Annotated in this window: 58 protein-coding genes and 1 tRNA gene (2 of these 59 cut by a window edge); 44 read left to right on the top strand and 15 right to left on the bottom strand. The window is 35.3% G+C overall.

Annotated elements, in window-relative coordinates; translation table 11 throughout:
• On the bottom strand, positions 1–534 hold the 5' portion of the coding sequence (locus AC3HD6_RS19125) for a heme-binding domain-containing protein (RefSeq protein ID WP_488897785.1). It extends 444 nt beyond the left edge of the window; the window shows 534 of its 978 coding nt (coding positions 1–534); its start codon is at positions 532–534; its stop codon lies beyond the left edge, outside the window.
• Positions 535–701: 167 nt separating this feature from the next.
• Positions 702–1,448: an SDR family oxidoreductase gene (locus AC3HD6_RS19120; RefSeq protein ID WP_488897784.1), complete on the bottom strand. Its 747-nt coding sequence runs from the start codon at positions 1,446–1,448 to the stop codon at positions 702–704.
• A 102-nt stretch (positions 1,449–1,550) separates the two neighbouring features.
• Here AC3HD6_RS19120 and AC3HD6_RS19115 point away from each other — a divergent pair, with 102 nt between their 5' ends.
• Positions 1,551–1,886 (top strand): winged helix-turn-helix transcriptional regulator, encoded by a 336-nt coding sequence (locus AC3HD6_RS19115; RefSeq protein WP_488897783.1) that lies wholly within the window; start codon positions 1,551–1,553, stop codon positions 1,884–1,886.
• A gap of 266 nt (positions 1,887–2,152) precedes the next feature.
• Here the strand turns inward: AC3HD6_RS19115 and AC3HD6_RS19110 are convergent, their stop codons facing one another.
• Positions 2,153–4,321, bottom strand: a complete 2,169-nt coding sequence (locus AC3HD6_RS19110) for a TonB-dependent receptor (protein ID WP_488897782.1) — start codon at positions 4,319–4,321, stop codon at positions 2,153–2,155.
• Between the two features lie 192 nt (positions 4,322–4,513).
• On the bottom strand, positions 4,514–6,730 hold the full coding sequence (locus AC3HD6_RS19105; protein WP_488897781.1) for an NADP-dependent isocitrate dehydrogenase: 2,217 nt from the start codon (positions 6,728–6,730) through the stop codon (positions 4,514–4,516).
• Between the two features lie 325 nt (positions 6,731–7,055).
• Here AC3HD6_RS19105 and tpx point away from each other — a divergent pair, with 325 nt between their 5' ends.
• From tpx to gcvP, 26 genes are all read left to right on the top strand, one after another.
• Positions 7,056–7,559: a thiol peroxidase gene (tpx, locus tag AC3HD6_RS19100; protein WP_488897780.1), complete on the top strand. Its 504-nt coding sequence runs from the start codon at positions 7,056–7,058 to the stop codon at positions 7,557–7,559.
• Between the two features lie 75 nt (positions 7,560–7,634).
• Positions 7,635–8,210, top strand: coding sequence for a Crp/Fnr family transcriptional regulator (locus tag AC3HD6_RS19095; protein WP_488897779.1), 576 nt, complete (start codon positions 7,635–7,637; stop codon positions 8,208–8,210).
• Between the two features lie 67 nt (positions 8,211–8,277).
• Positions 8,278–8,967: an alpha/beta hydrolase gene (locus tag AC3HD6_RS19090; RefSeq protein ID WP_488897778.1), complete on the top strand. Its 690-nt coding sequence runs from the start codon at positions 8,278–8,280 to the stop codon at positions 8,965–8,967.
• Positions 8,968–9,050: 83 nt separating this feature from the next.
• Complete coding sequence (locus AC3HD6_RS19085) at positions 9,051–9,398, top strand: VOC family protein (RefSeq protein WP_488897777.1); 348 nt, start codon at positions 9,051–9,053, stop codon at positions 9,396–9,398.
• 130 nt (positions 9,399–9,528) lie between these two features.
• Entirely contained in the window at positions 9,529–9,933 is a 405-nt protein-coding gene (locus tag AC3HD6_RS19080) for a glyoxalase superfamily protein (protein WP_488897776.1), read from the top strand.
• A gap of 132 nt (positions 9,934–10,065) precedes the next feature.
• A complete protein-coding gene (locus AC3HD6_RS19075) occupies positions 10,066–11,277 on the top strand; it encodes a DUF763 domain-containing protein (RefSeq protein ID WP_488897775.1) in 1,212 nt (403 codons plus the stop codon).
• A gap of 295 nt (positions 11,278–11,572) precedes the next feature.
• Entirely contained in the window at positions 11,573–12,163 is a 591-nt protein-coding gene (locus AC3HD6_RS19070; RefSeq protein WP_068943737.1) for a Crp/Fnr family transcriptional regulator, read from the top strand.
• A gap of 77 nt (positions 12,164–12,240) precedes the next feature.
• Positions 12,241–12,651: a VOC family protein gene (locus tag AC3HD6_RS19065; protein ID WP_488897774.1), complete on the top strand. Its 411-nt coding sequence runs from the start codon at positions 12,241–12,243 to the stop codon at positions 12,649–12,651.
• 27 nt (positions 12,652–12,678) lie between these two features.
• Positions 12,679–13,140 carry a hypothetical protein gene (locus AC3HD6_RS19060; protein ID WP_488897773.1) on the top strand — a complete coding sequence of 154 codons (462 nt, stop codon included), beginning with the start codon at positions 12,679–12,681 and terminating at the stop codon, positions 13,138–13,140.
• A 261-nt stretch (positions 13,141–13,401) separates the two neighbouring features.
• Positions 13,402–13,926 (top strand): DinB family protein, encoded by a 525-nt coding sequence (locus AC3HD6_RS19055; RefSeq protein WP_488897772.1) that lies wholly within the window; start codon positions 13,402–13,404, stop codon positions 13,924–13,926.
• Positions 13,926–14,705: an alpha/beta fold hydrolase gene (locus tag AC3HD6_RS19050; RefSeq protein WP_488897771.1), complete on the top strand. Its 780-nt coding sequence runs from the start codon at positions 13,926–13,928 to the stop codon at positions 14,703–14,705. The genes AC3HD6_RS19055 and AC3HD6_RS19050 overlap by 1 nt, the downstream gene beginning before the upstream one ends.
• A gap of 113 nt (positions 14,706–14,818) precedes the next feature.
• Positions 14,819–15,250: a VOC family protein gene (locus tag AC3HD6_RS19045; RefSeq protein WP_488897770.1), complete on the top strand. Its 432-nt coding sequence runs from the start codon at positions 14,819–14,821 to the stop codon at positions 15,248–15,250.
• Positions 15,251–15,328: 78 nt separating this feature from the next.
• A complete protein-coding gene (locus tag AC3HD6_RS19040) occupies positions 15,329–15,742 on the top strand; it encodes an SRPBCC family protein (protein WP_488897769.1) in 414 nt (137 codons plus the stop codon).
• A gap of 35 nt (positions 15,743–15,777) precedes the next feature.
• Positions 15,778–16,017, top strand: a complete 240-nt coding sequence (locus tag AC3HD6_RS19035) for a helix-hairpin-helix domain-containing protein (RefSeq protein WP_488897768.1) — start codon at positions 15,778–15,780, stop codon at positions 16,015–16,017.
• Positions 16,018–16,338: 321 nt separating this feature from the next.
• Positions 16,339–17,205 (top strand): VOC family protein, encoded by an 867-nt coding sequence (locus tag AC3HD6_RS19030; protein WP_488897767.1) that lies wholly within the window; start codon positions 16,339–16,341, stop codon positions 17,203–17,205.
• Between the two features lie 49 nt (positions 17,206–17,254).
• Positions 17,255–18,088 carry an SDR family oxidoreductase gene (locus tag AC3HD6_RS19025; RefSeq protein ID WP_488897766.1) on the top strand — a complete coding sequence of 278 codons (834 nt, stop codon included), beginning with the start codon at positions 17,255–17,257 and terminating at the stop codon, positions 18,086–18,088.
• An 80-nt stretch (positions 18,089–18,168) separates the two neighbouring features.
• On the top strand, positions 18,169–18,597 hold the full coding sequence (locus tag AC3HD6_RS19020) for an SRPBCC family protein (RefSeq protein ID WP_488897765.1): 429 nt from the start codon (positions 18,169–18,171) through the stop codon (positions 18,595–18,597).
• A 44-nt stretch (positions 18,598–18,641) separates the two neighbouring features.
• A complete protein-coding gene (locus AC3HD6_RS19015) occupies positions 18,642–19,100 on the top strand; it encodes an SRPBCC family protein (RefSeq protein WP_488897764.1) in 459 nt (152 codons plus the stop codon).
• A gap of 109 nt (positions 19,101–19,209) precedes the next feature.
• A complete protein-coding gene (locus tag AC3HD6_RS19010) occupies positions 19,210–19,668 on the top strand; it encodes a DoxX family protein (RefSeq protein ID WP_488897763.1) in 459 nt (152 codons plus the stop codon).
• 163 nt (positions 19,669–19,831) lie between these two features.
• Positions 19,832–21,838 (top strand): S9 family peptidase, encoded by a 2,007-nt coding sequence (locus AC3HD6_RS19005; RefSeq protein ID WP_488897762.1) that lies wholly within the window; start codon positions 19,832–19,834, stop codon positions 21,836–21,838.
• A 664-nt stretch (positions 21,839–22,502) separates the two neighbouring features.
• Positions 22,503–23,057: an RNA polymerase sigma factor gene (locus tag AC3HD6_RS19000; protein WP_488897761.1), complete on the top strand. Its 555-nt coding sequence runs from the start codon at positions 22,503–22,505 to the stop codon at positions 23,055–23,057.
• A gap of 11 nt (positions 23,058–23,068) precedes the next feature.
• Positions 23,069–23,401, top strand: coding sequence for a hypothetical protein (locus AC3HD6_RS18995; RefSeq protein ID WP_068943722.1), 333 nt, complete (start codon positions 23,069–23,071; stop codon positions 23,399–23,401).
• Positions 23,402–23,492: 91 nt separating this feature from the next.
• Positions 23,493–23,750: a hypothetical protein gene (locus AC3HD6_RS18990; protein WP_068943721.1), complete on the top strand. Its 258-nt coding sequence runs from the start codon at positions 23,493–23,495 to the stop codon at positions 23,748–23,750.
• Positions 23,751–23,928: 178 nt separating this feature from the next.
• A complete protein-coding gene (locus AC3HD6_RS18985; RefSeq protein ID WP_488897760.1) occupies positions 23,929–24,576 on the top strand; it encodes an alpha/beta hydrolase in 648 nt (215 codons plus the stop codon).
• Between the two features lie 381 nt (positions 24,577–24,957).
• Entirely contained in the window at positions 24,958–25,605 is a 648-nt protein-coding gene (locus AC3HD6_RS18980; RefSeq protein WP_488897759.1) for a J domain-containing protein, read from the top strand.
• 625 nt (positions 25,606–26,230) lie between these two features.
• Positions 26,231–29,089, top strand: coding sequence for an aminomethyl-transferring glycine dehydrogenase (gcvP, locus tag AC3HD6_RS18975; RefSeq protein ID WP_488897758.1), 2,859 nt, complete (start codon positions 26,231–26,233; stop codon positions 29,087–29,089).
• A 153-nt stretch (positions 29,090–29,242) separates the two neighbouring features.
• Here the strand turns inward: gcvP and AC3HD6_RS18970 are convergent, their stop codons facing one another.
• The 3 genes from AC3HD6_RS18970 to AC3HD6_RS18960 form a co-directional block, all read right to left on the bottom strand.
• Positions 29,243–29,416 carry a hypothetical protein gene (locus AC3HD6_RS18970; RefSeq protein WP_488897757.1) on the bottom strand — a complete coding sequence of 58 codons (174 nt, stop codon included), beginning with the start codon at positions 29,414–29,416 and terminating at the stop codon, positions 29,243–29,245.
• A 95-nt stretch (positions 29,417–29,511) separates the two neighbouring features.
• Positions 29,512–30,258, bottom strand: a complete 747-nt coding sequence (locus AC3HD6_RS18965) for a YggS family pyridoxal phosphate-dependent enzyme (protein WP_488897756.1) — start codon at positions 30,256–30,258, stop codon at positions 29,512–29,514.
• Positions 30,255–30,974, bottom strand: coding sequence for an AAA family ATPase (locus AC3HD6_RS18960; protein WP_488897755.1), 720 nt, complete (start codon positions 30,972–30,974; stop codon positions 30,255–30,257). Before AC3HD6_RS18960 ends, AC3HD6_RS18965 begins: the two co-directional genes overlap by 4 nt.
• Positions 30,975–31,966: 992 nt before the next feature.
• Between AC3HD6_RS18960 and AC3HD6_RS18955 the strand changes: the two genes are divergently transcribed.
• Positions 31,967–32,302: a DMT family transporter gene (locus AC3HD6_RS18955; RefSeq protein WP_488897754.1), complete on the top strand. Its 336-nt coding sequence runs from the start codon at positions 31,967–31,969 to the stop codon at positions 32,300–32,302.
• 94 nt (positions 32,303–32,396) lie between these two features.
• Here AC3HD6_RS18955 and AC3HD6_RS18950 read toward each other — a convergent pair whose 3' ends face one another.
• On the bottom strand, positions 32,397–32,825 hold the full coding sequence (locus AC3HD6_RS18950) for a hypothetical protein (protein ID WP_488897753.1): 429 nt from the start codon (positions 32,823–32,825) through the stop codon (positions 32,397–32,399).
• A 199-nt stretch (positions 32,826–33,024) separates the two neighbouring features.
• On the opposite strand from AC3HD6_RS18950, the gene AC3HD6_RS18945 reads away from it, so the two are divergent.
• Both AC3HD6_RS18945 and AC3HD6_RS18940 read left to right on the top strand, forming a co-directional pair.
• A complete protein-coding gene (locus AC3HD6_RS18945) occupies positions 33,025–34,101 on the top strand; it encodes a sensor histidine kinase (RefSeq protein WP_488897752.1) in 1,077 nt (358 codons plus the stop codon).
• Entirely contained in the window at positions 34,101–34,823 is a 723-nt protein-coding gene (locus tag AC3HD6_RS18940; protein WP_488897751.1) for a LytR/AlgR family response regulator transcription factor, read from the top strand. The genes AC3HD6_RS18945 and AC3HD6_RS18940 overlap by 1 nt, the downstream gene beginning before the upstream one ends.
• 59 nt (positions 34,824–34,882) lie before the next feature.
• Here the strand turns inward: AC3HD6_RS18940 and AC3HD6_RS18935 are convergent, their stop codons facing one another.
• Both AC3HD6_RS18935 and AC3HD6_RS18930 read right to left on the bottom strand, forming a co-directional pair.
• On the bottom strand, positions 34,883–35,632 hold the full coding sequence (locus AC3HD6_RS18935) for a DNA-formamidopyrimidine glycosylase family protein (protein WP_488897750.1): 750 nt from the start codon (positions 35,630–35,632) through the stop codon (positions 34,883–34,885).
• Between the two features lie 183 nt (positions 35,633–35,815).
• Positions 35,816–36,442, bottom strand: a complete 627-nt coding sequence (locus AC3HD6_RS18930) for a class I SAM-dependent methyltransferase (protein WP_488897749.1) — start codon at positions 36,440–36,442, stop codon at positions 35,816–35,818.
• A 160-nt stretch (positions 36,443–36,602) separates the two neighbouring features.
• Here AC3HD6_RS18930 and AC3HD6_RS18925 point away from each other — a divergent pair, with 160 nt between their 5' ends.
• Both AC3HD6_RS18925 and AC3HD6_RS18920 read left to right on the top strand, forming a co-directional pair.
• Positions 36,603–37,958 (top strand): deoxyguanosinetriphosphate triphosphohydrolase, encoded by a 1,356-nt coding sequence (locus AC3HD6_RS18925; protein WP_488897837.1) that lies wholly within the window; start codon positions 36,603–36,605, stop codon positions 37,956–37,958.
• A 116-nt stretch (positions 37,959–38,074) separates the two neighbouring features.
• Positions 38,075–39,013, top strand: coding sequence for an SPFH domain-containing protein (locus AC3HD6_RS18920; RefSeq protein WP_068943708.1), 939 nt, complete (start codon positions 38,075–38,077; stop codon positions 39,011–39,013).
• A gap of 204 nt (positions 39,014–39,217) precedes the next feature.
• On the opposite strand, the gene AC3HD6_RS18915 is transcribed toward AC3HD6_RS18920, so the two are convergent.
• Positions 39,218–39,832, bottom strand: a complete 615-nt coding sequence (locus AC3HD6_RS18915) for a DUF4377 domain-containing protein (protein WP_488897748.1) — start codon at positions 39,830–39,832, stop codon at positions 39,218–39,220.
• 288 nt (positions 39,833–40,120) lie between these two features.
• Here AC3HD6_RS18915 and AC3HD6_RS18910 point away from each other — a divergent pair, with 288 nt between their 5' ends.
• From AC3HD6_RS18910 to AC3HD6_RS18900, 3 genes are read left to right on the top strand one after another with little or no spacing between them, the layout of a single operon-like run.
• Entirely contained in the window at positions 40,121–40,927 is an 807-nt protein-coding gene (locus AC3HD6_RS18910) for a hypothetical protein (protein WP_488897747.1), read from the top strand.
• On the top strand, positions 40,927–41,382 hold the full coding sequence (locus AC3HD6_RS18905) for a lipocalin-like domain-containing protein (protein WP_488897746.1): 456 nt from the start codon (positions 40,927–40,929) through the stop codon (positions 41,380–41,382). Before AC3HD6_RS18910 ends, AC3HD6_RS18905 begins: the two co-directional genes overlap by 1 nt.
• An 11-nt stretch (positions 41,383–41,393) precedes the next feature.
• Positions 41,394–41,855 carry a hypothetical protein gene (locus AC3HD6_RS18900; RefSeq protein ID WP_488897745.1) on the top strand — a complete coding sequence of 154 codons (462 nt, stop codon included), beginning with the start codon at positions 41,394–41,396 and terminating at the stop codon, positions 41,853–41,855.
• Between the two features lie 221 nt (positions 41,856–42,076).
• On the opposite strand, the gene AC3HD6_RS18895 is transcribed toward AC3HD6_RS18900, so the two are convergent.
• The 3 genes from AC3HD6_RS18895 to AC3HD6_RS18885 form a co-directional block, all read right to left on the bottom strand.
• On the bottom strand, positions 42,077–42,412 hold the full coding sequence (locus AC3HD6_RS18895) for an Mpo1-like protein (RefSeq protein WP_488897744.1): 336 nt from the start codon (positions 42,410–42,412) through the stop codon (positions 42,077–42,079).
• Positions 42,413–42,529: 117 nt separating this feature from the next.
• Entirely contained in the window at positions 42,530–44,212 is a 1,683-nt protein-coding gene (locus AC3HD6_RS18890) for an APC family permease (RefSeq protein ID WP_488897743.1), read from the bottom strand.
• A 109-nt stretch (positions 44,213–44,321) separates the two neighbouring features.
• Positions 44,322–46,550, bottom strand: coding sequence for a CocE/NonD family hydrolase (locus AC3HD6_RS18885; protein ID WP_488897742.1), 2,229 nt, complete (start codon positions 46,548–46,550; stop codon positions 44,322–44,324).
• Between the two features lie 256 nt (positions 46,551–46,806).
• Between AC3HD6_RS18885 and AC3HD6_RS18880 the strand changes: the two genes are divergently transcribed.
• From AC3HD6_RS18880 to AC3HD6_RS18870, 3 genes are all read left to right on the top strand, one after another.
• Positions 46,807–49,770, top strand: coding sequence for a tetratricopeptide repeat protein (locus AC3HD6_RS18880; protein WP_488897741.1), 2,964 nt, complete (start codon positions 46,807–46,809; stop codon positions 49,768–49,770).
• Positions 49,771–49,842: 72 nt separating this feature from the next.
• Positions 49,843–51,621, top strand: coding sequence for a TonB-dependent receptor (locus AC3HD6_RS18875; RefSeq protein WP_488897740.1), 1,779 nt, complete (start codon positions 49,843–49,845; stop codon positions 51,619–51,621).
• A gap of 74 nt (positions 51,622–51,695) precedes the next feature.
• A tRNA-Arg gene (locus tag AC3HD6_RS18870) sits at positions 51,696–51,767 on the top strand.
• Positions 51,768–51,840: 73 nt separating this feature from the next.
• On the opposite strand, the gene AC3HD6_RS18865 is transcribed toward AC3HD6_RS18870, so the two are convergent.
• On the bottom strand, positions 51,841–52,827 hold the full coding sequence (locus AC3HD6_RS18865) for a terpene synthase family protein (protein ID WP_488897739.1): 987 nt from the start codon (positions 52,825–52,827) through the stop codon (positions 51,841–51,843).
• Between the two features lie 657 nt (positions 52,828–53,484).
• Between AC3HD6_RS18865 and AC3HD6_RS18860 the strand changes: the two genes are divergently transcribed.
• The 6 genes in view from AC3HD6_RS18860 to AC3HD6_RS18835 are tightly spaced (at most 58 nt apart) and all read left to right on the top strand, a layout consistent with a single transcriptional unit that may run on beyond the window.
• Positions 53,485–54,138: a MarR family winged helix-turn-helix transcriptional regulator gene (locus tag AC3HD6_RS18860; protein ID WP_488897738.1), complete on the top strand. Its 654-nt coding sequence runs from the start codon at positions 53,485–53,487 to the stop codon at positions 54,136–54,138.
• Between the two features lie 43 nt (positions 54,139–54,181).
• Positions 54,182–55,672 carry a phytoene desaturase family protein gene (locus AC3HD6_RS18855; RefSeq protein WP_488897737.1) on the top strand — a complete coding sequence of 497 codons (1,491 nt, stop codon included), beginning with the start codon at positions 54,182–54,184 and terminating at the stop codon, positions 55,670–55,672.
• A gap of 1 nt (position 55,673) precedes the next feature.
• Positions 55,674–56,510 carry a phytoene/squalene synthase family protein gene (locus AC3HD6_RS18850; protein WP_488897736.1) on the top strand — a complete coding sequence of 279 codons (837 nt, stop codon included), beginning with the start codon at positions 55,674–55,676 and terminating at the stop codon, positions 56,508–56,510.
• Positions 56,511–56,568: 58 nt separating this feature from the next.
• Positions 56,569–57,036, top strand: coding sequence for an SRPBCC family protein (locus AC3HD6_RS18845; protein ID WP_488897735.1), 468 nt, complete (start codon positions 56,569–56,571; stop codon positions 57,034–57,036).
• A gap of 1 nt (position 57,037) precedes the next feature.
• A complete protein-coding gene (locus AC3HD6_RS18840) occupies positions 57,038–57,490 on the top strand; it encodes a sterol desaturase family protein (protein WP_488897734.1) in 453 nt (150 codons plus the stop codon).
• Positions 57,487–57,671 carry the 5' end (the start) of a lycopene cyclase domain-containing protein gene (locus AC3HD6_RS18835; RefSeq protein ID WP_488897733.1) on the top strand. 505 nt of this gene lie beyond the right edge of the window, so the window shows 185 of its 690 coding nt (coding positions 1–185); the start codon lies at positions 57,487–57,489; its stop codon lies off the right edge, out of view. The genes AC3HD6_RS18840 and AC3HD6_RS18835 overlap by 4 nt, the downstream gene beginning before the upstream one ends.

Below are 57,671 nucleotides of genomic sequence, written 5' to 3'. Positions count from 1 at the left end.
GTTAGGTGAGACAGGAGCTTTATCAACAGAAGTGATGGTTTTCTGAGGGTTATGGTTGGTGTCTTTGCTATTTGTAGGAATAGTAGCACCGGATAATGAAAGCATATATTTCTTTATTGTTTCAATATCCTTTTCGGTAATCTTAGCAGAAGGGTGTAGGAGCGTATATTCACGGAGAGGCATTTTTCCGCTTTGCATCATATTCAGAATAGCATACATTTTTCCTTTGTGCTCGGCTGGAGAAAGTTTCTCCCATTCCGAAAAATTAAGGACTTCTCTTGCTCTTTTCACATCTTTATTGACAGCCCATGAAATAGGAGCTATTTTATCATACCAATTAAGGTCCTGTTGGTTAGAATGGCAGCTAAAGCACGAGTTTTCAAGAATGGAAATGACTTCTTTGGGAGCTTCAATTTTTCCTGTAACCGGTTTCCCTTCGAGAGGCTGGCTGAATAGCTGTAATCCTCCGAATATTCCTAAAATCACAAGAAATGCAATCGCAATAGGATTTCTTTTTTTCTTTACGGTATTCATAATGAGTATTATTTTCTGTTTTATAGTCCAAAAGTAAGTGAGCAGAAGCAGCTCTGAAATGAGAAAAAGGCTGAACCGGACAAAAGGCTGGGTAAATAATGAATTTTACGACTTGAAAGTTTAAAAAAATCCCGGAAATTATCTTTCCGGGATGTATTAGGTAACGTTTATAAAGTAATGCCGCCGTCTACAATGATTTCAGTGCCTGTAATAAATCCAGAAGCATTACTGTCAGCCAAGTAGGTTACCAATTGTGCTACCTCTTCAGCGGTACCCATTTTCTTCAGTGGAATCTGATTGATAAGATGGTCGTTAAGCCCTTTTAAAGTTTCTTCATCTAATCCTGCTTTAGTCATGATTTCTGTTTTGATAGGGCCGGGACTTATCATATTCACCCTGATTTTTCTTGGAGCTAATTCGGCGGCGGCCGTTTTTGATATTGAATTCAAAGCTGCTTTACTGGCCTGGTATACGGAACTGTTGGGTTTGTAGGTAGAAGCAACAATAGAAGAAAGCATTATCACAGAAGCACCATCATTCAAAAGAGGAATGAATTTGCTTAAAGTAAAATAAGCTCCTCTGAAGTTGATGTTCATGACCTGGTCAAAGTTTTCAGGATCCATATTTTCTATCAGAGTGAGGCCTCCTGTAATCCCAGCATTAATGAATAGAATATCTATTTTTCCAAACTGTTTTTCCACCTCAGCTTTCAAGAGGTCAATATCACCAAGGTTAGCCTGATCTGCAATGAATGGAATTGCTCCCAATTCCTGAGCTGCTTTTTCAACAGCTTCTTTTCTTCTTCCTGTAATGATTACGGTAGCCCCTTCTTTGATAAGTTCTTTGGCGGCAGCATACCCGATTCCGCTGTTTCCACCCGTTATGATGGCTAATTGGTTACTGAATTTTTTCATTTCTTTTAAATTTTTGACAAAGTTATTTCAAATTGATATACTTTTGTAACCAGTATCACAGAGTATATCAGTATCATCAGTGATATCACTTAACTTTGCCATATGGAAAGAGATCAGACAGAAGAACTAAGAGCCTTACAGGATACCCTTTATTTTATAGGCGGGAAGTGGCGGATTCCGGTTATCAATTCTATTTGTAACGGAAACAGACGCTTTCGAGAAATTGAAAGAAGTATTCCCGGAATTACCACAAGAATGCTTTCAAAGGAACTGAAGGACATGGAACTGAATAAACTCGTAAAAAGAAATGTTTATCCGGAAACCCCTGTGTTGATAGAATATGTGCCCACCGAGTATTGCCGGACCTTTGGCAGTATCATTCAGGAAATGATCAATTGGGGGCGGGAACACAGGAGAGTGATTGTGGAAGATAGATAATGACTGCCAAGATTTTGATGGAAGATATTGAGTTCAGGGAAAATACTGTTGAAAGAAAGAATAAAGCGAGGGCTAAATTAGTAAAGATGCACTGATATTCCCTCCTCGAGAGGGGTGTCAGATCTAAGATCTGACGGGTGGTTATTCAATAGGAGCGGGCTTTAGCCCGCCCTCACTATAAATCAATATTCATCTGGCTTTAGCCAAAAACTAAAGATAAACTGCCAAAATGTTCAAAATATCATTCTTAGTTTGTTGAAGAGCTTCTAGAAATTATATTTCAAATTAAACCCTGTAAAGAAATATGCATTACTCGATCCTGGATTCACATCCGTATAAATGGCTGCATTATTATACTGGTTATCCTTATCAGTATCATTAATACTGTTTCCATAAAAAAGGAAGGTATAATTGATCTGGCTGGTAAGATTATTTCCGGCTACAAACACATCCAGATCCCAGTGATTAAAACTGTGTTTATAACCGATCTTGGAGTTTAGAAGACCAAAACTTTTCACCTTATTGCTATTGGTAAAATCGGTGTAAACAGTGCCCATATAATTATAGGTATTTTGCCAGTATAATCCGATTTGAGTATCAAAATCCAATCCTACAGATATTTTAGTTGTAGGTACACCTACCACATTGGCTTTGTCTCCATTTTCTTTAAAATAAGTAGAATATTTAAAATCATTGTACGTGTAAGTTACGAATGGTTGTATTCTTGAAATAAATAAATTTTTAGGTTGGTAAGAGTAACCTACACTCATTTCTAGCCCTTTATTTTTCTGCTCTCCTGTGTTTGCCCAATAGGTGTAAGGTGTTTGTTCCGGATTAGACATCCTTCCGCCTAACTGAGTGAGCTTATCTTTAATATTGATGCTGAATAATGAAAACTGATAATCTACAGAAGTATCATCTATTAATCCCTGGATACTGAAATCCCACATTTTTGCTCTTTCTGCAACAAGATTATCATTGGTTACATTTAACCCGGTAATAAAGGCTGTTACAGAAGTAGGAGCATTGTATCCTTCACTGTAGCTAAGGTTGAAAATCTGATTATTCCAGGTTTTTTGTAAAGCAAAATGAGGACTGGCTACCGCTTTGAATTTCTTATCAAATGACAAATCTTTATTGTAAAGATCCTTACCATTCACTACAAACAATCCCGGAAGTGCTAAGAGATCTTTTCTTTTATAACTAAGCTGGTTAATACTCACTCCCGCAAGAAACATTAAGTCCCAAGGTTTATAAGTGATTTTTTCAACCGCAAAATAATTAGATTGTTTGTTGGTATTATTGAAGTAGGAACCATCATATAAGGGTCTCAGGACAGGTTCTTCTGTAATTTTTACACTTTTATAACGATAATTGGTAATGGTAGATTGAGATTGTTGAATTTCAACTCCAAATTCCGTTTGGCTTCTGAAATGTTCCCACTCCTTATTGAATTCAAATACAGACCTAAGCCCATAATTAGAAAAAGATGAGGTTTCATTAGCTCCTGCCGCAATTCTTTCACCAGTAGTGCCAGTATAGAAAACGGTGGTATTATTCTTGAAATTAGGGGTAATTTTCCATATGTGGCCAATTCCAACCCTTGAAGTCACAAATTTTGTTTTTGCTCCGCGTCTGATGTAGGCAAAATTACCATTATCAATCCCATTATAATAGTCGTCATAGGAAATCTGGCCGGAAACCTGTTCAAGTGAATTGGCATGAGAGGCGAGTAGGGTTATTTTCTGATTAGGATTAAGCTTAAACTCCCCATTGATATTATAAAAGTTTTTAATACTCTTACCATGAGGGCGGTATCCGTCACTTCCAATATGTCCATAGTTAGCCGTAAGGGAATGGTTATCTCCCACACTTGTTGCAGAAGTAGAACTTTGAAATAATCCGAAAGATCCGGTCATAAACTGTTCCGAAACAGAATTACCTTTTTTGCTCTCAGGCTGCATATAGAGCCTTACTGCTCCTCCCGAACCGCCACCGTATAACGTTGCGGCGGGTCCTTTGATAACTTCTATACGGTTGACCAACCCAAAATTGACATCATCCAGGACAGTAACACCATCAGCTCCGGTAAGTGGGATATTGTTGAGGTACATTTTAATCCCCCAATTGTTGAATTTCTGATCATTTCCATAGCCTCGTATGATAATTCTCTGACCTCCCAGCTGGGTTCTTTTTTCTACCTGAACCCCGGCCATGGTATTAAGGCTTTGTTCTATAAAGGCCGGATTATTTCGATTGATTTCGTACTCGGAGATGATCTCAGTGGATTGTGCGTGTTTTTTAAATTCTTCTCGTTCTTTAATAACTTTTGATCTGGCATGGATGTTCACTTCATCAATACGATTTTCATTTTCCTGAGCATTAGCAAAAGCCATTGTTGATAACGAAAGAGCAAGGGTATAAATTTTTTTCATTAAGACAGTCTGTTTTTTACAAACATATTGAAAAAATGGCACAATTGAATTGAATCCTCTTTTATTTTTAATAATTACTTAAGCTATTGTCAACGTTGTTTGTATATTAATATTTACAACCATTTTCGACAAGATTTATTCAACAAAAAAGCCCCTTAAAAAGGAGCTTTTATGTATATAAGATGCGGAAAATTAGATTCCGTCAATAATTTCATTTAAAACAGTGCTTGGTCTCATTGCAGCATACGTTTTATACGTATCTGTTTTGTAATACCCTTCAATATTTTGAGGTTTACCTTGAGCACCGATCAATTCAGCGTTGATTACTTCTTCGTTTTCCTTCATAGCAGCAGCAACCGGAGCGAACTGAGCAGCTAATTCAGCATCAGCAGTTTGGTTAGCTAAAGCTTCAGCCCAATACATTGCTAAATAAAAATGAGAACCTCTGTTATCAATCTGACCTACTTTTCTTGCAGGAGATTTATCAGTAGCTAAGAATTTAGCGTTAGCTTCATCCAATGCGTCTGCTAAAACCTGAGATTTTGTATTCCCTTGAGTTTGTGCTAAATGCTCTAAAGAAGCTTGTAATGCTAAGAATTCACCTAGAGAATCCCATCTTAAATATCCTTCTACTAAGAATTGCTCAACGTGTTTTGGCGCAGAACCTCCAGCTCCTGTTTCAAATAAACCTCCACCATTCATTAATGGAACAATAGAAAGCATTTTTGCAGAAGTACCAAGCTCAAGAATTGGGAAAAGGTCAGTTAAGTAATCTCTCAATACGTTTCCTGAAACAGAAATAGTATCTTTTCCTTCTCTTGCTCTTCTTAAAGTTTCAGTCATTGCATCTTTTACATCAAGAATTCTGATGTCAAGACCCGTAGTATCGTGATCAGCAAGATATTTTTCTACTTTTTTGATGATTTCTCTGTCGTGCGCTCTTCCTTTGTCTAACCAGAAAATAGCAGGAGTATCAGATAATCTTGATCTGTTTACCGCTAATTTTACCCAGTCCTGGATTGGAGCATCTTTAGTCTGGCACATTCTGAAGATATCACCAGCTTCAACTTTCTGAGAAAGAAGAACGTTTCCAGCTTCATCCTGAACTTCTACGGTTCCGTCAGCAGATAATTGGAAAGTTTTATCGTGAGAACCATATTCCTCAGCTTTTTGAGCCATTAGACCAACGTTTGGAACAGATCCCATAGTAGTTGGGTCTAGTTTTCCGTGCGCTTTCATATCATCAATTACAGACTGATAGAAACCTGCATAAGAACGGTCCGGGATGATACAAACTGTATCCTCTTCGTTTCCGTCTTTGTTCCACATTTTACCACCTCCTCTTACAAGAGCAGCCATAGATGCGTCTACAATAATGTCAGAAGGAACGTGGAAGTTAGTAATTCCTTTATCAGAATTTACCATGGCCACTCTTGGCCCTTCAGCTAAAGCTTTTTCAATATCAGCTTTAATGTCAGCTTCCTGAGCATTTCCTTTGATTTTTTCGAAAAGATCAGCAAGACCGTTATTTGGATTAATATCTAAAGATTTGAAAGTCTCAGCATATTTAGTGAATACCTCTTTGAAGAAAGTTTCTACGATAGCCCCGAAAATAATTGGGTCAGAAATTTTCATCATCGTAGCCTTAAGGTGGGCAGAAAGAAGTACATTTCTTTTCTTAGCCTCCTCAATCGCCTCCTGAACGAATGCTTTCAAAGCGTTAAGGTTCATCACAGAAGAATCAATTACTTCACCAGCCTGAAGACCTGCGAAGTCTTTCAATACTGTTTCTCCTTCATTTCCTTTGAATACGATTCTGTATTTTGTAGCGTTTTCTAATGTTGTAGAATTTTCTGTCCCGTAGAAATCACCATTGTTCATGTGAGCTACATCAGTTTTGCTGTCAGATGCCCAATCACCCATTCTGTGAGGATTAGCTTTTGCATAGTTTTTAACAGCTTTTGGAGCACGTCTGTCAGAGTTTCCTTCTCTTAATACTGGGTTTACAGCACTTCCTAAAACCTTTGCATATTTGGCTTTAATTGCTTTTTCCTCATCATTTTTAGGTTCTGCAGGATAATTTGGTACTGCGAAACCTTTTCCTTGTAATTCAGCAATAGCTGCATCCAACTGAGGAACAGAAGCAGAAATATTTGGTAATTTGATAATGTTAGCATCTGGTTGAGTAGCCAATTCTCCTAATTCTGCCAAAGCATCACCAATTTTTTGGTCATCCTTTAAAAACTCAGGGAAGTTAGCTAAGATTCTGCCTGCCAGGGAAATATCCGGAACAGCGATCTCGATATCTGCTGATTTAGTGAAAGCTTTTACAATCGGTAAAAACGAGTGGGTAGCCAGCATTGGTGCTTCATCCGTTAATGTGTAGTAAATTTTTGATTTTTCTGACATTATACTGTTATTTATTATTTGAAATTAAAGTCCCACAAATTTACTAAATATGATTGTTTTTTTAGGGAATTTTTAAATAAAAAAGAAGCAAAAAGTTCTTTTGATTTTTTATATCTGAACATTTGTGTATTCTCCGGTTCTGGTAAAACTGATATTAAATTCAACTTTAGTGTTTTTAAGATCTGAAGTAATGTTGGAAATCACTTAAAAAACTGATGGCCAGCTTACAGTATTTTTATTTTCACTTTAAGATTAATTTAACCTTAGATTACACAAAGAAAAATTCTTTTTTGATTAAATTTGAAAAACTAAAAAAATAAATATTATGTCAACGACAATCACTTTGAAAGGAAACGAAGTACACACAATAGGAGCATTACCAGCTGTAGGAACTACTGTTAAAGATTTTGCATTGGTTGATTCAGGATTAAATGTGAAGACCCTTGAAACTTTTGAAGGAAAAAAGAAAGTTTTTAACATTTTCCCAAGTATTGATACACCTACTTGTGCCGCTTCCAGTAGAAAATTTAATGAAGAAGCTTCAAAACTTGATAATACAGTTGTTATCAATGTTTCTAAAGATCTTCCGTTTGCATTAGGAAGATTCTGCGCAGCAGAAGGATTAGATAAAGTGGAGACCCTTTCAGATTTCAGAAGCAGCTTTGGTGATGATTATGAAGTAACCATTACAGATTCCCCATTAAAAGGCCTTCTAAGCCGTGCGGTAATTGTTACAGACGAGAACAATAAAGTGATTTATACGGAGCAGGTTTCAGAAATTGCTGACGAACCTAATTACGATGCAGCGCTTGCAGCATTAAACAATTAGTAAAAATAATCTTTGTAGAAAGCCTTGTGAAATCATTTTGCAAGGCTTTTTTTAAATCCAGAATACACAAAATATATGATGTCAGAACATTACGAGAAATATGGAGAACTTTTTCAGGTAGATCAAGAGCATTTTGATGAATTTTATGCCCTTCTTAAAGATACTCAGCTTTTAAAATCAGCTTTCTTTCGGAAGCAGGGTGACAAATGTAAATATTTAGGGTTTATCAAAAAAGGAACAATCAGATGTTTTTATATTAATGATCAGGGCAGAGAAATCAACTTCGGATTCTATTTTGAAAATGAATTTTTTACCGATTATGAAAGCATCCTTTGTGATACCGTATCCAATATGAATATTCAGGCGTTGGAAAATTGTGAGATCTTATTGTTAAGTAAAGAGCATTTGCAGGCATTATATCAGAAAGAAGCCTATTGGCAGAAATTTGGACGCGTAATGAGTGAGAAAATCTACCTGGATGCTAAAAAAAGAATTGATGATTTGATATGCCTTTCTCCGGAAAACAGGTATCTGAACCTTTTAAAAAAACAACCTCTTCTTTTTCAGAAAATAGCACAGAAACATATTGCCAGTTATCTAGGCATTACAGAACAATCATTAAGCAGAATCCGAAGTAGGATCGTAAATTAACTAAAGTTAACGTCCAAAGGTGTTTTAGGTTGTAGCTTTACCATATTAAAATTTAATTCTTAACATCATGGAACAAAAAGATTTAACCATTATTTTGGTACACGGAGCCTGGGGAGATGGTTCTCACTGGCAATACATTATTCCTTCTTTGGTAAAAGCAGGATATAAAGTAAGAAGCGTTCAGAACCCTCTTACTTCACTGCAAAACGATATTGATAAAACAAAAGATCTTATTGATGCCCAAGAAGGGAAAGTTCTTTTAGTAGGACATTCTTATGGTGGCGCTGTAATTTCAGGAGCCGGACACCATGATAAAGTAGCTGGATTAGTTTATATTGCTGCTTTTGCTCCTGATGCCGGCGATAGCTTAGGTTCTCTGCTAGGAAGAAGAGAATCTCCAGGTGGGGCTAGTATTTATCCTGATAATAAAGGCTTTTTATGGATTAAATATGATGAGTTTCAATCCGCCTTCTGTCAGGATCTGGATGATGAAAAAGCGCTAGTAATGGCATTGTCTCAAAAGCCTATCCATGGACAGTGTTTTGGAGATGTTGCAGGAGAACCGGCATGGAAAACAAAGCCAAGCTGGTACCAGATTTCATCTAACGACCGCATGATTCCGGCAGAAACGGAAAAAGAGATGGCAGAGCGTATGCAGCCTAAAAAAATAATTACATTAGATGCAGGACATGCTTCATTAGCTTCACATCCTGAAGAAGTTACGCAGCTTATTTTAGAGGCGGCATCTTCTCTTTAAAATATAAATTAATCATAAAGATTCACAAGGCTCTGGAAAATTTTAAGTATTTTCACAGGGCTTTTTTATGAATAAAAATTAAAATGGTAAAAAGAATTGTAGCCAATATAAAAACCAATAACCTTACTAAAGGAAACCTCTTTTATCAGGATATTTTAGAACTTGATATTCTGATGGATCATGGCTGGATCAAAACGCTTGGAACTGATGAAGAAGCAAAGGTTCAGATCAGTTTTGCAAAACAGGGAGGTAATGAGACTGAAGTTCCGGATTTGTCTATAGAAGTGGATAATGTAGATGAAGTTTATCATAAAATGAAGACAGCAGGTTTTAAGATTGTTTATGATATTACGAATGAAGATTGGGGTGTCAGAAGATTCTTTGTAAAAGATCCGTTTGGAAAAGTAATTAATATTTTATCCCATCAATAAGAATGTCGTTTAATTCAATAGGATCGGACTTTAGTCTGCTTTCATAAAAATAGAAATTATCATCTGGCTTTAGCCAAAACTTAAAAATTAACCGTTTCGATTTCAGAAATCTATACATCCCTGATTTATTATGAAAGCAGACCAAATTATCCCTGTACTCAGAATCTTTGATTACCAGAAAGCTCTTGAATTTTATGTTGACTGGCTAGGCTTTGAAATTGCCTGGGAACACCGTTTTGAAGAAAATATGCCTGCTTATATAGAAGTGAAAAAAGAAAATATTATTCTTCATCTGACAGAACATCATGGAGATGCAAGTCCTGGAAGCAGTGTTTTTATTTGGGGTGAAGGCGTTGCAGAATACCATAAAGAACTCATTGATAAAAACTACAAATACAACCGCCCCGGACTTGAAAAGACATTCTATGATGCTGTTTCTTTTACAGTACACGATCCTTTTGGGAATAAAATTATTTTCAATGAAAAGTTTGATGAAACAAAACATGGGGCTTTAAAGTTTGATGTAATTGAATAATCTTGTTCGATTAATATAATGTATTCATTTACAAAATTCATCCAATAATGGATCGTGTTAACAATCTCATTAATGAGTCAAATCATTAAAATGTAAGATTAATAATACTACCTTTACATTTTCAAAATAGAAATGAAACGTTCAGGAACAGCAGATTTACCCCTTCACTATGGCAAAGTACCGCCATGGCTGTATGAACGTATGTCTATTCTGGGCCTGTCTATTGTTGAAGCAATCCTGACAGATTATGGTAAAGATGAAGTACTTCGCAGATTAGCAGACCCGTTTTGGTTTCAAAGTTTTGGAGCCGTGATGGGGATGGATTGGCATTCTTCGGGAATAACCACTTCAGTAATGGGCGCTTTGAAGCGTTCTATTAACCCTAATTCCCAATCGCTGGGGCTTTATATCTGTGGGGGAAAAGGAAAGTTTTCCCGAGAAACTCCTTCAGAACTCATTCAAATTGCTGAAAAAACAGGATTAAACGGAACAGAACTGGTAAGAGCCAGTAAACTTTCTGCTAAGGTTGATAATACAGCCATTCAGGATGGTTACCAGCTTTACTTGCATAATTTTATCCTGTCAGACAATGGAAATTGGAGTGTCATTCAGCAGGGAATGCATGATTCTGATGGAACAGCAAGACGTTATCATTGGCATTCCGGCAATATAACCTCTTTTGTAGAAGAGCCTCATACGGGAATCAATGGGATCTCAAGAGGACGTATTCTCAACCTTACCGATTCTGAAGCCGCTGATAATAGAAAAGGTATTCTGGATATCTCGCATACGGATTCTATAGACGTCATGAAAGATTTTTCAAGGCTCATTCTCCCGGCTCATCATGATGTACAGGCTTCAGATGTGGATCTTAAGCGTCTGGGTGCCCTTTTGTATGTAACCCGTGAACAGCAGCCACAGAATTTTGAAGACTTATTGATGTTGGAAGGAGTTGGGCCTAGAACTATGCAGTCTCTAGCTCTGGTAAGTGAAGTAATACATGGAGCTCCATCAAGATTTAGTGATCCTGCAAGGTTTTCTTTTGCTCATGGAGGAAAAGACGGACATCCTTTTCCGGTTCCAATCAATGTCTATGATGAAAGTATCACGATCCTGAGAAAAGGAATTGAAAAATCAAAATTGGGAAATTCAGATAAATTAAATACCTTAAATAGACTTCATCAGATAGTGGCTACTGCTGAAAAAGATTTTACCCCGGATTTTGATATTCAGGAAGTCATTGAAGAAGAACGCCAGAACTCATGGCGCTTTGGTGGAAAAACAGTGATGGGTGATGCCCAGAAACCTACACCTCCTAAACCTATTCAGCTCTCTTTATTTTAAAGAAAAGTACAAGCCCAATTACTGAGAAATTCCATTTCAAATCTTAACTTTCCCTATAACAACGATCAATATGGGTATAACCATTCCTTTCCGCTTGAAGGGTGTCAAATCGAAGATTTGACGGGTGGTTTTTTCTGGTATTTAAACTCTTGTTTAATTATTTGATATTGCTAATTTATCTTAAATTCAGTGAAATATGAGGTGTTAAATCGTAATTAACTCATTTTGTTTAATAATAATTACCTTTAATCCAATTAAAAATTTTATTTTTAAAGTCTTAAAAAAATTGACCCAAATGACTCACAAATCTCTTGAAATATGCTATGATTTTCCGTTTTTTTTCCGGGAAGAACTTGACGAAATATTTCAGGCTCATGAAAAAACATCCTTTCAGAAGGGAGACTTTATTCTTGAGGAAGGAAAAATGGCCAATGAGTATTACATTTTGGATAGTGGATTGGCCCGCTCATTTGTCAATGATTTTAATGGAAATGAAGTAACTACTCATTTTTTTGTAGAGAATGAGGTGATTATTGAGGTTTTATCCATGTTTCAAAGAATTCCAACGCAGGAAAATATTATTTGTATCACAGACTGTGAATGCTGGAAACTAGATTATGATACCTTTCAGGAGTTATTCCACAAAATTCCAAACCTCAGAGAATGGGGAAGAGCCTGGATGTCTAAAGAGCTTTTCGATTATAAACAGCGTTCTGTAGAAATGTTTACTCTTTCAGCAACAAGAAGATATCTGAATTTGCTGGAACAGAAGCCTAAGGTCGTACAGTTTGCTCCTTTGAAGCAGATCGCATCTTATCTAGGTGTAACAGATACTTCCTTGAGCAGAATTCGTAAAGAATTGGTTTCGCATCCCAAGAAAATTTAAATCTTGCCTTATGACAAGTAGATTTTCATTACACCTTGGTAATTTTGGTTTAAAGTTTAACACCAAATTTATACAAAATGAAAATCAATCAGATCTATGTCAATTTACCTGTAAAAGACGTACAGAAAACCAGAGCATTCTGGACAACGCTAGGTTTTTCCATTAACGAGCAGTTTTCAGATGATAAAGCAGTGTGTGTAGTGATGAAAGAAGATCATATTTACACGATGTTTCTGAAAGAAGAATTTTTCCAAACCTTTACCAACAGACCTTTTGCCAAAGGAGATACCACCCAGGTGCTTCTGGCTATTGGAGTAGAAAGTAGAATGGAAGTAGATCAAATGGTAAAAACAGCCATTGAAAATGGAGGTTCCAAATACAGCGAGCCTATGGACCATGGTTGGATGTATCAAAGTGCCTTTGCGGATTTAAATGGGCATCAGTGGGAGGTAATGTATGCAGATGCCTCTCAGATCCCTTCTGAGTAATTTATTAATCCAAAATTCATATAAGGTATGGAAACAAAATCAAACGAGATAGAATTGGTGAAGCATCAGGTAGGAGTAACTTATAAAGTGATTCTTATTAATATTGAAGGAATTAACCATGAGGAATCAATGATCTTTCCTGACGGAGAAGCTAATTGTATGAATTGGGTCTTAGGACATCTGATCTATGTAAGAAACGGTTTGCTTAATATTCTGGGCGAAGAACCTATCTGGGATGGAGAAATATTTTCCGCATATAACAGGGGAGCTATTGCTTTAGAAAGGAAAGATGAGTTTGTCAATTTTGAAGAATTGAAGTCTTACCTGAAACAATCTCAGGAAAGACTGGATGAAAAGTTAGTACATCTTGAGCACTTCCGTTCAGAGCAGATTAATGATATCGCAACTCTTTGTTTCCACGAAAATTATCATAGCGGACAGCTTGGGTATATTCGTAGACTATTAGGGAAATCCGGAGGAATAAAATAAGAAAAGAACCGGATTAGCCTTAAAAATCTGCGTAATCTGTAAGATCTGCGAGAGATAATAGATTCCACCGTGCACTTCTGAACTTTGTTCGCAGACCTTCAATCTGTCCTATGAATGACAAAATCGCTTGATATTTTCAATTAATATATACAGAATACAATTTTATCGATGATAAAATCCTTACGCCTTACAACATAAGTGCTGTCAATAATTTTGCGACTTTGCGTTTTTCCAACTTTTTAATATCAAAAAAATAAAATAATGAACACACCAAAATCAAAAAAAATGGAGCTCATTATTCCGGCTTATAGAATGCATACCCAAAGCTTTGTGAATGTTTTGGATGGTATTTCGGAAGAAGATGCGCTCAAAAGAATTGAAAACAAAACCAATCATATTGTTTGGATGGCAGGAAACTTTGTGAATATGCGCTATGGTTTGGGAATGGTATTAGGTCTTCAGGATCAGGACCCTAATAATGACCTGTTCTTTCAGGGAAAAACATTGGATGAAAGTTATGCCTATCCCACATTAGCCAATTTGAAGAAAAACTTCCATGATATTTCTCCAAAGGTATATCAGAAGTTGTTTGAAGTAACAGACGAAGAATTGGATGAGATCTTCGAAATAGGGATGAATATTTCTTTCATTAAAGAAACTAAACTCAATTTTGCAGGAATGTGCATTGGCCGTGAAGACTATCTCAGTGGGCAAATTGGTTTGATGCGAAGAATTTTAGACTATCCGGGAATGAAGTATGATGTAGATGAAAACCTTACTTATTAATGATGAGCCCTGTAGAAAAAGGATATAAGCGAGTTAACGGAATTCAGTTGTATTATGAGATCTACGGTTCCGGAAATCCTCTGGTTTTGATTCATGGAGGCGGATCCTCTATGTTATATGACTTCAAAGAGGTCATTGCAAGGCTGGAAAACAAGTTTCAACTTATTGGAATAGATCTTCAGAATCATGGGAGAAGTGAACATCGTGATATTCCTGAAACATTTGAGCAGGATGCTGATGATGTAGCTGCACTTTTAGCAGAACTGAACATTCATCAAGCTTCATTTTTTGGCTTCAGCAATGGGGGGAATACCGTAATGCAGATTGGATATCGTCATCCCAAAATTGTAGAAAAGCTGATCGTTGCTTCAGCATTTTATAAAAGAAACGGAATGATGGATGGTTTTTTTGAAATGATGGAAGATGCTACCTTTGATTCGATGCCGGAACCTTTTAAAATCAATTTTTTGAATCTCAATCCGGATTTTTCCAAGCTGGAAAACCTATTTGAAAAGGATAGTAAAAGAATGCAGGCTTTTATTGACTGGGATGATGAGGTGTTGAGGTCTATCCAATCACCTACTTTGTTTATTAGTGGAGACCAAGATGTGATGAAGCCTGAGCATACCGTAGCGATGTGGCGGCTGGTAGAACATTCACAGCTGATGATCCTTCCTGTAGGACATGGAACTTATATGATGGCTGACTTTGATGGCAGCTTCAATGAAAATCTAGTCAACTTTACAATTAAAGAAGTAGAAAATTTTTTAAACAAATAAAGTCACAGATTACATTCAAATTTTTTCACATCAGGATGTGATGTCATTTGTGAAATTATGAGTGTCATTTGTGCTTAAATAAAATAATACATAATATTTTAAAATTAGAAATCATGGCAAAATTAAATCCGTACTTAAATTTCGATGGAAAAGCTGAAGAAGCTTTCAATTTTTACAAATCAGTTTTTGGAGGTGAATTTGTAGGAGAAGTTCACAAAATGGGAAATGCTCCAGGTACTGAAAACCTTTCAGAAGAAGAAAAAAACAGAGTGATGCATATTGCATTACCAATCGGAGGTGATCTTTTAATGGCATCTGATATTGTTCCGAGCTTTGGACAGAAATTAAATGTAGGGAATAATAATTACGTTTCTATTTTCCCAGAGTCAAGAGAAGAAGCAGACAGACTTTTCAAAGGTCTTTCTGAAGGCGGAAACGTAGAAATGCCTATTGAAGACCAGTTTTGGGGCGACTATTTTGGAAGTTTTCAGGATAAATATGGTGTTCACTGGATGGTAAATTATAATGAAGAATACGGGAAATAATCTTATATTTAACTAATTATAAAAAGAGGTGCCCGTCTTCGGGCAGCTCTTTTGTGTAAACATCAAAAAAATAGAACTATGGATCCAATTAAAATAGACATTACCATTTTAGCCCCAGTAGAAAAAGTTTGGAATTACTTCAATGAACCTAAACATATTACCAAATGGAATTTTGCCCATGAAAGCTGGCATTGTCCAAGTTCTGAAAATGACCTGAAAGTAGGAGGCAGATTTAAAAACAAAATGGAAGCAAAAGATAAAAGCTTTGCATTCGATTTTGAAGGGGTATACGATGAAGTTACTCCCCATGAACTTATAAAATACCACATGGAAGATGGACGTAAGGTAGAGGTTATTTTTGATAAGATCGATGAGAATACCACAAAGGTCATTGAGATTTTTGATCCTGAGAAACAAAATTCTGTGGAAATGCAGCGAGATGGCTGGTATGCTATTCTCAATAATTTCCATAAGTATGTTGAGAATCATTAAAAATATTTTTTGTAGCCATGATCAATTTAGTTATCATGTCAAAGAGTTTGAATTCCATTTATGCGGTGAGCTATGATCCGGAAGATGATTTTCTTCTGGGAGTCATTGCTGTACCCGCAAGAAGAGCCTTGAAAAAGGAAAAAATAGATTCTTTGGAAAAGCTGTCAGATTATTCTGAAAAAGAAATTCTACAGCTGCATGGTTTCGGAAAAAATACGATGATGAAGCTGAAAGATCATATGAAGGAGCATCAAATGTGTTTTAAAGAAACATAAAAGTAAAAAGACTTGATTTTATCGTGTCGTTGCAATTAGATGAAAGTAATTTTCTTTGAATGTAGGGACATTATATCTCTTTTGCTTTATGTTTGTCTTTAGCACATTTTAATTTGTTAACTTTTAACTAATGATCTGTCTCGTTTGCTCAATCCGGAGATAAAAAACAAACAACTTATTTGTCATTCTGAATGAAGCAGCGTGTAATGAAGAATCTCAACACAAAAAATATTTCAGAATCTACTATGAATAAATTGTCTGTAGAACCAATTCAATCACCAAGAAAAGTCAATACAAACTCAACCTTAAAAATTTAAACTTATGAATAACGATATTTTCCCATGTCTCTGGTATGACGGAGACGCTAAACAATCTGCCGAATTTTACTGTAAAGTTTTTGGGGGTGAGATAACTGCAGATACCCCGGTTGTCATGAATATTGATCTCTTTGGTCAAAGGATAATGTTGCTTAACGGCGGACCACAATTTAAAAAGAATCCTTCCATTTCTTTTACTGTACTTTGTGAAACAGAAGATGAAGTTCAGAAATACTGGGACCAGTTGGTAGATGGCGGGATAGCTTTAATGGAGCTTAATTCCTATTCTTGGAGTACAAAATACGGATGGGTACAAGATAAATATGGGGTAACCTGGCAGTTGTTTTTTGGAGAAAAAGCAGGTAGTCAAAAGATCGTTCCTACTTTGATGTTCATTCATGAAAATAATGGTAAAGCTAAAGAAGCTATGGAATTGTATACCAAAACCTTCCCTGATTCAAAGATGGGTGATATTCTAACCTACGGACAAGGAGGAGAAGGGCATAGTATACAGGAGCCGGCTGAAAATGTGCAGCATGCGCAAATGACCATTGGAAATTATACTTTATACTGCATGGATAATTCTTATGATCATCAGTTTGATTTCAATGAAGGAATTTCAATGGTAATCATGACGGATGACCAACAGCAAACCGACACGTACTGGAACGCACTTACTTTAAATGGTGGCAGAGAAAGTATGTGTGGCTGGCTAAAGGATAAATATGGTTTGAGCTGGCAAATTGTTCCTAAAAGATTGATACAGCTAATGAATGATCCTAATCAGGAAAAAGCTTATAAAGTGGTACAAGCTATGATGAAAATGCAGAAAATTATTATACAGGATTTGGAAGACGCTTATAATTCATAAATATATTTCGGCTTGCTGTTTGATGTTATTTAGATAAAAAGGTTTGCTTATGAAAACACAGAACAAATCACAATCTAAATCAAAAGTCCCTAAAGAAGGGCTGTTTCCGGAAATTATCCGGAATGATTATCAGGGAAGCCGGAAGTTATGGAACAAGAAAGCTGTTATTTCCGGAGGAGACAGTGGAATAGGGCAGGCAGTAGCCGTTCATTTTGCCAGGGAAGGTGCAGATGTTGCTATTATTTATAAGGAAAGTGACAATGATGCTAAAGAAACCAAACGATTGGTAGTAAAAGAAGGCCGCAAATGCCTTTTGATTAAAGGTGATCTTACCCGGAAAATATTTAGAGATAAATGTACAGATAAGATTAGAGAAGCTTGGAAGAGTATTGATATTCTGGTAAATAATGCAGGAATCCATACTTCTAAAAATAGTCTGGAAAAAATTTCAGATGAGCAGATTAAAGAAACCTTTGATACCAATATCATTTCTATGATTTCTTTTACCCGAAATTTTCTTCCGCTGATGAAAAAAGGAGGCCGCATTATTTGTACAACTTCGGTTACGGCGTATCGGGGAAGCGATCATTTAATTGATTATGCAGCTACTAAAGGAGCCATCTTATCCTTTATCCGTTCATTGGCAGATAATCTTGCTAAAAAAGAAATTTTGGTCAATGGAGTAGCGCCTGGACCTATATGGACTCCACTTGTAAAAGAAGCATTTGATGATCTTTCAACCTTTGGAAAGGATACTCCGTTAAAACGTGCAGGGCAGCCATCAGAAGTAGCTCCCGCTTATGTTTTTCTTGCCTCTAAAGATGCCAGTTATATCACAGGAGAAGTAATTCATATCAATGGTGGAGATTTTGTCGGAGGCTAAAAATGATCACATAGCCCCTCCTTTTATATTTTGAAGTTCTCTAAAAAAACTCAAACATACCACTTAATAAATAAAAAAATATGGAACAATTATCATATGAAATAGAAATCAATGCAGAACCTGAAAAAGTATGGAGCGTCCTTTGGAGTGAAATTACTTACAGACAATGGACTACTGCTTTTACAGAAGGCTCTTTTTATGAAGGTGTATTAGAAGAAAATAACATTGTTAAATTCCTGGACCCCAAAAACAATGGAATGTACAGCAGGGTTATGAAAGTGATTCCCAATGAGGAAATAACATTCTTACATTTAGGAGAAATTTATGAAGGAATTGAAGTAGCCCAGGAATGGGGTGATGCAACAGAAGCCTACTTCCTTGAAGAAAATGATGAAGGGACTTTATTGAGAACAGTAATTAATACTCCAGCTGAGTTTAAATCTTTTTTTGAAGAAAAATTTCCAAAAGCAATGAATATTGTTAAACACCTTTCGGAAAATCAGCTGTAAAAAATACCCATTTAAAAAGATAACCAATCACAAAAATATAAAATATGGAAACCTTATCGTATGAAACAATAATAGAAGCTCCCTTACAAAAAGTATGGGATATTCTCTGGGGACCTGAAACTTACGGTCAATGGACACAATACTTTGGGGCCGGATCTTCTGTCATGAAATCTGATTGGCAGGTTGGCGGAAAAACCTATTTTCTTAATGAAAAAGGAGATGGAATGGTTTCTACCATAGACAGCCTGGATGAGCCTCATCAAATCGTTTTTAAACACTTGGGAATGACTGAAAATGGAGTAGAAGATACACAAAGCAAAGAAGTAATGGAATGGAGCGGCTGTTTTGAAAAATACTTCCTGACTGATTTTGATGGAAAAACCAAGCTTCATACCGAAGTTCAGGTAGACAGTGAATGGCGGGATCATATGGATACCGGATTTACGAAAGGTCTGATGGTTGTAAAAAGTTTGGCAGAGGGAGTTAACCGGAGTGAAGTGTAGAAAGGAAGAATGATTCGAAATTTGGAGGTTTAAATAAAATCTTGTAAAGTTTTTAGCACCCCATTGCGTATTTCTTCTTATTGTTTATTTTCTAACTATTCAACAAACTATGAAGTTATTAGTTATTCTATTCGGTACATTTATATTGGCTTTATTGGGAACTATGCTATTTCAGGGAAAGCCGGATCTTTTATTTTCTGGAAATCTTGGAATGGCGGTCTTTATTATATTTACAGGATTCTCCCATTTTAAATTTCAAAAAGGAATGGCCATGATGATTCCTGATTTTATCCCTGCTAAAATGTTTTGGGTATATGGCACAGGCTTTCTGGAAATTGCTGCCGGAATAGGGCTGATGATTCCTGCCATCCGTGAAATGACTGCCATTTTACTGATTGTTTTTTATATATTGGTTTTTGTAGCCAATGTTCATTCATCTCAAAAGAAGATTAATATTTTTAAAGCAGATTATACCGGCCCGGGAATGCAATACCTTTATACCCAAAGAATTCCCATGCAGATTATTTTAATAGTATGGACCTGGTATTTCGGAATCTATTTACATTAATAAAGATAAGCAGCCTTTCGGGGCTGTTTTTTTATTTAAAACGATCAAAATAAATGTTAAATATTGTAACGTTTTGAGTTTTGAGTTGTCTTATTAATAAAGAATCTGATTTTTTATTGATTAAAATATTGAGGACTCTGTTTTTAATTTTAAAACGTAAGTTATGAATCTAAATTCCAAAATTTTCGGTACAGCTTATATCGTACTTTCTGCTATTATGATCAATGCTCAAAATACAGCAAATAAACTTCCGGGAGATCCCACCCTTCCATCTACCAAAGCCAATCTTGAAAAACTGGTGTCCTACGACAAAGGAAATTTCACATACAAAGTGGAAGATTATTTTGCAAGGCCAAAAGCTTCTGTATTTAAAATTTCTCCTGACGGGAAATACCTTTCTTATAAAGAAAAAGATAAGGACCGTAAAAATCATGTATATGTTAAAGAACTGAATACAGGGAAAATTACCAAAGCCATTGTTGAAAAGGATGATCTGATAAAAGCATATGGCTGGCTAAATAAGAGCCGTTTATTCTATACTCAGGATAAGGGAGGAAATGAGAATATCCACTTGTATGCTGCGAATGTAGACGGAACTAATCTTAAAGATTTAACCCCATTTGACGGAATTACTTTAGGTGAGATTATTCCCATAAAAGATACTGATTTTGTTGTGGTGACAATGAATAAAAACAATAAGCAGATCTTTGAACCTTATAAAATCAATTTTGTAACAGGAGAAATGACCCAACTTTATGAAAATAAAGATGTTAATAGTCCTATCGACGGTTATCTTTTTGATAAAGAAGGTAATTTAAGAGGCTATAATGTTCTTGAAAACGGATTGACCACTAAAACTTATTACAAAGATTTGCAGACAGGAAAATTCAACCTGTTGAAATCTGCGGACTGGTCGGATACTTTTAGTATTATTGAGTTTAACGATAATTCTAAGAATAAAGATGAGGCTTATGTAGTGACCAATCTGGATAGCGATAAGACAAGAATTGTTTTATATGATCTGAAAAAAAATGTAGTCATTAAAGAAGTATATGCTAATCCCATATTTGATGTAAGTTCGATAAGCCTGGCTGGTAAGAACAGAAACTACGAACTGGATTACATCAGCTATGAAGGTTTGAAAGGAGAAACAGTCCCGGTAAGTAAATTTTATAAAGAAGTTGATGAGAAATTAAAAGCACAGTTTGGAGATAAAGAATTTAGTGTTGTTTCCTCTGATGATAATGATGATAAGCTCTTGGTTGTAGTAGGAAGTGACAAATTATACGGAACTTACTACGAGTATGATACCAAAACCAAACAGACAAAACTTCTTTACAATCTTATGCCACAGCTGAAAGAGGAAGATATGGCTGAAATGAAGCCTATTGAATTCAAAAGCAGGGATGGATTAACCATTCGTGGATATATTACATTACCTAAAGCAGCTTTGGAAGGTAAAAAGGTTCCTTTGATTGTAAATCCTCATGGTGGTCCTCAGGGAGTGAGAGATCATTGGGGATTCAATCCGGAAGCTCAATTGTTTGCGAGCAGAGGGTATGCAACTCTTCAAGTGAATTTCAGAATTTCAGGAGGATATGGAAAAGAATTCCAGAAAGCAGGATATAAGCAGATCGGAAGAAAAGCCATGGATGATGTGGAAGATGGAGTGAAATATGCGATCAGCCAAGGTTGGATAGACAAAGATAAAATTGCAATTTATGGAGGAAGTCATGGAGGATATGCTACTTTAATGGGATTAATAAAAACACCAGATCTATATGCATGTGGAGTAGATTACGTAGGTGTATCTAACATTTTTACCTTCTTTGCTTCTTTCCCGGAATACTGGAAGCCTTATAAAGAAATGGTAAAACAGATCTGGTATGACCTGGATAATCCGGAAGAAGCTAAAATCGCCAAAGAAGTATCACCTGTATTTCAGATTGATAAAATCAAGAAACCTTTATTTGTAGTACAGGGAGCCAATGATCCTAGAGTAAACATTAATGAGTCTGATCAGATTGTAAAAGCAATGCGTGCTAAAGGTTTTGAAGTACCTTATATGGTAAAATATGATGAAGGACACGGATTCGGAAAAGAACCTAATAGAATTGAACTGTATAAAGCGATGCTGGGATTCTTTGCTGAGAATTTCAATAAAAAATAAACCGGCAATTTTTATAATTTTGGAAACGGAGGATGTAAGGTCTTCCGTTTCTTTTTGTTATTACGAACGAATTATTCTCTATGAAATTTAAATGTAGAGGTTGGAAATCACAAAGACGCAAGATTATTGATAGACTTTGTGTTTTATAGCGCAAGGATTTTATCTGCGATAAAATTGAATGATGCATATATTTGTCTCGCAGATCTCACAGATTTCGCAGATTTTTAATTCATAGTTTTTTCCTAAAGAGTTTGTATTATAGTAAAAGCTATTGTTCCATAGATTAATTAATAAGATAACCATTTTTGTCATTCAGCGCAAAGAGTGAAGTTCTGCGAACAAAGTTCAGAAGAGTAGTGTAGAATTTAATTTTTTCCTTCATATTTCATTGTTAGCCTCAATCATCTGCCTGATCTGCTCAATCAGCGAGATAAATAAAAAACCAACAGCTTCTTTGCTTCTTTGTCATTCTGAATGAAGCGAAGCAGAATGAAGAACTTCAATAATAACTTCTCGCAGATTTCTAGATGATACAAAAAAAGATGAAATGAAAATCCGATGAATACAGGAAAAGTTGAATTGTAAGAAAAATATTTTAAATTTATTAAAGTAAAACCAAAAGGATAGCCGTCATAGCAATATGGAGGTTGTCGAAAAAATAACAATGCCACAGAAGGATAAAGAAAGTATCATCTCACAGACCGTTTCGAGCTACGGAGGGAAGCTGATGTCTTATATTCGTCCCAAAGTGAAAAATACGGAGGATGCGGAAGATATTCTGCAGGAAGTGTGGTATCAGTTCAGCAGCATTACCAATCTTTCCGAAATTGTGAATATTGGAGGTTGGCTGTACAGAGTAACGGCGAATAAAATTACAGACCGTTATCGTAAAAAGAAAACAGAAAATCTGGAAGATTTCGTCTATGAAGATGAAGACGGAAGCTTTTCCATCAAGGATATTTTATTGATGGACGAAAGTGCCGGGCCTGAAGTAAAGATGTTTCAGGATGAGATCTGGAAAAAACTATTTGAAGCGCTTGATGAACTTCCCGAAAAGCAAAGGATGGTCTACGTAGAAAATGAACTCAACGACAAAACCCTCCAGGAGATCGCCGATGAACAAGGGGAAAACATCAAAACCATCATCAGTAGAAAAAACTATGCTGTAAAGCATCTGAGAAACAGATTGAGAAGATTATACGAAGATTTAAAAAGTTAGAAAAAGAAATTATGAATCATAAACACAAAAAGGGCTGGATTTTTTTATTGCTATGTCCACCATTAATTCTCCTAGCCGTTACCTGGATCGTAATGTCGCTGTGGAATTGTCTTCTTCCCGAAATTTTAGGGGTAAAATCCATTACATTCTGGCAGGCGATGGGGATACTGATCTTAAGTAAAATTCTTTTCGGAGGTTTCCATTTTGGTAAAGGAATGAGAGATTTCAAGGAGCGAAAAATGAGAGAAAAAATGGAAGGTTTATCGCCCGAAGAAAAAGAAAAATTTAAAGAAGCCTGGAGAAACAGATGCTCTGGAGGATTCTTTAACAGAAATAACGAATAATTTGAAAATTTTAAAGAAGTAGTAAAGTAAAATTAAAATTCATTCGTCTCTATAAAAAACAAGAAGTAGTAAAATTTAAAATTTTGAAAAAATGAAAAATTCAGCATTAAAAGGAGCTCTTGGAGCCCTAGCCGTTGTGGGGGTTGCCCTAATTGCTAAAAAAGCAGCACAAAGAAAAAGATTTATCAGAGGTATTTTTGATGAGTATGGAATCAAAGAAAAATCTCCTTTCGGATTAGCCGATAAGATCAGAGAAATGAATGATGAAGACTATCAGGAACTGAAAGGAAAATTCAAAAAAGAATTCAGCTCAAGATGCTGTAAAAAGGATAATACCTGCGAAGCATAAAAAGTAAATAACTAAATTGAAATTGTTTAATTCGGGCTCGGGGAAGCAAAGCTTCCCGAGCCCGAATTTTTTTATTTTAAAACCAATCAAACCATTAAACAGAATTTAAGAATGTTTTGGCAGTGAATGTATTGATTAAAGACTAAATTTGTTTTCTTTTTATTAATATTATACTATAATGACACTGAAGAATATTTTCATTACTATCCTCACTCTTTTTTCTATGACAGCTTATGGGCAGAAATCTGAATTGAAGCAGAAGCAATATATTTTCTTCCTGCACAACAAATTTCTGGAGGACCATTCAGCAGATGAAGCACATCCTAAATATGGTATTGTAGAATATGAAAAAGTCCTACACCAGTTGAAAGACAGTAGTAATGTTATTCTTTTTGAGAAAAGAAAACCTAATACTGATCCCGCAGGATATGCTCTAAAAATAAAGAAACAGATTGATCGTCTGATTAAAAAGGGAGTTAGAGCTGAAAATATTACAGTGGTAGGAACATCTCAAGGCGGTTATATTGCGCAATATATTTCCTGGTATGAAAAAAATCCGGAATTGAAATTTGTTTTTATTGGTGCTAGTTTTAAAGATGATTCTTTAGAAAAAGACCCGAATTTCAAATTGTATGGAAGAATACTTTCCATTACAGAAAAGTCAGATGATGGCCACGTTCCTCTATCGCAGGAGCAGCGATTTATCAGATCAAATATTAAAGATTTTAAAGAGATTGAACTTAATACAGGATTGAATCACGGTTTTTTATTTAAAGCCCTTGATGAATGGATTATCCCAACAAAAGGCTGGATTTATGGTAAGTAATTTATATTTAAGATATGAAAAAGGCATCACATATTCTTAAAGCATAAGTAAACCCAATCAATTTCAGAAATGCATATTCATTTTTTTCGCCACGAATGCACGGGTAAAATTCTATATTATGGCATTTTTTTTAAAACGACATAGAAGCATAGATTAAACATCAATAAAATTACTCTTACATTAATGGCGATTTAAATATATATAACAGTGTCCAATTTTATCGCAGATAAAATTTTTGCGCCTTAAAACATACAGCTTCTGAAAAATCTTGCGTCCTTGCGTTTTTTTTTCCAACAATTAGATTATGCTTTAAAGTTGACGCTACTTTGACCCTAAACACAAAGCAAAAAGAAAAATAAATCCTTATTTTTGTATTGCTCAATGAAAGATTACTACTATTTTCTCGGTATATCCCAGGATGCTTCAGAAGAAGACATCAAAAAAGCGTATCGCAAGCTCTCTCTGAAATACCATCCCGATAAAAATGATAATGATGATTTTTTTGCAGACCGCTTTCGTGAAATTCAGGAAGCTTATGAAACATTGAGTGAGCCTTCAAGGAGGAAAGCTTATGACCAGAACTTAGAAAGTCATCAGCGAAGTTTCAGATATAATATTCCGCCTGTTATTAAAACTTTTACTGCCAATAAAATTCATGCGAAAAAAGGAGAAGAGATTATTATCAGCTGGCAGACCAGTAATGCTGACGTTGTAAAGGTTTTGCCTTTCGGACTTGAAAAACCTTATGGAGAAAGGATCTTTAAGATCACAGAATTTAAAGACGGAAAATTCCAGCTATTGCTTCATGCAACCAATTCATTATTACATAAAACCGTAGTGCAGGGAATTACGATTACTGAGGTTTTTGAGAATGATACAGATCAATTCAAAAATACAGTGGATGAAATGTTTAAGCCACAGCCCAGAACGGTGATAAATAAATCAGGTCAGCCTAAAATTGTAATGCTGTTTTGGGGTGTTATTATACTTGCAGTTGCTTTATATTTTCTGATAAAGGAATTCTTTTAAGCCATTTTCTTCCTTCCAGGACACTTTTTACATCTTTTTCCTTTCTTGAATTTTTTGCAGCAAGATTTCTTTTCACAAAACATCTCTTCGTTGTTGAATGAGTACACAGGTGCCAAAGGCGGAACTTTAAATGGGACAATCATATTCATGCTGCAAATATATTAATTTAGAATAAATATAATTAATAAAATTTCATAAAATTCTTAAAACCTGATGAATAGCAGTTTGAGCGTTTTTTTGCAAAGTGGAATGTTTTGAAATGGTACTATATTAAAGTGGGATATTTTTATATTTTTTCATACTTATATATTTACCTTTTACCTGTTATAAATAAAAAGAGATTTAGGTTATTTTGAGTCCTTACTTACAATTTTCATCTGTTTTTTTAATGAATATTTCATTGTTTTATTGATAATGAATTATTGATATTATTAAATACTATTTGTAAAACGGAGATAATGTTTGTTTAAAATAGGTTAAACCTTATTGGGCAGTTATCAAAAGCTAATAGGTTTGGGATAATTGAACTATTTAGTGAATTATCATTGGTGATAAGCTGTTGTACAATCGTGTAAAAAATTGTAATTTTACCCATCTTTTTACAAACAAAATCTAATAAATAAAAATGAATACAGAACAGTTTGTGAGCCGTCACATTTCCCTAAATGAAGCCGATAAACAGGCGATGTTGGAAAAACTTGGCGTTTCTAGTATTGAAGAGTTAATTTCTCAGACCATTCCTTCTTCTATCCGTTTAGAAAAAGATCTTGAGATCTCAGATGCACTTTCGGAATACGAAATGCTAAACCACTCTAAAGAGTTGGCATCAAAAAATACTGATTATACAAGTTATATCGGTTTCGGATACCACAATACCCTTTTACCATCAGCTATTCAGAGAAATATCTTCGAAAACCCTAGCTGGTATACTGCATATACTCCGTATCAGGCTGAGATTGCACAGGGAAGACTGGAAGCTCTTCTTAATTTCCAGACTGTAGTGTGTGACCTTACAGGTTTTGGTCTTGCGAATGCTTCTTTGCTGGATGAATCTACTGCTGCTGCTGAAGCAATGCACATGTTCTTCAACAACAGAACTAAAGACCAGAAGAAAGGAGAAGCTAATAAATTCTTTATTTCTGACCTTGTATTGCCTCAAACAATCTCTGTATTGAAAACCAAGGCTGAAGGATTAGGAATTGAAGTGGTTGTAGGCGACCACAAGACACATACATTTGATACTTCTTATTACGGTGTTTTATTACAGTATCCTGGTAAAAACGGAATTGTTCTGGATTATACAGAAAACATTGTAGAATATAAAAAATTAGACCTTCAGGTAGCGGTTGCTTGTGATCCAATGGCATTGGTGAAATTAAAGTCACCGGCTGTAATGGGGGCTGACTGTGCAGTAGGTACTTCTCAGAGATTCGGTATTCCATTAGGATACGGAGGGCCTCACGCAGCATTTTTTGCTTGTAGAGAAGAATATAAAAGAGATATTCCTGGAAGAATCATTGGAGTTTCCCAGGATATGTACGGAAAACGTGCATTAAGAATGGCGCTACAGACAAGAGAACAGCACATTAAGAGAGAGAAGGCAACTTCTAACATCTGTACTGCTCAGGTTCTTTTAGCGGTAATGGCTGGTATGTATGCGGTTTATCACGGTCCAAAAGGATTAAACTATATCGCTGACCAAATCCATTTTAAAGCCAATGCTTTGAAAGGAGGACTTGCTGCATTAGGATATCAGGTTGTAGAAGAGCCAATCTTTGATACGGTGAAAATCACGATGCCTGAAGAAGAGAAAGGAAGATTAATGAGAATGATGCAGGATCACAGACTTAACCTTAACTACTTCACAGAAGGCGTGGTTAGCGTTGCGATCAACGAAAGTACTACATTAGAGAAATTAAATTATCTGATGGCTTCTTTCGCGCAGTTCAAAGACAAGCAGACTTTCAAATTAGAAATTAAAGAAGGATACAGTATTCCTGAAGAAAACCTTAGAAAGGATCAGATTCTTACAGAAGAAGTATTCAACAGATATCATACGGAAACAGAATTGATGCGTTACATCAAGCGTCTTGAGAGAAAAGATTTATCGTTGACACACTCAATGATTTCTTTAGGATCTTGTACAATGAAACTGAACGCTGCTACTGAAATGTTACCGCTTTCATGGGCTGATTGGGGAAGTGTACACCCATTTGTACCAGTAGATCAGGCTGGAGGATACCAACAGATGATTGCAGAGCTTGAAAAAGATCTGGCAACAATCACTGGTTTTGCAGGAACTTCATTACAGCCAAACTCTGGAGCTCAAGGAGAGTATGCAGGATTAATGGTGATCAGAGAATACCACATCTCAAGAGGAGACCACCACAGAAATGTAGTATTGATTCCTCAGTCTGCACACGGAACAAACCCGGCTTCTGCTGCAATGGCAGGAATGAAAATCGTAGTCGTGAAAAACCTTGAAAATGGGGAAATCGACTTCGAAGATCTTAAAGCTAAAACAGAATTACATTCAGCGAATTTATCAGCTGTGATGATTACATATCCGTCTACTTACGGATTCTTTGATGCTAACATCAAAGAAATTACTAACCTGATCCACGAACACGGAGGACAGGTATATATGGACGGTGCTAACATGAATGCTCAGGTAGGATTTACAAGTCCAGGAAACATTGGAGCAGACGTTTGCCACTTGAACCTTCACAAGACTTTTGCAATTCCTCACGGAGGTGGAGGCCCTGGAGTAGGTCCAATTTGTGTAGCGAAGCACTTAGTACCATTCCTTCCTTCTAATGCAAACATCAAAATCGGAACTAAAGAAGCTATCGATGGTATTTCTGCAGCACCATACGGATCAGGATTAATCCTAAACATTTCTTATGCTTATATTAAAATGCTAGGAACAGACGGATTGAAAAAAGCTACTGGTCATGCGATCATGAATGCTAACTACCTGAAAGAAATCTTAGCTGAGCATTTCCCAATCTTATATTCAAACGAAAATGGAAGAGTGGCTCACGAATGTATCGTAGATTTCCGTCAGTTCAAGTCTTTAGGAATTGAAGTAGCTGATGTAGCGAAGAGATTAATGGATTATGGTTTCCATGCTCCTACAGTTTCTTTCCCTGTGGCAGGAACATTAATGATTGAGCCTACAGAATCTGAAAGCAAGGCTGAAATCGATCGTTTTGCAGAAGCTTTAATCTCTATCAAACAAGAAATTGATGAGATTGCTAACGGACAGGCTGATCCGGCCAACAACGTATTGAAAAACGCTCCTCACACAGAACAATTGGTGATCTCTGATTCTTGGGATAAACCATACAGCAGAGAAAAGGCAGCTTATCCGCTAGAGTGGGTAAGAGACCATAAATTCTTCGCTTCTGTATCAAGAGTAGATGAAGCTTACGGAGATAGAAACTTAGTATGTACTTGTGAGCCAATTGAAGCTTATATGTAATTAGAATTTTTTCTAGATATAACAAATCCCTTTCAGTAATGAGAGGGATTTTTGTTTTTATGATTCTGCAAAGTAGGGAGATTTTGTGGAACAGTGGCGCTATAAAAAAGCCTTTCAAAATTTTGAAAGGCTCAATCTGTTATATTTATTTCATTATCTTCTCTTATAGCTGTAAGCCACCGAAATGGCTACTCCCATAGTAAGAACGGTGATCATTGAAATGGTTTCAATGGAAATTCCACTTTTCATCTGTGTGTTTTCTTTTTCACAAGAATAAAAGAATAATACTGCCAACAATAGACAGCTCGATAGTAATTTTTTGATCATAATTGCATTTATTTGGTTATTAATGTTTTATCATCAAAAAGTATACCGATTTTGTAGACTATGTGTAAAGTGGTTTTGAGTACCTGTTTAAATGATTATTTCTTTTTATTGCTGTTTCCTTCATCCCAGTAATAACTGTCCGGATAAATTCTTGCTCCAAATACAGCGGTTCCAACACGTACAATGGTGGCACCTTCTTCTATGGCTGTTTCGAGATCTCCGCTCATGCCCATGGAAAGTTCATTCATTTCAACGTTAGGAATATTTTTACGGATGATTTCCTGTTGTAGGTTTTTAAGGATTTTAAAGCATGCTCTTACTTTTTCTGTCTCTGCACTGAACAAACCAATGGTCATTAACCCTTTTACTTTTAATGTAGAAAATTCAGAAACTTTTCTGGTTAATTCAATGGCTTTACTGGGATCAACTCCGAATTTACTTTCTTCATTTGAGGTATTGACCTGAATGAAAACTTCAATCGTTCTATTTTCCGTTAAAAGTCTTTGATGCAATTTTTCCGCCAGTTCTAACCGATCCATTGACTGTACACAGGTGACATCATATTTCACGATATCTTTGATTTTATTGGTCTGAAGATGTCCGATGAAATGATTGATGTGTGGCGTTTTCCTGAGCTCATCGTATTTTTCCTTCAGCTCCTGAACCTTATTTTCAGCGATTAAGGTCTGTCCGTTTTCCAGTGCAATTTTAATACGTTCAGCAGAAACGGTTTTAGTAGCCAGTAAAAGTTGAACTTGATTAGGACTTCTACCTGCTTTTTCACAGGCATTTTTAATCCGGGTATTGATGATATTCAGGTTATGAAGGATGTCTTTTTTCATGATGGGATGATTTCTTTAGCCTCCAGTTTTTGAATTAAAGCCGTTTTTACAGCTGTTAATGCGTGGTCTTTAGCTTCAGCAAAAGAAACGGAATACTTTCTTTCAATAGTCCTCATATCCTCTGGAAAACGGCTGAGCAGTGTGTCATAGAAGGTATCCAGAAACTCTACAGAAGGCATTTCGTAATTGATCCTAAGCTGAAAACGTCTCAGTAGTGCTGTGTCGATAATTTCAGGGTGATTGGTGGCGCATAATAAAAGTGCATTCTCAGGATAATAATCAATAAGCTGAAGTAAAGTGTTCACTAATCTTCTCATTTCACCAACATCTTTATCATCACTGCCTCTTGCTTTTCCGATCTGATCCAGTTCATCGAGAAACAGAACAGATCTTTCTCTGGCTGCTTTATCAAAAATCATTTTAATATTCTGAGAAGTCTCACCAATCCTGGAGGAAACAATATTACTTAAGTTTAAAATGATTATATTTTTTCCAAGGGCATTGGCAATCGCTTTTGCAGTCATAGTTTTTCCGCATCCTGAGCTTCCCTGAAGAAGGATCTTGTGATTTACAGGAAGTCCATATTCCTGAAGTTCTTTGCTGTACGTATGTTCCTTAATCAGTTGTATAAGCTGATCTCTGTTGCTTTTATTGAGAAATACATCGTTAAGGCTTACCGTTTCTTTATCTTGAATAATGAGATTGTACAGATTCATGATGATAATTAATAAATTCTTGAATCTAACAAAGATAAGGCTTTATGAAATGGTGAGAAGCATCCTGATTGAGAATAAACAGCTAGGCCAGGAGAGAGAAGGGTAATTAATAATAAATAATGAGGAGGATTTAATAACTAATCTCTTTTCATTAACATAACTGGAAAAAATAAATCCGGACTAATGCCCGGACTTATCATTTGGATATTAAAATTTGTTATGAAACTAAGATTTTTCTGCTTATGTTTTTGGGCCCTTTTACCTCATTGGTAAAAGAGCGATCTGATTTCTCAGAGTAAAAACATAAAACAATATAATTAGTATAGTTTTGCTATAGGCTTTTTGATTTTAATGATTAGTTTCTTTCTCTTTTTACCGTCATGAAATATGATGAGAATACTACTAAACATGTTGCGATACCGATATAAGTTACCATTTTGTATTATTTTTAATTATTTGACTTTTTTTTATTAATCTTTCAATTGCAATATTACAGCTTTCAAATCACGTGCCAAAGCAAAACACTATGATGTATATCAGTGTGTTATGAGTGTTTTATTTAATTTTTAAGAGATTTTTTGTTTACATTTTGTTAATGTGTTATTGTGAATTTATTAATATATTTATTGTTCTGTCTTTATAAATATGTGAAAACGTTAACCGTTTCCAGACTTCTATATTGGACTTGATAAAACAAACAATAAATAATGCGGTGCATAGTATTGGTGTCTATGGATATTTTGAGATGTAAAATTTCAGTGAGAAAGAGATTTCTATGTTAAGAAAATTTATTTTTATCGCTGATTTTTGTGGCGATTTTTTGTCAGCTGTCCGGTTTCATGACATTATTTTTATGACACAACTGGAAAAATCTTTTGTTTTTAAGCTTGCTGGAGTTTAAAAGCAGATGAAGAACACAAGAATATAGAAGTTGCTGCCTTCTTTTTGGGAATAGGAGAGAGGTTTTACTATTTTTGTATAAATAATATTTTATGGGACGCAGTTATCTTTTTTTGGCTTTAGCTATTGTATTTGAGATCATAGCAACTACCTTTTTGAAAAAATCAGAAGAGTTTTCTAAACTATGGCCATCTGTTGTTACCATATTAGGGTATGCCTGTGCTTTTTATTTTTTAAGTCTGAGCCTTCGCCAGATTCCTGTTGGGATTACGTATGCAATATGGTCCGGAGTAGGTATTGTTTTCATCACAATAATTGGAGTTGTTGCATTTAAGCAGGTTCCGGATCTGCCTGCCATTATCGGAATAGGGTTGATTATTTTGGGCGTAATCGTAATCAATGTGTTTTCAAAAATGGGAACTCATTAATTTTTCATTACATCACTTTCTATCAACCAACATCCATCCAGTATGAATCGTTAATCATCATTTCTGGTATTACTCATAGCTTATTATTGATTACTCATTTCAACATCTGTATATTAGATTGAAAGAACTGAAATAAAAAAATCCTCTCATAGAAAATTTCCAGACTATTTTCAATAATGAAATCGGTGTGGCGGGCCGTATGGGTTACGGTTTCTTCCTCTACAAATACAAACCATAGCTCAGAAAGCGAATGTCTTCTTTTGAATTCTTCACACGTATTGCAGTCTGGAAAAGCTGAATGTCTCATGCTATAAAAAAGAATTCCTTTTTTTATTCCGTTTTGTTCTATAATATTAATAGGATGCTGAATATAGTTAAGGATGTTGATCTCCGGATCAAAACATTCTACAAAATGATGAAGATCAATAAGCTGTATTACCTTTTCTTCCTGTTGTGATTCTGTCATAAAAAAACATTCTGCCGTGATTTCCTCCGTTAATTCCTGAAAAACTGCTAATTCCATATACATTGATTAAACATGGCAAAGAAAGATAGAATATAGGTTCTTCAATTTGTTTTTATACAAAACTGCCATTATTTTATACGAAATCCGATCCTGAATAGAAGCTATAATTGGTATAATAAAATATAGGTTTCGTATAATATTATAAAGAGAAACTGATGGATTATCTATTTTTGTATTTATATATTAACCTCAGAATATGAAGTACAGACTATGGCATTTTAAAGAAACACTTGCAATGGACTTTCTGGTGGAAAACCGTTATCAATATGCCAGGCACCTGCTGTTTCTGATTTCCTTTTTCCTTTGGTTGTATAGTGCCAGATTCTGGCAGTCATTTTCTGGAATACATCAGCTGTATGTGCTGCTTTTTGTGTATTCTATACTTATTACGATGATATATATTAATATTTATGTCCTTGTTCCTAAGCTCTTTTTTAAAACAAGATATATTGCATATCTGTCACTTCTCATCATTATGGGAGTGATAGGAATTAATATTATAGGATTTGGCTTCAGATCGGTATTCGCTGATTTCAGGGCTGGAGATATCCCCAGACAGACTGAAAAAGGAAGTGTTTATGAAGGAGTGTTGATGTGTATTCCTATCATTTTTACAACCACTACGGTCAAGCTGCTGCAAAAATGGATTAAAGATAATCAACGAATCAATGAGCTAAGTAATCTCACCATGCAGATGGAACTCAATGAATTAAGAAATCAGATCAATCCTCACTTTCTGTTTAATATGCTGAATAATGTAAAAGCTCTTATCAGAACAGATCCTGGAAAAGCTTCAGTGGTGATTGTTAAGCTTTCGGAATTTCTCAGATATCAGCTTTATGAAAACAGTGCAGAAAAAACACTTCTAACCTCAGAAATTGATTTTCTATCTAATTTTTTAAACCTTGAAAAAATAAGGCGTGAAAATTTTATCTTTGATATTCAGACAAAAGCTGAGAATAGAACAATTAATACAACCTTTATTCCTCCGAACCTTTTTACGACTTTTGTAGAAAATGCAGTAAAACATAGTGTGAGTATCAGTGGCAAAGAATCCTTTGTAAAAATAAATATCAGTATTGAAGGACAAAATCTCTATTTTAAATGCGTGAACTCCAGAGATCCTGATTATTTTATTTCAGATAAAAAGAACAGCGGCCTTGGTCTTGCCAATATTACCAGAAGATTAGAACTTCTTTATAATGATACTTTTGAACTGAAAATAGAATCAGAATTCAAAGAATATACTATCCATTTAAAAATTCCTGTATGATGAATTGTATTATAGTTGATGATGAACCCTTAGCAAGAGCAGAAATGCGTTCGCTCATTAATGAGACGTCAAAGATTGATATTCTGGGGGAATTTTCCAATGCTCCCTCGGCCCTGGATTTCCTTAAAGATAATGATGTAGATATTATTTTTCTTGACATTGAAATGCCAATGGTCACTGGATTGGAATTTGCAGAAATGCTTCCCAAAAGATCACTGATCATCTTTACGACAGCTTATTCCCAATATGCTTTGAAAAGTTATGAACTGGAAGCCGTAGATTATCTTTTAAAACCCATTGATCCGCAAAGGCTTGAAAAGGCAATCGATAAAGCTGTATTGTATACCAAACTTCTTTCTAATGATACCATAAAAAATACGGTAGAGTCCAACACTGCTGATTTTTTATTCATTAAAGCAGACCGCAGGTTTTACAAGATCAGTTTTGCAGATATTAAATTTATAGAAGGGCTTAAGGATTATGTGGTCATCCATACCAGACAGCAAAAACTTATTACAGCGATGAACCTTAAAACAATTCATCAGAAAGTTTCTGGTGAGAATTTTATCCGGGTCAGTAAGTCATATGTGGTGAATGCAGATTATATTGATTCATTTGATAATCATAATATATACATTGAAGAAGCTGAAATTCCTATTGGAGAAGTGTATAAAGCCGATTTTTTCACAAAATATGCTGGCGGGCTTTTAGGGGCAGATTGATAATTCATAAGCTATAGTGGAAACTTACTGCCTATAAAATCTATCAAAAAAGATTCTACTTAATAAAGCTTTTGGTCATTTTCGCAATAAAAGCTCCTTCTTTTTCCAATTCCTGTTTTTTTCTTAATCAGTTTTTGTCCGCAGATCGGGCAGATGGATTTTGTGTGTACCAGCCAATGTTTTTTAAGAGTAAATTCTCTTTTCCACTCCAGAAATTCAAAACTGTAATTTCTTGCTTCTGCAATAAGTTCCTTACGCTTTTTAGCCGGAAGATTTCCTATTATGCTTTCCGGTTGTACACCAATTCTGAACAAAACTTCATTCTTAATAATATTTCCGACTCCAGAAAAAATATTCTGATCCATTAATGCATCACATACCATCATTTTCGGATTGGATTTCAGTTTCTTTTCTGCTTTTTCAGAACTCCAGAGACTGCTCATCACATCTGCTTCCCAATCGATAGCAGAAAGGGATTCTAATTCAACAAATTTTACAGAACAGGTATAAAAGTACATACTTCCGCCTGAGAAAAATAAAGCTAACCTTAAGCTTTTGTCAGGCTTTGTCTGTTCATTAATATCATAAGAGCCGAACATCAGTAAATGAATACGGATAGCTGCTTTCTCGAAGACCAGATAAGTTTGCTTACCAAAGGTGCGGATCTCACGAAGCATCTGACCGATAAATACTTCCTTATCAAATTTTGCATTACCTGATATTTCTGTTACTTTATGGCCAACAAACTGCTGCAGGTTTTCTTTCATTAAAATAATAGATGGACCTTCAGGCATAATGTTATTTTTCAATAAAAAGTTCAAATACTATTCCGAAAAATTTAAAATATATAACAGCGATTGATCCATTGAGCTATACCTGGAATGTAAAATAATGATTTCATCTGTTCATTTGTCATTCCACAGGAATCTCAGTAAAGTACTTCCAAAATTCAAAACCAGATTCCTGCAGAATAGGAAATAGTGCCGTTATTTTTATAGCTTCTGGCCCACAAAACGGATAACAGAACCTGTTCCGTTGTGAAATAAACCTTCCTGAAGCTCAATTTCAGTTTCCTGAAGTTCTAGGATAGAATAGTTAGGGAAATCTGCTTTAATCTCTTCTATAGAAAATAAAGATTCAATATCTCTTGGTCCACCTACCTTTTCATTTTTGGTGACATAATCAAGATGTTTTTTACTGAAAGCTTCAAAAATAATAATACCGCCTTTACGCAAATATTGATCCAGCATTTGATGAACAGATGATTTAATATCTCCAGGGAAATGAGCATAGATAAGAGCGATTGCATCAAATTGCTGTTCATGATAATCTAATGTTTGAAGCTCACCCACCTGATAATCTATAGTTACCTCATTCTGCTCTGCAAGTTGTAAAGCTTTGGATCTGCCTTGCTCACTGATATCAAAAGAAGAAGCTTTCCAGCCCTGTAATGCTGCATACACAGAATTCCTGCCTTCACCATCTGCGGGAAACAAAATGGTGCCGGGATCTAATTTTTTAAGCTGTTCTTCCAAATAATTATTAGGAGCTGTTCCATATACAAACTCCTCGTGGGTATATCTTTCATTCCATTTATCAAGCCATGTACTGTCTTTCATTTTTAATAGTTTAAGTTTTATCAAATGTAGGATGTTTTCAGCGGTATTACCCAACGGAAAAGACTCTGACAGCAATAGATTTTTTGAATGATCATATCTGTTTAAGAAATATCTGAATACTATTCCATAAAACTAAAATTTGGAGTAATTTTGAAAAATGATGAATTTAAACCAGATTTTCACCAATCAACGTACAGGAAACAACCCAAATACTAAGGCTTCAAGAACTGATTTTCAAAGGGATTTCGACAGAATTATTTTCTCTTCTGCATTCAGGAGACTGCAAAATAAGACCCAGGTTTTTCCTCTTCCCGGAAGTGTTTTTGTACACAACAGGCTGACACATTCCCTGGAAGTGTCATCTGTAGGAAGAAGTTTAGGAAGTATTATTGGTGAATTCATTGCTGAGGATTATAAAAGCGAACTGACCGAAGATTCAAAAAGTTTTTATCTATATAATTTAGGAAATGTAATTGCGGCGGCATGTCTTTGTCATGATGTTGGAAATCCTGCCTTCGGACATTCAGGAGAAGATGCTATAGCAAGCTATTTTGAAAGAAATGAAAAAGACCTGAAGTCTAAATTCAATGAAAAAGAATGGGCAGATCTGGTTAATTTTGAAGGAAATGCCAACGCCATCAGAGTATTGGCTCAGCAGCAGCAGGGAAAAGATGCTGGTGGAATCCAGCTTACATTTTCTACATTGGCCAGTATCGCAAAATACCCGTGTGAAGCAGTAGCCAAGAAAAAAGGAATTATTCACCGTAAGAAATTTGGATTTTTCCAGAATGAAAAAGATATTTTCCTTGAAATAGCAAAAGGAACTCAACTCATCTCCGAATGTGAAGAACCGCATATTTTCAAAAGACACCCTTTTGTCTGGCTGGTAGAAGCTGCTGATGATATCTGCTACAACATTATCGATATGGAAGATGCCCACAGATTGGGGATTGTATCTACCTCGGATTGTGAAAATCTTTTCTTTGAACTGGTAAAATCAGAAAGTAACGATATTGATAAGGTTAAAAATAAATTGATTTCCATTTCTAATGAAAACGAAAAGATCTCATATTTAAGAGCAAAAGCGATCAATGCCTTAATTAATAAGTCACTTGAAATTTATAAACAAAATTTTGAAACCATTCTGGAAGGAAATCTGGACAAAGGACTTTTGGATGTTTACAAATCTGAAAACACTGCTTTGCAGGATATAGAATCATTCTCTATCGAAAAAATTTACAACCATAAAGCGGTTGTAGAGATTGAGAATGCCGGATACAACGTAATGTATGAATTGCTGGATCATTTTATTCCTTCTATTCTGAAACCAGAGGATGAGAGAAAATCTTATGATAAGAAAGCCCTGAAATTGCTTCCAAGACAATTTGTCTATGAAAACGGAACCGATTATCAGAAAGTATTGGGAATCATAGATTTTGTTTCCGGAATGACAGATAATTACGCAACTGACCTTTATAGAAAAATTAAAGGAATCGATATCGGAATGACGGTATAAACTTATTGATTTATGGCTTGAAGCGGGAAGAAAGGAAGCTGGAAGTTATTATCCTATAAATCTCCACGGTTTAAATATTATTTCTATCTTTATAAGAATCAATATAAAACTACACTATGGGTATCTTTCTGGCGCCTGTTATTATTTTCGGGCTTATTATTTTATTTGCATCGTTTTTTGTGGTTAAGCAGGAGACAGCAGCAATCATCGAACGTTTTGGAAAATTCCAGGGAGTAAAGCATTCAGGACTTCATCTTAAGCTTCCCATCATAGATCAGATCGCGAAAAGATTAAATCTCAGAATCCAGCAGCTGGATGTAATGATTGATACTAAGACACTGGATAATGTATTCATCAAGATGAAAATTTCTGTTCAGTATCAGGTGATCAGAAATCAGGTTGGAGATGCTTATTACCGTTTAGAAAATCCGGAAAATCAAATCACCTCTTTTGTATTTGACGTAGTACGGGCGGAAGTTCCTAAGCTGAAACTTGACGATGTTTTTGTAAGAAAAGACGATATTGCAGTAGCGGTAAAAAGTGAATTGCAGGAAGCAATGAACAGCTACGGATATGATATTATCAAGGCATTGGTAACGGATATTGATCCGGATGAGCAGGTGAAACATGCTATGAACCGTATCAATGCAGCTGAAAGAGAAAAAACAGCCGCAGAATATGAATCAGAAGCTCAGAGAATCAGAATCGTGGCTGTGGCAAAAGCGGAAGCAGAATCTAAAAAACTACAAGGGCAGGGGATTGCCGATCAAAGAAGGGAGATTGCAAAAGGACTTGAAGAATCTGTAAGAATGCTGAATAATGTAGAAATCAACTCACACGAAGCGTCAGCCCTTATCGTTGTGACACAGCATTATGATACCCTGCATTCCGTAGGAGCAAGTAACAGAAGTAATCTTGTACTTCTTCCCAACTCGCCAACCGCAGCCAGCAGTATGCTGAATGACCTTGTGGTAGCAATGACAACTGCAAATACGGTAGGAGAAGCCAGCAAAGGAAAATACCCTGATCCACCACAAAAGGAGGCGGGATATTAATAAAGAAAGGGAGATGGGAGCTGGAAGAGGGAAGCTGTGATTGCCGAAAGTAGGGATGAAGGGGTATTTTAAACTACTTCCAGGGGAATGTCTATACAATACGATAAAAATATCTTCACCGGCTGATGGTAACTTCAAGCATCGAGCTTCAGACTCCTTGATTATAAACTAAAAGGCTTCAGAAAAATTCTGAAGCCTTTTAGTTTATTTCTTTGTTTTAGAAACCTGTTCTACCAATGTGTATTGTATTGAAGAAGCATCTGCTGGTGGGTTAGCGATTTTTTCTGTTTTTACCTTTAAAACATATTCATACCCCGGTTCGTAAGTGAATCCTTCAATATTATTATAGAAGTTACTCCAGCTTTCAGAAGCATTTTCTTTTACCTGTAGGCATTTCATACGGCCTGCCCCTGCGGAACAGTCTACGGTTTGTGCTCCCACAATAAGTGTTTTTTCACCTGCTGCTGCGATATCTTTTTTTGTTTTAGAAACCTGCTTTATCAATGTATATTTTATTGAAGAAGCATCAGCTGGCGGGTTGGCAATTTTTTCTGTTTTTACCTTTAAAACATATTCATACCCTGGTTCATAAGTAAATCCTTCGATGTTTGTGTAAAAATTAGTCCAGTCTTCTGAAGCTTTTTCTTTTACCTGCAGACATTTCATTGGAGCTACTCCTGTACAGTCTGCTGTTTGTGGGCCAACGATGAATGTTTTTTCATCTCCGGCAGATACTCCAGCTGTTGTTGTACATTGCGTCATTGCGAATAATGCTAATGCGGGTGCTGCCCCTTTTAGAATTGTTGCTATACTTTTCATAAACTTGATTTTAGACCTTACTTGGCAATTACCATGCCGAAATTTTCCTGAATTAACGGATTTCAGGGATTGTTTTTTCATTTTTTAATCATTTAATTTGAGGCTCCAATTACCAGAATCATAGAAAATCATATCGTAAATAAAGCTTGTATGAAGATGCGAAATATTGGGGCCCAGGAAATTATAGGCAAAATCAAAAATTCTAAGTAGAATTTCGTTTTATGAAGAAAATTAAGAAAATATAGAATGTATATTTTATTAAAAAAGAGAAGAGAAAGAATTGAATTGATGAAAAAAATATTCGTATTTATTTCGGCTGTTTGTATTACGGGTAATGCATTGGCTCAAAAAGCAGATAATGCTTTACAGGGATATTTTGAAGAACAGGGAAATGAAACTTTTTATAAAAGTTTCAATTTTGATGGAAATGGTAAAATAGCAGATGGATTTAAAAGCAGCTATTACTTTACCAGAAATGACAGCCTGATTGTGATTCCGGATAAAGATGTATTTATTTTTAAGATTAAAAAAGATAGATTAATTGGAATTTCAGATTGGGTTAAAAATGGAGTATGGATTCGTAAAAAAGACAGCACCGAAGTTAATAACAGAGTAAACCCGGAGGATGCCCGGAAAAGAGCCATTTTATTATCAAGGTACTACGATAAGACGAAAAATATGTCCGGATTGGATGCGCTATTCTCCAATGCCAACGATTATACAAAAATCAGTGATGACTTTTGTAATCAAGGACTGGCTAAAGCTTGTCTCAATGCCTTTGGGTTAAAAATGATGGAATATACTCCCGGCTTTTTTGGAGATCTGGAAAAAATTAAAGATAAGAAGCTTAAACCCCATCCGGAATTAATAGAGCTTTCCAAAAAGATAATAGATCTTGGAGAACCGGAAGGATACAATATTTTAGGAGCTTATTATCATCTTTTAGGTCTTCGTGAAAAAGCTTTTGAAACATGGAAAGAAGGTGAGAAACATGGTGACCAGGCTTCTATGATATCAATGGGACTTATTGAGGTAGGTGAAGAGATGGATAAGGCTCCTGAAAGTCCTAATATTAAAAAGAAAAAGAAAAAATAATGAAGAAGAAACTATTGTTTTCATCTGCTTTGGTTTTTAGTGCTTTGGTGAGTGCTCAGAAACTTAAAAAAGAAGATGTTGTAGGTTTTTGGAAACTGAAAGAAGCTGGATTTTATGAAGGAAAGAAGAAGGTGGTGAAAGAGTTTGATAACTGCAGGTTGATGCGTAACTATGCTATAAGGGAAGATGGTTTTGCTGTGTATAACTATATAGAAGGAAAAGTAGGAGATTGTATCCCATCGGAACCAAGGCTTTCCTTTTGGAAGATTGTAGAGAACAGGATCCAGTTTTATGTGGATGATAAGACTATTCTTGAAGAGGTGGTGGTTACTGTAAATAAGGATAAAACAATGACTTTCTCAAGTTATATTCCTGTACCTGTTAAAGACAGCGATCCAAATCTGGAGAAAATGTTGAATACGATTCACTATGATATTGTAGAAGCTGTATATTAAGATAAACCTATATGAACTACGTTACTGTTATTTATCTCCTGAATTTACTGGTGTATGCCATTTATTTCTTTGGAAAAGGGAGTAGTGAGGAGGTTATTACCATTGTAGATTACTCGATTTCTGCAGTTATGTCGCTTTTTTTAATTCTTGCCGGATACATTAACGCAAGGCAAAAAATGACCTACAGATCTGTTCTATGGATGTTTTTTGTAAACATTGTATTCTTTGTAATGTCCGGTTTGTTTGACCAATTTGGAAATAATTTTAATCTTTTGTCAACAAGTGGTGGCGACAGCTTTATTTTTACTCTGGCTTTAATAGTCTATAATGGCTATTTATTCCCTTTGATTGTAGAGCTGGAAAGAACAGGTTTTTCTCTTGTATTACCCCTCGTATTATCTTTTATTCTCCCTTCTTTGGGGTATTGGATACGGAAAATAACTGTATCGAAAAATTCAACTTCACCTGAATAAATTTAATCTAAGTTCAGGTGTATTGATGTTAAAAAGAGATTCTACAATTTATATAGTCCATTATCATTACAACGAAGATAAAACTCTTCATTTCACTCCATGATATTTAGAATGACAGCTCATCTTTAAAGGGAGCCATAATATTGATATTCCTACTATTTTAATTCCTATTAACGGTTTAAAAAAATGATGTTGAGAGTAAAAAATAGAATGGTGTGAGGTTATGGATTCTGTATCTGATTGTCAGAACCTGTAAACTTTTGTTTACCGATTAAAAGTTCAAAGAAAAGCCTGAAATCCGAGATCAGTGACCATAACGGATATTTAAAGGTGGCTGGCTTATTTCTTTCGATAACTGCATGGCTAAACCAGGCAAATCCGTATCCCACTATTGGAATGTACCATAGAAATCTTTCCTTTCCTGAGCTGATAACATATCCTATTACAACAAATATCAGCAGTGTTCCAATAAAATGAAAAATTCGGGTTCCTGTTTTACTGTGCTCTGTAAGATAAAATTGGTAAAATTCTCTGTATGTTTTGATTCTTTTAGACATAGTGGCATTAGTTTATTATTTCTGTTGGATGTACAGCAATAATTCTGCCGATTTTAAAGGATAAAAAAGAAAAGGCAAAATAGCAGGATGTACTATTTTGCCTTTTTAATATATTGTTTAGCTCTTGTTTAGCTCTTTTCCAAGCTTACTATTCTTATAACCATAGAAGAAGTAAATAAACATCCCAATCAGGAACCACATTCCAAACCAGAACCAATTTTCATGGCTCATTCCGGTAAGAAGGTATAAACAAGAACTTAATCCTATTAATGGAATAAGAGAAAGATTCTTGATAAAAGTAACCCCACATAAAATGAGATTGATGAGAATAAAGAAGAAAATAGAGGCTCTAAATTCTCCCTCCTTAGGATCCTTCCAATCCATTAATGTTTGGAAAAATTCAGGCTGCAAATAATAGAAAGCTACCAGTCCGCCAATAAACACAACGGGGAAAATAATTTTACCATTGATATAAGGAAGGTGAAATCTGCCTTTGATCTTTTCTTTGGCAGGAAGTGTCAAAACTCCTGCACAAACCAATACGAATGCGAAGATGGTTCCGATACTTGTAAAATCAAGGATGAAGGTTTTATCCGTAAATAAGATAGGAACTCCTACCACAATCCCTGTAACAATGGTTGCAAAAGATGGAGTTTTATATTTTGGATGAATTTTAAGGAACTTCTGAGGCATCAATCCGTCACGGCTCATTGCATACCAGATTCTTGGCTGGCCCATCTGGAAAACCAATAGTACAGTGGTGATTGCCACAATAGCTACAAAAGAAACCACAAGCTCCATCCATGCTACATTCGCATTGGTTTTTTCAAAGATGAATGAAAGCGGGTCTCCTACACCATCGAATTTTCTGTAATCTACCATTCCTGTCAATACCAAAGTAAGAGCAATATAGATTACTGTACACAATACCAAAGAGATGATCATTCCTTTTGGTAAGGTTTTTTGAGGATCTTTTGTTTCTTCAGAAAGAACACTTAAAGCATCAAAGCCAATATAGGCAAAGAAAACCCCCGATACGGCGCTCATTACTCCTGTAAAGCCATTAGGCATAAAGGATGGACTTCCTGTTACAGGACTTATAGGCGTCCAGTTATCAGTGTTGATATAAGCAAAACCAACCAGGATTACCAATAGAATTACTCCTAGCTTTAAGATAACCAAAGAATTATTAAAGTTTTTGCTCTCTTTTACCCCAACATAACAAAGCCATGTAATTAAACCATTAATGACCAATGCCGGTACATCAACAATGAACTTTAAGTTCCCAATTAATGGTGCTGATTTCCATGCATTTAATAGTTCTTTGTTTTCAGAACCGTTTAAGACAGCTTTCTTCGCTTCTGTATAACTACAGGTTAGGTAATCAGGAATGTGCATTCCGAGACGCCCTAAAAAGCTGGTGAAATAATCAGACCATGAAAAGGCTACATAAATATTTCCGAAAGAATATTCCATGATCAAAGCCCAGCCAATGATCCAGGCAATTAATTCCCCAAAACTGGCATAAGCATATGTATAGGCAGAACCTGCTGTAGGAATTCTGCTGGCAAATTCAGCATAACATAGAGCGGTAAAACCACAGGCAAAGCCACAAATCAAATAGAGAAGGATCACACCAGGGCCACCTCTGAAAACGGCTTCTCCCAAACTGCTGAAACTCCCAGCTCCAATAATTGCCGCAATACCAAAAAATACGATGTCCCATACACCTAAAACTCTTAAAAGTCCTGTTGAAGTATCTGTATCCGAATAGACTTTCCTTCTAAAAAGTTGACTCATTCAATAACTATATTTGATTTGAAAAAAACAAATGTAATGATTTTTTATTTTGATGTTAACAGTCGTTAAGAACATTTGGATAAAAATGCTTAACGAAAATCATTTAGTCTTAATAAACCGGTATTTCCACATAGCTGTCGTTATACCATTTTATCTCCATAGGTTCTCCAGCATCCTGTATCGTTTCATCACTTACATCTTTACCTGTTCCATAATTGAGCTGCCAGTTCGGATTTTTGTTAACGCCTACTAACAAAAGTAATTTACTTCCCTTTTCGATCTTTTTACTCATAACATAGGCATTTTTTATAGGAATCTGTTCAATAGTATTGGGAGTAAGAAGCTGGCGCATCTCATTATTTTTAGCATAGCTGGCTCTTGCAATATGAGAAGATAATGAAATAAGCTTTCCGTCAGGTCTGATTTCATAAAGAGAAGCATGGGTGTCAAGATCTTTTTTGTTAGTAGAAATCGTAAAAAGCCCTGAAATACTTCCACTGATAATAATATCCTTATCCAGTATTTCACTTACAAAATAAGTAGAATTTGTAGTCTTAATGCTGTCTTTTTTGCTTACAGCATAATAAGTGTCTTTATCGTTTCTATTATTGAAATCTACAATGAGAGGTGTATAGTTTTGCTGCGTGGGCTTAATAAATACAGAAGAATTATTCTTACTGTTTTGAAGATAAAACTTCAAATTAGAAGTGTGCATTTTATCAAAAGAGGAAACGTGTTTCCAGGAGTTGGTGTTCATGACCTGAAAATTAACCTTGTCTTTTAAAAGTTCAGGTTTTTTTCCATTTTTAAGAATATAATCAAACCATGAAAAGGCAAGATCGTCAATACTGATTCTGGCTGCCGGATCGATAGGGTTTCCTTCAACGTACGTGAATCCGAAACTCTGTGCTCCACCATGGTTGTAAGGGCCAATTACGAGATAATGTTCCGCATTTTTATTGTATTTAAGGTGTTGGTTATAATAATATAATGCCCCGATCTGGTCATCGTCATAATAGCCGGTAGTGGTAAGAATTGGGATATTGATTTTGGCGAACTCCTCTTTATAAGGAACCATTTTCTGCCAGTATTGGTCATAACCCGGGTGGTCCAGCCATCTTTGAAATATTTTGCATGGCTTTTTGCTGATCGTATCCAGAGATCTGAATGATCTTCCGCTTTTGTACCATGCTGTATTGATAGAATCCCATTTGGCTGCATTGTTGAAATCTACCTCATCGGTGTACTTATTATTGGTAACATACTGAATCCATTGCAGCATATAACTCATAAATACATTATTCTGGGCAGGATAATCTATTCCAATACCTACAGAAACCTGTGGTACAATGGTTTTTAAAGCAGGATGCAATTTCTTCACAGCTGCCCATTGACTGAAACCAAGATAACTTCCTCCAACCATGCCAACCTTTCCATTACTCCAGAGCTGTTTGCTTGCCCAGTCGATTACTTCATATAGATCTTGTGATTCATGTTCAAAAGGATTATTTTCATCATTACTATTTCTTTTGCCTCTTGTATTGACTACAAGTCCTACATATCCATAAGTCGCGGCTCTTGTTCCGAAAAAGCGGTCTAGTTCTCCGGCATAAATGTTATTGGTAAGAATAACAGGAAGGGGAGATTTATTCTCTTTTTTTCTGATAATGGTAAGGGTCAATGTATTTCCATTCTGAATTTTAAGATCTCTTGTTTCTGTAATAAATTTTTCCTTGTCCTTTGCTGTCAATAGCTGTTTGATCTCAGGCTGGATGCCGGAATAAGTTTTATAATCCAAATAAGCTTTACACAATGCCAATGCCGATTTGTAATCTATACTGTCTTTTTCTTTCTGTTTATCCAGAGCTTTTTTTAATAATTTTCTGAAATTGTTTACATCACCAGCAACGGCAAGTCCTACCCTTGGAAGTAAGTGTTCCGGAAGGCTTTCATATTTTTTATCAAATGCAGTCCGAAGTCCTTTTGAAAATGATGTTTTAGTTTCTGTTAATTTGGCCATGCTGTAGACTTCATAGCTCATAAATTTATACCCGGCCATATTATGGTCAGCAAACTGATTCCGATACTCAGCAAGTGTAGCAAGAGATTTCTGGTAATCCTTAGCAATGATTTGAAGTCGAAAAAGGGCATCTGATAAATCTACGGCATTCTGAGGTTTGTGTTGTACCGTCTGTAGATTGGGAATTAGCTGGACGGCTAATATGGGCATTTGTTTTTCCAAAATAAGAGTGTCTGTAACAGCTGTTTTCGGAAAGTAAAATTTTTGAGCCTGTATAAGGTTGACAAAAATTAATGCTAAAAGTATCTTAAATTTCATATTACAGTGTATTTATGGTATGTTTTTAGCTGCTGTTGAAAAAGTATCAGATCAAAATGTATTTTTGTTAACTGTTTACTGAAATTGTTTACATTTTTACCAGACTAAAGTAAGGATTTTTATCATACAATAGTGAAAAGTTTTTTACTCTTGCTAATACCTGTTTATGGTATTAAATCTGTTAAAACTTGCTTAAACAATAAGTTTTTAATATTTTCGTTAACTTATTTAGACTAATTTTCTTATATCAAGAAGAATGAAATCAAAAAAAATACTTTTAGCGGCTGCGGTCATTTATTTCGGAATTTCCGATGCTCAACAGTCCCAATATTTTACCCAGAAAGAAAATTATAGATTCAATCTAGCGGAAAATCTTTATCAAACTAAAATATACAACGCCTCCCAATACGAATATGCAAGACAATATTTCTACAATCAGAATTTGTCCCGTTCAAAGAAGGAGGCGGCTCAGTTTTTTGATAATGTGATCGGTGTGATTCTTCAGAAAAATCATGCTGAAGAAGGATTGACGGCTTTCATGAAAGAATATCCTAATTCTGCTTATTTTGCTCAGGCTAATCTTCCTTTAGCGGATTATTACCTTGCGAAAAAAGATTTTGACAAGGCATTGGAAACTTTAAAAAAGGTGAACCAATATCAGCTGTCAAAAGAGGAGAATACGCAGTATATTCTGAAGTTGGGATATGCCAAATTTATGATGGGAGATTCTAAGGGGGCTACGGATGCTCTGGAAGAAGCTTACAAAACTGCCGATCAGTCACAAAAAGGAGATATCGCCTACATGCTGGGACATTTGTATTACAGTAACAGGCAAAATGATAAGGCTTTCGAATATTTTGACTCCATAAAAGATCAGGATAAATTCTCAAGGTTGGTACGTCCGTATTATGTACAGATGTATTATAATGATAAGAATTATGATAAAGCAATTTCTGAAGGAAATGCATTATTAAATGAAAATATTTCAGAATCATACAAAGCAGAAGTCCATAAGATCATTGGGGAGAGTTTCTTCATGAAGAACGATTACAATGCTGCTTATCCTCACTTGAAGGACTACCTGAATGTACAGCAGAATCCTTCTGAAAATGACCTTTATGAAATGGGGTTTGTGGCTGCACAGCTGAAAAAGTATGATGAAGCAGTTTCTTATTATAACCAGCTTGTCAACAGTAATTCAGCGTTAGCACAGAATGCTTACTATCAATTAGGAAATGCTTATTTAGCGGTTGATAAAAAGCAAGAGGCCCTTTCTGCATTCCGTTCTTCTTATCAAATGGATTATGATGCAAAAGTGAAAAAATTAGCACACGAACAGTATGCGAAATTAGGATACGATATCGGAAACCCGTTTGAAAATCCTTCTACTGTTCTTCAAAGCTATATCAATGAGAACCAAAATGCTTCTAACGCTTCAGAAATGAGATCATTATTGGTGAAATCATATTTGTATTCAGGAAATTATAAAGAGACATTGAACGCTATTGATAGATTACAAAGTTCAACACCTGATATCAATAAAGTGGATCAGGAAGTTTCTTATTTATTGGGAACAGAAGAGTTCAATAAAGGGAATTATGATGAAGCAGAGAAATATTTCTTGAGAAGTTTAGGCTTTAATATCAATAAAGAATTTAATAGTAGAGCTTTATATTGGCTGGCTCAGGTATATTATCAAAAAGGAAATTATCCGTCTGCCATTGTTCGTTATGAAAAGTTGCTTAATGAAAACTTCCCGGAAAAGCAGCAGCTGCCTTATGATTTGGGATATGCTTATTTTAAGGCTAAGAAATTCGATCAGGCGGCTACTTATTTCAAGCAGTATCTTACAAATCCAAAACCTGAATTTAAAAATGATGCAGAACTTCGTTTGGCAGATATTCATTACGCGAATAACGATCTGAACGAGGCCATTGCGATTTATGATAAGAATCAGGATGCTACAGATTATACTTTATATCAGAAAGCAATGGCTTTAGGATTTAAAGGAGATACTCAGGCGAAGATTACCAATTTAAAAAATCTTTTATCCAAATATCCGGATTCTGAATATTATGATGATGCACAATACGAAATAGGAACAGCTTACGCAGCTCAGGATGATTTTGCAAACTCCAATGATTATTTTGGAAAAGTTATAAAAACATCTTCAGATAAAGACCTGATCGCTAATGCTTCTATTTACAGAGCACAGAATTATATCGACCAGAACCAGAATGATAAAGCTCTTTCTGAGCTGAAATCACTAGGAGAGCAGTATAAAAACACAGCATATGCTCAAAAAATTGTTCAGGCTGCAAAACCTGTATTTACGAAGAACGGAGATGTGGCAGGCTATGAAAACTTTGCAAGAAGCATAGGCGTAAATGTTGATGCATCTGAAATTGATGAGATCAACCTATCTACAGGAAAACAATATTTCGCGAAGAAAGACTACAAAAATGCGATTTCTTACTATGAGAAGTATCTAACGCAGAATCCAACGGGAGAAGGTCTTTATCAGGCTAAATATGAATTAGGAGAAAGTTATTATCAAACTAATAATTCTACAAAAGCTTTACTTGTTTTACAAGAGGTGGCCGGAGTTCAGAATGATTATCAGGATGATGCTCAAACCCGTTTAGCACAGATCTTTATTGCACAAGGAAATACTGCCGAAGCTAAAAAATATCTTGAAGGAATTAAGAACTCTTCCAATATAAGCATTAAAAACTATGCGAATGTTGAGCTGATGAAGCTGTATGCAGATGAAAACAACTTCTCTGAAGCAGAAAAACTGGCCAATGCAGTGATTGCCAACTCCAAAAACTCAGCAGCCGTTATAGAGACGGCGAAAGTAATCAAAGCGAGAAGTCTGATGAATTCAGGAAAGGATAAAGATGCTCAGGCAGCTTATGTTTCTCTTGAAAAATCATCCAACACTTCGGTAGCCGCAGAAGCATTGTATGCAAAAGCGTATTACCAGAATAAAGGAAAAGCCTTTAAGTCTTCTAATGAAACCATCTTCAAGCTGGCAAATAATTATGCCTCTGAAGAATATTGGGGGGCAAAAGCTTTGGTATTGATGGCTAAAAACTATATCGGCTTAAAAGATAATTACCAGGCTAGTTATACTTGTGACCAGATTATTGCCAATTATAAGAGCTTCCCGGATATCGTAGCAGAAGCGAAAGAAGTTAAAAAGCAGATTAAAAAGTAAAAATGCAGTATCCTGTTCATGTAAACAGACATTAGTGCATTTTACATGGATACATAAATACAAGAAGTAGTAATGAACAGAAAAATTCAATTATTATCCATCATATTTTTAGGGGTTTCGCAGTTTGCGTTTTCCCAGATCAAAGAGGAAAAGCTGGTTCTTAATAAAAAAAGAGAACCGGAGGTGAAGAAGATCGAGAAAAAGAAGACTTCCGTGGAAACCATTAAAAACTATCCTCCGGAAGAGAAATCCCAGACTCCTGTAAGATATACCATTACAGATGTTCCTGCGGTTTCCGACTTCAAAACTTCTACAATTCAGGGAGAGGATGTAGCTCCAAAATTTGATGGGACGGCTCAGAATAACTATGTCCAATTTGGAATGGGGAATTATGGGAAGATCCTGTTAGATGGAAATGTATCCAAAACCCTTCAAAATAAGTTCGAGGTAGGAGCAGATGTACATTTGTTGTCTACAAGCGGTCTTAAAAATGATTACGACTGGAAATCAAAACAAACATCTGCAACGATAGGAGCTTTCCTTAATTCTTATGGGGATAAAGGAAAATTCAATATCAATGCTGAATATGGATTAAATAACTATAACTATTACGGGATTTATGCTTTAGCGCCGTCAGCAGATGTTGATTTAAAACAAAAAGTCAATCAGTTCAAAGTGAATGGATATTATGATTTCTATTCTAACGAGATTCTGAATGATGTAAGAGTAAAATCTTCATTCCTGAAAGATCATTTTGATGCTCAGGAAAACCAGGTTTCGATTTTAGCTAACTTCTCTAAGCATGCTGTTGAGTTAGGGAAATCAGGGATTAATCTGAATGCAGATTTAGGGGTAGGTTTAGAAGCTGTGAAAACAGATTTTGAAATGGTAGATAAGAACTCTTCCAATTTCTTTAATACCAGCTTAACTCCAAAAGTGACCTTCAGAAAAGGAGAGTCTTATTTGATGTTAGGATCAGGATTTTCTTTCCTGAATGCTAAAAACTCAAACATACACATGGATCAGGTGAAGAATAATAAAACCTATTGGTTTCCACAAGCTGAGTTCCAGGTGGCAGCTGCTAAAGAATTTAAATTCTATGGTGGGGTAGATGGTGGTCTTAAGCTTAACACTTACGGAGATCTTCTTCAGGAGAACCCTTATGTTCTTTCTGACCAGTATTTAAAGCCTACAGAAACAAAATATCACTTTTACGTAGGTTTAAGAGGTGATATTGATGAAACATTGAAATACGATGTATCTGCTGGTTTCGGAAAAATGAAAGACATCATGTTCTTCAGAGCAAACAGTCTTTTTGATAATAATTACACCCTGAATCGTGCTGCTTATGATTATGCGAATACATTCTCTGCAATCTACGATGATGGGAATGTAAGTGATATCAAAGGTAGTGTACAGTATTTCCCATTAGAAAATTTAATGATTGACGGAGAAGTAAGGTTTACAAAATATAATTTGAAGAACTACGATAATATCTACAATGTTCCATTAGTGAATGCAAGTATCGGTGCAAAATATGCAATGCTTGACAAGAAATTATTGCTAGGTTTCAAAGGAATTTTCGCAAGCGACAGAACAACCAACTCTTTTTCAATCGAAGGAATTGCAGATGCTTCAGCTCCTAATGGAATGATTTACCGATCATTAGAGAATACAAACGATAAAGTTGGTGGTTACGCCGATTTAAATCTTTCTGCAGAGTACAAAATTCACAAAAATTTCAGTATTTTCGCACTCGGAAATAACCTTCTAAGCTCAAAATACCAAACCTACAAGGCTTATAAAGTCTTAGGTCCTCAGATTTTGGGTGGGGTGAAGATTACTTTCTAAATCATAAGTAATAAGCAATGAATGATAAGTAATATTCTATTACACATTACTTATCATTTATTACTAATGAATACGGCTGCATAGTTTAATGGATAGAACTTCGGATTTCGGCTCCGACAGTGAGGGTTCGAATCCTTCTGCGGTCACTAATAACAAAAAATGCCAAATGAAGACTAAAATAATCATTTGGCATTTGTTTTTTCTGAGAGTATTTAAAGTCTAAATTTTGGGAAGTTCTTCTATTGGTGGAAAACCATTAATGTCATATCGTTTTGTCTCTAATAAAGAAACAGATTGCCATCCTTTTATAAAGTACCCCATTCCTTCTACTAATTCATCGACAGCACTGTTCCAATTTCCGAAATCAGGAAGAGAAGATCGTAACTGATAAAATTCTTTCAAATCCTTATCATGCATAAGAATAGTTTTTTCCAGTGCCTCTTCCTTTGATAATTGGTAATGATGTTCCAATACTTTAACTATATTGAAAAATATCTCTCCACTTTCTTCATCTTTTAGTAGTGATTGTACGTCATTGAAATAACCGATAATTCTGGTCGTAAGATCATATAATCTTCTGATCACAGGATGTGAATAAATATAATCTGGCAAAGTGATTTCATTCTGAATTTCTATTGTTTCAATAAAAGCACAAATCATTAATGTTCTAACTCTAATATTAAGCAGATTGCCAACTGTTGGGAATATTTTATTTTGCTTATAGATTACCTCCATTTCCAGACCGTCAAAATAATCATTTAATGTATCAGCAAAACGATTTACAGATGATTCTGGAATGAAATTCAGGAACCCCTTCCGTATAGCATATAATTGATACGCGAGAGGTATTTTTGCTTCTTCAGGTGTGATTTGCCCTTTTAATATGGCTATAGATTGCTTTTGTGCATATCTAACCTCAGCAGCGGTAGCTACTTCATACATATCATCATTATACATAGACCAAAGCATAAATCTCCCCAGTGGCAGCATACGTTCGAAGCTTTGGGTCTTGGGCCACCAGCGGGCAGACATAAATCCCGTTTTTGTTTGTTTATACTTTTCTTTTGTTGAAGACGGAATTAGATTTTTAAGTTCCTTGTCAATCCACTGGTTATCAGTTATTTCCTGTAAATCTTCAGCAAATGGGCTGATCGGATCAGGGAACGAATAATTAAAGCGGTTCTTTAGAATTGTTTTGATTTTCACAGTATTTTGATTTTGGTTTTATTTTTGGACGGATTCTTGTTTTTGTAAATATATACATATTATGCTATATGATTAATTTAATTATTGTATAAATAGTATATTGTTAAAATTTTAAACATTTATCAGTGTGAGTATTAATTATTTTGCAAAACATAATTTATGTTAGTGTTAAAATTATTATCCATCCAGTAAGGCTAATATCTTTTTTTAGATATTTTTCTAATATTTCATTTTTTCAAATTTCCATAAGAGTAATTTTATAGTTTCATCATTACTGACTTGAGCCTTAATATTTATATCTGATCTTCCATTGATTCTGTAGGATTATCTTTTTGCCTTGTGATTATTTTGTCAAGCAGTTCTTCGTATTTTTTATGAACCTTTTTATTTTTCTTGTACACCTGTTTTGATAAGACTTTAATTCTCTCATTCTTAAAAGTAATCTTATTAGTTTTTTATTTATAGTTTATTTATATTCTATCCTGTTTCTTTTAATTCAATTTCGATTATTTTATGATATTTAATTGATTGTTAATTTTTTATGTGATTTCTTTATGCCGTTTGTTTAGATCTTTAATTTATTGTTCCTAAATTTTAATAAATAAAAAGTATATTTATATACTTTAATATGTATATTTGTATACTAATTTGTTTGATATGAATTTTGATCTTATAAAATCAGTTGTGGAACTCGTTCAGCAATTTATGGAGCAGAATGAAGGGAAAGCGATATATAGTAACGACCTTCAGGGTTTTACAGAATGGATCAATGCTTCGCCTAGGGATCATTCAATAGAAGAACCGGATTGGGCAGGAAAAGAATTGGGAAGAAGTGCAGACAGCGTCATCAATACTTTACTGATAAAAATGGGAAGGTATGCGAAAACATATTCACGTTCAATTGGTAATTCCATATTTTCAAGTCAGGATGACTTTATTTATCTGATCGGTCTGAAGACCAGGGGAGCGATGCCTAAAATGGAACTTATAAGATATAATGTAAGTGAAAAATCTTCAGGGATACTCATTATTAATCGTTTAATCCGCAATGGCTGGGTAGAGCAGGCTGTTTCAGAGGAAGATAAAAGAACAAAACATATTCAGATAACAGAGAAGGGGCTTGCCGTATTGGAGGAACATATGGATGGGATTCGTAAAGCTTCAAGAGCAGTCGTAGGAAACCTAAGTCATTCTGAACAGATGCTGCTCATTGCCATACTTTCTAAACTGGACGAGTTTCATGATTCTTTTTACCGTATGCATCTGGACTCTATTGACCTCCTGGATGTTGTGTATAAAAGATTGAATTAATGAAATAGTAGAAATCTGTGTTAAAACTATTAAATAAATAACAATGAAAACTGGAGGCTTAAGAAAGAAAATAGCAGTGATTGGTTCTGGGTTTTCCGGGCTTTCTGCTGCCGCGTATGCTGCGAAATCAGGAAATGAAGTGCATGTATTTGAAAAGCACCAGCAGCCGGGAGGAAGGGCAAGACAATTTAAAACAAAAGAAGGTTATGTTTTTGATATGGGCCCAAGTTGGTATTGGATGCCAGATATTATTGAAGGCTTTTTCAATGACTTTGGTTATAAAGCGTCTGATTTTTTTACACTGGTTTCCTTGGATCCACAGTTTGAGATGGTTTTTGCAAAAGAAAATGTTGTCGTTCCCCAAAAAAATGATGAAATCCGTGAGCTATTTGAAAAGATAGAAACAGGAGCAGCAAGGAAATATGATCAGTTTATGGAATCTGCGCGATTTAAATATGAAGTGGGAATGAAAGAATTTGTAACAAAACCCTGTTACAGCTGGCTTGAGTTTGCTTCCTTGAAAATAGCAGGTTGTGCCTTGAAGCTTGATCTTTTAAGTGATTTCAGGAAATATGTTTCAGGTTATTTTACAAATCACAAACTCAAATCCCTGATGGAATTTCCGGTTATATTTCTTGGTGCTTCCCCTAAGGATATTCCTGCTCTTTACAGTCTTATGAATTATGGAGGGTATGTTTTAGGAACAAAGTATCCAATGGGAGGGTTTTATCAACTCATTCTTGCAATGAAAGAAGTTGCAGAAAAACAAGGGGTAACTTTTCATTTTAATCATGAAGTACAAAGAATCAATACAGATAATGGAAGGGCGTCTTCTTTAACAATAAATAATGAAAACTATGAATTTGATGCCATCATTGCATCGTCAGATTATCATCATACAGAAACTTTAATCCCCGATGCACTTAGAAACTATGATAATGAATATTGGAAAAAGAGAACATTTGCTCCGTCCTGCCTTATTTATTACCTCGGGGTAAAAGGGAAGATCCCTCATTTAAAACATCATACTCTGTTCTTTGAAAATGAGCTTGATGAGCATATAGACTGTATTTACAAAGATAAAAAATGGCCAGATAAACCACTTTTTTATTCGTGCTGTCCCTCAAAAACAGATTTGGGGGTAGCTCCGGAAGGATGTGAAAATCTTTTTCTTTTGCTGCCTCTTGCGCCAGGAATAGATGATGAGGAAACTGTAAGAGAAAAATATCTTATCAAAATGATTGATAGAATAGAAAAACATACGGGAGAAACTAATCTTATTTCCAGAATTGAATATAAAAAAAGCTATTGTGTAAGTGACTTTATTTCCGACTATAATGCTTATCAGGGAAATGCCTATGGATTGTCCAATACATTATCTCAGACGGCAGTATTAAAACCTAAAATAAAAAACAGAAAGCTGAGGAACCTTTTTTATACAGGACAGCTAACGGTTCCCGGGCCGGGTGTTCCACCTTCTATCATTTCGGGTAAAATTGTAGCATCTGAAGTTAGTAAACTAAAAATAAAATAATATGAAAAAATTGTTTGATGAATTGTCTTACGAGGTGAGTAAGTGTGCTACACAAAAATACAGTACCAGTTTTTCATTGGGAATACTGGCTTTGAAGCCTTCCATTAGACCTGCGGTTTATGCGGTTTACGGATATGTTCGTTTGGCAGATGAAATTGTGGATAGTTTTCATGGTTATGATAAGAAGAAACTTCTGAAGAGATTAAAGGCTGAAACCTATGAAGCATTGCAGGATGGTATATCGCTCAATCCGATTCTGCATTCATTTCAGGAAACGGTCCGTCAATATGATATAGACAAGAAGCTGATCGATCAGTTTCTGCACAGTATGGAAATGGATCTTCATAAAATTGATTATAACTCAGAGCTGTATAAAGAATATATCTATGGGTCTGCGGAAGTGGTAGGTTTGATGTGTCTGCAAATATTTACTGAAGGTAATAAGAAGCAGTATGAAAGGCTTAAACCCTATGCAATGAAACTAGGATCTGCCTTTCAGAAAGTTAATTTTTTAAGAGATCTCAAAGATGATTATCAAATCTTAGGAAGAACCTATTTTCCTTCCCTGAATATGTCAGTTTTTGATAATACGGTAAAAACCCATATTGAAAATGAGATTGAAGAAGAGTTTAAAGAAGCATTGCAGGGTATAAAAAAGTTGCCGGGCTCATCTATTTTTGGTGTTTACCTTGCTTACAGATATTATCTCTCCCTATTTGAAAAAATAAAGAAAACAAGCTCCCAGAATATGCTCCAGCAAAGAATCAGAATTGCTAATTCACAAAAGCTCCTGGTGGCGTTCAAAAGTTATATCCGTTACAAGTCTGCTTATTTCTGACAATAAGTTTCCGGGGTAAGAATGATTTTTTGAAACGTTTAAAGATTAATAAAAATAAATGATGTATAGATTATACAGAGAACAACAGCTTAACTGTAATATTGAAACAGCATGGGAGTTTTTTTCCTCTCCTCATAATTTATCAGAAATAACTCCTGAAAGCATGGGTTTTGTGGTGCTTTCCGATGTGAAGGATAGGCCTATTTTTAAGGGTATGGAAATAGATTACACAGTTTCTCCTTTGCTGGGAATTCCATTGAGTTGGAAGACAATTATCAGTCAGGTGGATGACTATAAAAGCTTTACAGACTTTCAGAAAAAGGGTCCATATAAGCACTGGAACCATTTTCATGAATTTATTCCTAATGAGCATGGAGTACTCATGAAAGATACAGTAGACTATGAACTCCCGTTAGGAATGTTAGGAAAAATAGCCCATCAGATGTTTGTAAAAGAAAAGCTTAAAACCATTTTCGATTTCAGATACAGGGTTTTGAGTGACCTTTTTAACAATAAGAATACTTAAAATGAATGTTTTGATCGTCTTGTGTGTATTTATTTCCATGGAAGGAGCTACATGGCTGATCCATCGGTATATTATGCACGGTTTTCTGTGGAGCCTGCACCAGGATCATCACGATCATAGCCATGATGGTAAACTTGAAAGAAATGATTGGTTCTTTTTCATTTTTGCAACTCCGGCTATTGCTTTATTATACCTGGGAGTACAACAGGATTTTAGTTACTGGTTTTTTATCGGCCTTGGGATCAGTCTTTACGGGATGGCTTATTTCTTTGTACATGATATTTTTATTCATCAGAGGGCAAAGATTTTCACTAGAACAAAAAATCCATATTTTCTTGCCATCAGACGTGCTCATAAGCAGCATCACAAGCATTTGGGAAAAGAAGATGGAGAATGTTTCGGTTTTCTGTGGGTTCCTGTTAAATATTTTAAAATGTATTTTAATAAAAAATGATGCCTTATACTTACATATTGATTAATTTTTTCACTGTAATTATTTGTTTCTTAGCCTCTTTTGATGGAAGGATACAATTTAATAAGCTTTTCGGGAAATTTCTGCTGTCATCTACCATTGTAGCCATTCCTTTTATCGTCTGGGATATATGGTTCACTGCAAAAGGAGTGTGGTGGTTTGA

Source organism: Chryseobacterium sp. II3a (assembly GCF_057815135.1).
The sequence above is the reverse complement of the archived record's forward strand: the minus strand, read 5'-3'. Positions and strand labels throughout refer to the sequence as shown.

Bases quoted from the DNA above. Each gene is read 5' to 3' on its own strand.
- AC3HD6_RS19020 (WP_488897765.1), top strand. From the start codon at position 18,169: ATGGAACAATTATCATATGAAATAGAAATCAATGCAGAACCTGAAAAA.
- AC3HD6_RS18855 (WP_488897737.1), top strand. From the start codon at position 54,182: ATGAAAACTGGAGGCTTAAGAAAGAAAATAGCAGTGATTGGTTCTGGG.
- AC3HD6_RS18940 (WP_488897751.1), top strand. From the start codon at position 34,101: ATGAATTGTATTATAGTTGATGATGAACCCTTAGCAAGAGCAGAAATG.
- AC3HD6_RS18955 (WP_488897754.1), top strand. From the start codon at position 31,967: ATGGGACGCAGTTATCTTTTTTTGGCTTTAGCTATTGTATTTGAGATC.
- AC3HD6_RS18950 (WP_488897753.1), bottom strand. From the start codon at position 32,825: ATGGAATTAGCAGTTTTTCAGGAATTAACGGAGGAAATCACGGCAGAA.
- AC3HD6_RS19120 (WP_488897784.1), bottom strand. From the start codon at position 1,448: ATGAAAAAATTCAGTAACCAATTAGCCATCATAACGGGTGGAAACAGC.
- AC3HD6_RS18910 (WP_488897747.1), top strand. From the start codon at position 40,121: ATGAAAAAAATATTCGTATTTATTTCGGCTGTTTGTATTACGGGTAAT.
- AC3HD6_RS18965 (WP_488897756.1), bottom strand. From the start codon at position 30,258: ATGAAAAAAGACATCCTTCATAACCTGAATATCATCAATACCCGGATT.
- AC3HD6_RS19110 (WP_488897782.1), bottom strand. From the start codon at position 4,321: ATGAAAAAAATTTATACCCTTGCTCTTTCGTTATCAACAATGGCTTTT.
- AC3HD6_RS18890 (WP_488897743.1), bottom strand. From the start codon at position 44,212: ATGAGTCAACTTTTTAGAAGGAAAGTCTATTCGGATACAGATACTTCA.
- AC3HD6_RS18985 (WP_488897760.1), top strand. From the start codon at position 23,929: ATGACACTGAAGAATATTTTCATTACTATCCTCACTCTTTTTTCTATG.
- AC3HD6_RS19035 (WP_488897768.1), top strand. From the start codon at position 15,778: ATGTCAAAGAGTTTGAATTCCATTTATGCGGTGAGCTATGATCCGGAA.
- AC3HD6_RS18840 (WP_488897734.1), top strand. From the start codon at position 57,038: ATGAATGTTTTGATCGTCTTGTGTGTATTTATTTCCATGGAAGGAGCT.
- AC3HD6_RS18980 (WP_488897759.1), top strand. From the start codon at position 24,958: ATGAAAGATTACTACTATTTTCTCGGTATATCCCAGGATGCTTCAGAA.
- AC3HD6_RS18920 (WP_068943708.1), top strand. From the start codon at position 38,075: ATGGGTATCTTTCTGGCGCCTGTTATTATTTTCGGGCTTATTATTTTA.
- AC3HD6_RS18925 (WP_488897837.1), top strand. From the start codon at position 36,603: ATGAATTTAAACCAGATTTTCACCAATCAACGTACAGGAAACAACCCA.
- AC3HD6_RS19045 (WP_488897770.1), top strand. From the start codon at position 14,819: ATGGCAAAATTAAATCCGTACTTAAATTTCGATGGAAAAGCTGAAGAA.
- AC3HD6_RS19090 (WP_488897778.1), top strand. From the start codon at position 8,278: ATGGAACAAAAAGATTTAACCATTATTTTGGTACACGGAGCCTGGGGA.
- AC3HD6_RS18895 (WP_488897744.1), bottom strand. From the start codon at position 42,412: ATGTCTAAAAGAATCAAAACATACAGAGAATTTTACCAATTTTATCTT.
- AC3HD6_RS18885 (WP_488897742.1), bottom strand. From the start codon at position 46,550: ATGAAATTTAAGATACTTTTAGCATTAATTTTTGTCAACCTTATACAG.
- AC3HD6_RS18860 (WP_488897738.1), top strand. From the start codon at position 53,485: ATGAATTTTGATCTTATAAAATCAGTTGTGGAACTCGTTCAGCAATTT.
- AC3HD6_RS19085 (WP_488897777.1), top strand. From the start codon at position 9,051: ATGGTAAAAAGAATTGTAGCCAATATAAAAACCAATAACCTTACTAAA.
- AC3HD6_RS19105 (WP_488897781.1), bottom strand. From the start codon at position 6,730: ATGTCAGAAAAATCAAAAATTTACTACACATTAACGGATGAAGCACCA.
- AC3HD6_RS18995 (WP_068943722.1), top strand. From the start codon at position 23,069: ATGAATCATAAACACAAAAAGGGCTGGATTTTTTTATTGCTATGTCCA.
- AC3HD6_RS18960 (WP_488897755.1), bottom strand. From the start codon at position 30,974: ATGAATCTGTACAATCTCATTATTCAAGATAAAGAAACGGTAAGCCTT.
- AC3HD6_RS19005 (WP_488897762.1), top strand. From the start codon at position 19,832: ATGAATCTAAATTCCAAAATTTTCGGTACAGCTTATATCGTACTTTCT.
- gcvP (WP_488897758.1), top strand. From the start codon at position 26,231: ATGAATACAGAACAGTTTGTGAGCCGTCACATTTCCCTAAATGAAGCC.
- tpx (WP_488897780.1), top strand. From the start codon at position 7,056: ATGTCAACGACAATCACTTTGAAAGGAAACGAAGTACACACAATAGGA.
- AC3HD6_RS19095 (WP_488897779.1), top strand. From the start codon at position 7,635: ATGATGTCAGAACATTACGAGAAATATGGAGAACTTTTTCAGGTAGAT.
- AC3HD6_RS19055 (WP_488897772.1), top strand. From the start codon at position 13,402: ATGAACACACCAAAATCAAAAAAAATGGAGCTCATTATTCCGGCTTAT.
- AC3HD6_RS18990 (WP_068943721.1), top strand. From the start codon at position 23,493: ATGAAAAATTCAGCATTAAAAGGAGCTCTTGGAGCCCTAGCCGTTGTG.
- AC3HD6_RS18970 (WP_488897757.1), bottom strand. From the start codon at position 29,416: ATGATCAAAAAATTACTATCGAGCTGTCTATTGTTGGCAGTATTATTC.
- AC3HD6_RS19060 (WP_488897773.1), top strand. From the start codon at position 12,679: ATGGAAACAAAATCAAACGAGATAGAATTGGTGAAGCATCAGGTAGGA.
- AC3HD6_RS18915 (WP_488897748.1), bottom strand. From the start codon at position 39,832: ATGAAAAGTATAGCAACAATTCTAAAAGGGGCAGCACCCGCATTAGCA.
- AC3HD6_RS18900 (WP_488897745.1), top strand. From the start codon at position 41,394: ATGAACTACGTTACTGTTATTTATCTCCTGAATTTACTGGTGTATGCC.
- AC3HD6_RS19075 (WP_488897775.1), top strand. From the start codon at position 10,066: ATGAAACGTTCAGGAACAGCAGATTTACCCCTTCACTATGGCAAAGTA.
- AC3HD6_RS18845 (WP_488897735.1), top strand. From the start codon at position 56,569: ATGATGTATAGATTATACAGAGAACAACAGCTTAACTGTAATATTGAA.
- AC3HD6_RS19030 (WP_488897767.1), top strand. From the start codon at position 16,339: ATGAATAACGATATTTTCCCATGTCTCTGGTATGACGGAGACGCTAAA.
- AC3HD6_RS19010 (WP_488897763.1), top strand. From the start codon at position 19,210: ATGAAGTTATTAGTTATTCTATTCGGTACATTTATATTGGCTTTATTG.
- AC3HD6_RS19040 (WP_488897769.1), top strand. From the start codon at position 15,329: ATGGATCCAATTAAAATAGACATTACCATTTTAGCCCCAGTAGAAAAA.
- AC3HD6_RS19080 (WP_488897776.1), top strand. From the start codon at position 9,529: ATGAAAGCAGACCAAATTATCCCTGTACTCAGAATCTTTGATTACCAG.
- AC3HD6_RS19015 (WP_488897764.1), top strand. From the start codon at position 18,642: ATGGAAACCTTATCGTATGAAACAATAATAGAAGCTCCCTTACAAAAA.
- AC3HD6_RS18905 (WP_488897746.1), top strand. From the start codon at position 40,927: ATGAAGAAGAAACTATTGTTTTCATCTGCTTTGGTTTTTAGTGCTTTG.
- AC3HD6_RS19000 (WP_488897761.1), top strand. From the start codon at position 22,503: ATGCCACAGAAGGATAAAGAAAGTATCATCTCACAGACCGTTTCGAGC.
- AC3HD6_RS19070 (WP_068943737.1), top strand. From the start codon at position 11,573: ATGACTCACAAATCTCTTGAAATATGCTATGATTTTCCGTTTTTTTTC.
- AC3HD6_RS19050 (WP_488897771.1), top strand. From the start codon at position 13,926: ATGATGAGCCCTGTAGAAAAAGGATATAAGCGAGTTAACGGAATTCAG.
- AC3HD6_RS19025 (WP_488897766.1), top strand. From the start codon at position 17,255: ATGAAAACACAGAACAAATCACAATCTAAATCAAAAGTCCCTAAAGAA.
- AC3HD6_RS18850 (WP_488897736.1), top strand. From the start codon at position 55,674: ATGAAAAAATTGTTTGATGAATTGTCTTACGAGGTGAGTAAGTGTGCT.
- AC3HD6_RS18880 (WP_488897741.1), top strand. From the start codon at position 46,807: ATGAAATCAAAAAAAATACTTTTAGCGGCTGCGGTCATTTATTTCGGA.
- AC3HD6_RS19115 (WP_488897783.1), top strand. From the start codon at position 1,551: ATGGAAAGAGATCAGACAGAAGAACTAAGAGCCTTACAGGATACCCTT.
- AC3HD6_RS19065 (WP_488897774.1), top strand. From the start codon at position 12,241: ATGAAAATCAATCAGATCTATGTCAATTTACCTGTAAAAGACGTACAG.
- AC3HD6_RS18930 (WP_488897749.1), bottom strand. From the start codon at position 36,442: ATGAAAGACAGTACATGGCTTGATAAATGGAATGAAAGATATACCCAC.
- AC3HD6_RS18945 (WP_488897752.1), top strand. From the start codon at position 33,025: ATGAAGTACAGACTATGGCATTTTAAAGAAACACTTGCAATGGACTTT.
- AC3HD6_RS18875 (WP_488897740.1), top strand. From the start codon at position 49,843: ATGAACAGAAAAATTCAATTATTATCCATCATATTTTTAGGGGTTTCG.